The 55,182-nt window shown below is 61.8% G+C and carries 59 protein-coding genes (2 of these 59 cut by a window edge); 34 read left to right on the top strand and 25 right to left on the bottom strand.

Going from position 1 to position 55,182, the window contains the following annotated elements:
* A protein-coding gene (locus tag AC1D14_RS09775) for an IS1634 family transposase (RefSeq protein ID WP_476968383.1) crosses the window boundary here: on the top strand, window positions 1-1,582 show its 3' portion. 50 nt of this gene lie to the left of the window's left edge; 1,582 of the gene's 1,632 nt are visible here — the last part of the coding sequence; its start codon lies beyond the left edge, outside the window; its stop codon occupies window positions 1,580-1,582.
* A 97-nt stretch (window positions 1,583-1,679) separates the two neighbouring features.
* Here the strand turns inward: AC1D14_RS09775 and AC1D14_RS09770 are convergent, their stop codons facing one another.
* From AC1D14_RS09770 to AC1D14_RS09755, 4 genes are read right to left on the bottom strand one after another with little or no spacing between them, the layout of a single operon-like run.
* A complete protein-coding gene (locus AC1D14_RS09770) occupies window positions 1,680-3,152 on the bottom strand; it encodes an O-antigen ligase family protein (protein WP_476968382.1) in 1,473 nt (490 codons plus the stop codon).
* Entirely contained in the window at window positions 3,152-4,465 is a 1,314-nt protein-coding gene (locus AC1D14_RS09765; RefSeq protein ID WP_476968381.1) for a lipopolysaccharide biosynthesis protein, read from the bottom strand. Before AC1D14_RS09765 ends, AC1D14_RS09770 begins: the two co-directional genes overlap by 1 nt.
* The gene (locus AC1D14_RS09760; RefSeq protein WP_476968380.1) at window positions 4,462-5,229 is read right to left on the bottom strand and encodes a glycosyltransferase; all 768 of its coding nucleotides are present in this window, start codon (window positions 5,227-5,229) and stop codon (window positions 4,462-4,464) included. The genes AC1D14_RS09765 and AC1D14_RS09760 overlap by 4 nt, the downstream gene beginning before the upstream one ends.
* A gap of 25 nt (window positions 5,230-5,254) precedes the next feature.
* Window positions 5,255-6,133: a hypothetical protein gene (locus tag AC1D14_RS09755; RefSeq protein WP_476968379.1), complete on the bottom strand. Its 879-nt coding sequence runs from the start codon at window positions 6,131-6,133 to the stop codon at window positions 5,255-5,257.
* 254 nt (window positions 6,134-6,387) lie between these two features.
* Between AC1D14_RS09755 and AC1D14_RS09750 the strand changes: the two genes are divergently transcribed.
* Entirely contained in the window at window positions 6,388-6,720 is a 333-nt protein-coding gene (locus AC1D14_RS09750; RefSeq protein ID WP_476968378.1) for a hypothetical protein, read from the top strand.
* A gap of 279 nt (window positions 6,721-6,999) precedes the next feature.
* On the opposite strand, the gene AC1D14_RS09745 is transcribed toward AC1D14_RS09750, so the two are convergent.
* Both AC1D14_RS09745 and AC1D14_RS09740 read right to left on the bottom strand, forming a co-directional pair.
* Window positions 7,000-8,226: a glycosyltransferase family 4 protein gene (locus AC1D14_RS09745; protein WP_476968377.1), complete on the bottom strand. Its 1,227-nt coding sequence runs from the start codon at window positions 8,224-8,226 to the stop codon at window positions 7,000-7,002.
* Window positions 8,223-9,290: a glycosyltransferase family 4 protein gene (locus AC1D14_RS09740; RefSeq protein ID WP_476968376.1), complete on the bottom strand. Its 1,068-nt coding sequence runs from the start codon at window positions 9,288-9,290 to the stop codon at window positions 8,223-8,225. The genes AC1D14_RS09745 and AC1D14_RS09740 overlap by 4 nt, the downstream gene beginning before the upstream one ends.
* A gap of 667 nt (window positions 9,291-9,957) precedes the next feature.
* Here AC1D14_RS09740 and AC1D14_RS09735 point away from each other — a divergent pair.
* The 7 genes from AC1D14_RS09735 (at window position 9,958) to AC1D14_RS09705 (ending at window position 18,769) form a co-directional block, all read left to right on the top strand.
* Entirely contained in the window at window positions 9,958-11,202 is a 1,245-nt protein-coding gene (locus AC1D14_RS09735; protein WP_476968375.1) for a glycosyltransferase family 4 protein, read from the top strand.
* A 34-nt stretch (window positions 11,203-11,236) separates the two neighbouring features.
* Complete coding sequence (gene gmd / locus AC1D14_RS09730; protein ID WP_476968374.1) at window positions 11,237-12,265, top strand: GDP-mannose 4,6-dehydratase; 1,029 nt, start codon at window positions 11,237-11,239, stop codon at window positions 12,263-12,265.
* Window positions 12,265-13,239 (top strand): GDP-L-fucose synthase family protein, encoded by a 975-nt coding sequence (locus tag AC1D14_RS09725; RefSeq protein WP_476968373.1) that lies wholly within the window; start codon window positions 12,265-12,267, stop codon window positions 13,237-13,239. The genes gmd and AC1D14_RS09725 overlap by 1 nt, the downstream gene beginning before the upstream one ends.
* 58 nt (window positions 13,240-13,297) lie before the next feature.
* Window positions 13,298-14,734 carry a sugar transferase gene (locus tag AC1D14_RS09720; protein ID WP_476968372.1) on the top strand — a complete coding sequence of 479 codons (1,437 nt, stop codon included), beginning with the start codon at window positions 13,298-13,300 and terminating at the stop codon, window positions 14,732-14,734.
* Between the two features lie 46 nt (window positions 14,735-14,780).
* Window positions 14,781-16,094, top strand: a complete 1,314-nt coding sequence (locus AC1D14_RS09715; RefSeq protein WP_476968371.1) for a UDP-glucose dehydrogenase family protein — start codon at window positions 14,781-14,783, stop codon at window positions 16,092-16,094.
* A gap of 332 nt (window positions 16,095-16,426) precedes the next feature.
* A complete protein-coding gene (locus AC1D14_RS09710) occupies window positions 16,427-17,968 on the top strand; it encodes a DUF4012 domain-containing protein (RefSeq protein ID WP_476968370.1) in 1,542 nt (513 codons plus the stop codon).
* A 168-nt stretch (window positions 17,969-18,136) separates the two neighbouring features.
* The gene (locus tag AC1D14_RS09705) at window positions 18,137-18,769 is read left to right on the top strand and encodes an LPXTG cell wall anchor domain-containing protein (protein ID WP_476968369.1); all 633 of its coding nucleotides are present in this window, start codon (window positions 18,137-18,139) and stop codon (window positions 18,767-18,769) included.
* A gap of 101 nt (window positions 18,770-18,870) precedes the next feature.
* On the opposite strand, the gene galU is transcribed toward AC1D14_RS09705, so the two are convergent.
* Entirely contained in the window at window positions 18,871-19,764 is an 894-nt protein-coding gene (galU, locus tag AC1D14_RS09700; protein WP_476968368.1) for a UTP--glucose-1-phosphate uridylyltransferase GalU, read from the bottom strand.
* An 87-nt stretch (window positions 19,765-19,851) separates the two neighbouring features.
* On the opposite strand from galU, the gene AC1D14_RS09695 reads away from it, so the two are divergent.
* Entirely contained in the window at window positions 19,852-20,310 is a 459-nt protein-coding gene (locus tag AC1D14_RS09695) for a VanZ family protein (RefSeq protein ID WP_476968367.1), read from the top strand.
* A 12-nt stretch (window positions 20,311-20,322) separates the two neighbouring features.
* On the opposite strand, the gene AC1D14_RS09690 is transcribed toward AC1D14_RS09695, so the two are convergent.
* The 8 genes from AC1D14_RS09690 to rfbB form a co-directional block, all read right to left on the bottom strand.
* Window positions 20,323-21,102, bottom strand: a complete 780-nt coding sequence (locus AC1D14_RS09690; RefSeq protein ID WP_476968436.1) for an enoyl-CoA hydratase/isomerase family protein — start codon at window positions 21,100-21,102, stop codon at window positions 20,323-20,325.
* Between the two features lie 72 nt (window positions 21,103-21,174).
* A complete protein-coding gene (paaE, locus tag AC1D14_RS09685) occupies window positions 21,175-22,413 on the bottom strand; it encodes a 1,2-phenylacetyl-CoA epoxidase subunit PaaE (RefSeq protein WP_476968366.1) in 1,239 nt (412 codons plus the stop codon).
* 10 nt (window positions 22,414-22,423) lie between these two features.
* On the bottom strand, window positions 22,424-22,975 hold the full coding sequence (gene paaD, locus AC1D14_RS09680; protein WP_476968365.1) for a 1,2-phenylacetyl-CoA epoxidase subunit PaaD: 552 nt from the start codon (window positions 22,973-22,975) through the stop codon (window positions 22,424-22,426).
* Complete coding sequence (gene paaC / locus AC1D14_RS09675; protein WP_476968435.1) at window positions 22,972-23,892, bottom strand: 1,2-phenylacetyl-CoA epoxidase subunit PaaC; 921 nt, start codon at window positions 23,890-23,892, stop codon at window positions 22,972-22,974. The genes paaD and paaC overlap by 4 nt, the downstream gene beginning before the upstream one ends.
* Window positions 23,893-23,903: 11 nt before the next feature.
* Entirely contained in the window at window positions 23,904-24,302 is a 399-nt protein-coding gene (paaB, locus tag AC1D14_RS09670) for a 1,2-phenylacetyl-CoA epoxidase subunit PaaB (RefSeq protein ID WP_476968434.1), read from the bottom strand.
* Window positions 24,303-24,448: 146 nt separating this feature from the next.
* Window positions 24,449-25,468, bottom strand: a complete 1,020-nt coding sequence (paaA, locus tag AC1D14_RS09665; protein ID WP_476968364.1) for a 1,2-phenylacetyl-CoA epoxidase subunit PaaA — start codon at window positions 25,466-25,468, stop codon at window positions 24,449-24,451.
* A gap of 169 nt (window positions 25,469-25,637) precedes the next feature.
* Window positions 25,638-27,044 carry a sugar nucleotide-binding protein gene (locus AC1D14_RS09660; RefSeq protein WP_476968363.1) on the bottom strand — a complete coding sequence of 469 codons (1,407 nt, stop codon included), beginning with the start codon at window positions 27,042-27,044 and terminating at the stop codon, window positions 25,638-25,640.
* A 3-nt stretch (window positions 27,045-27,047) separates the two neighbouring features.
* Window positions 27,048-28,046 (bottom strand): dTDP-glucose 4,6-dehydratase, encoded by a 999-nt coding sequence (gene rfbB, locus AC1D14_RS09655; RefSeq protein WP_476968433.1) that lies wholly within the window; start codon window positions 28,044-28,046, stop codon window positions 27,048-27,050.
* Window positions 28,047-28,111: 65 nt separating this feature from the next.
* Here rfbB and rfbA point away from each other — a divergent pair, with 65 nt between their 5' ends.
* From rfbA to AC1D14_RS09635, 4 genes are all read left to right on the top strand, one after another.
* Window positions 28,112-29,017, top strand: coding sequence for a glucose-1-phosphate thymidylyltransferase RfbA (gene rfbA / locus AC1D14_RS09650; RefSeq protein ID WP_476968432.1), 906 nt, complete (start codon window positions 28,112-28,114; stop codon window positions 29,015-29,017).
* Window positions 29,018-29,876: 859 nt separating this feature from the next.
* Complete coding sequence (locus tag AC1D14_RS09645) at window positions 29,877-31,589, top strand: multicopper oxidase family protein (protein ID WP_476968362.1); 1,713 nt, start codon at window positions 29,877-29,879, stop codon at window positions 31,587-31,589.
* 58 nt (window positions 31,590-31,647) lie between these two features.
* A complete protein-coding gene (locus AC1D14_RS09640; RefSeq protein ID WP_476968361.1) occupies window positions 31,648-32,085 on the top strand; it encodes a YidH family protein in 438 nt (145 codons plus the stop codon).
* 4 nt (window positions 32,086-32,089) lie between these two features.
* Entirely contained in the window at window positions 32,090-32,440 is a 351-nt protein-coding gene (locus tag AC1D14_RS09635) for a DUF202 domain-containing protein (RefSeq protein ID WP_476968360.1), read from the top strand.
* A 17-nt stretch (window positions 32,441-32,457) separates the two neighbouring features.
* Here the strand turns inward: AC1D14_RS09635 and AC1D14_RS09630 are convergent, their stop codons facing one another.
* Complete coding sequence (locus AC1D14_RS09630; RefSeq protein ID WP_476968359.1) at window positions 32,458-33,342, bottom strand: helix-turn-helix transcriptional regulator; 885 nt, start codon at window positions 33,340-33,342, stop codon at window positions 32,458-32,460.
* 138 nt (window positions 33,343-33,480) lie between these two features.
* Between AC1D14_RS09630 and AC1D14_RS09625 the strand changes: the two genes are divergently transcribed.
* The 5 genes from AC1D14_RS09625 to AC1D14_RS09605 all read left to right on the top strand — a co-directional run bounded on the left by AC1D14_RS09625 (window position 33,481) and on the right by AC1D14_RS09605 (window position 37,530).
* Window positions 33,481-34,497 (top strand): zinc-dependent alcohol dehydrogenase family protein, encoded by a 1,017-nt coding sequence (locus AC1D14_RS09625; RefSeq protein WP_476968358.1) that lies wholly within the window; start codon window positions 33,481-33,483, stop codon window positions 34,495-34,497.
* Complete coding sequence (locus AC1D14_RS09620; protein ID WP_476968357.1) at window positions 34,494-35,765, top strand: multidrug effflux MFS transporter; 1,272 nt, start codon at window positions 34,494-34,496, stop codon at window positions 35,763-35,765. Before AC1D14_RS09625 ends, AC1D14_RS09620 begins: the two co-directional genes overlap by 4 nt.
* Complete coding sequence (locus AC1D14_RS09615) at window positions 35,762-36,424, top strand: SDR family NAD(P)-dependent oxidoreductase (RefSeq protein WP_230118831.1); 663 nt, start codon at window positions 35,762-35,764, stop codon at window positions 36,422-36,424. Before AC1D14_RS09620 ends, AC1D14_RS09615 begins: the two co-directional genes overlap by 4 nt.
* A 107-nt stretch (window positions 36,425-36,531) precedes the next feature.
* Window positions 36,532-36,999 (top strand): hypothetical protein, encoded by a 468-nt coding sequence (locus AC1D14_RS09610; RefSeq protein ID WP_354962144.1) that lies wholly within the window; start codon window positions 36,532-36,534, stop codon window positions 36,997-36,999.
* A 114-nt stretch (window positions 37,000-37,113) separates the two neighbouring features.
* A complete protein-coding gene (locus AC1D14_RS09605; protein WP_230118833.1) occupies window positions 37,114-37,530 on the top strand; it encodes a hypothetical protein in 417 nt (138 codons plus the stop codon).
* A 57-nt stretch (window positions 37,531-37,587) separates the two neighbouring features.
* Here the strand turns inward: AC1D14_RS09605 and AC1D14_RS09600 are convergent, their stop codons facing one another.
* Window positions 37,588-38,052, bottom strand: coding sequence for a hypothetical protein (locus tag AC1D14_RS09600; RefSeq protein ID WP_476968356.1), 465 nt, complete (start codon window positions 38,050-38,052; stop codon window positions 37,588-37,590).
* A 176-nt stretch (window positions 38,053-38,228) separates the two neighbouring features.
* Window positions 38,229-38,804: a hypothetical protein gene (locus AC1D14_RS09595; protein WP_476881244.1), complete on the bottom strand. Its 576-nt coding sequence runs from the start codon at window positions 38,802-38,804 to the stop codon at window positions 38,229-38,231.
* Window positions 38,805-39,013: 209 nt separating this feature from the next.
* Here AC1D14_RS09595 and AC1D14_RS09590 point away from each other — a divergent pair, with 209 nt between their 5' ends.
* The 3 genes from AC1D14_RS09590 to AC1D14_RS09580 all read left to right on the top strand — a co-directional run bounded on the left by AC1D14_RS09590 (window position 39,014) and on the right by AC1D14_RS09580 (window position 40,616).
* Window positions 39,014-39,310: a hypothetical protein gene (locus AC1D14_RS09590; protein ID WP_230118836.1), complete on the top strand. Its 297-nt coding sequence runs from the start codon at window positions 39,014-39,016 to the stop codon at window positions 39,308-39,310.
* Window positions 39,311-39,387: 77 nt separating this feature from the next.
* Entirely contained in the window at window positions 39,388-39,735 is a 348-nt protein-coding gene (locus tag AC1D14_RS09585) for a VOC family protein (protein ID WP_476968355.1), read from the top strand.
* Window positions 39,736-39,863: 128 nt separating this feature from the next.
* Window positions 39,864-40,616, top strand: coding sequence for a hypothetical protein (locus AC1D14_RS09580; RefSeq protein WP_230118838.1), 753 nt, complete (start codon window positions 39,864-39,866; stop codon window positions 40,614-40,616).
* 209 nt (window positions 40,617-40,825) lie between these two features.
* Here the strand turns inward: AC1D14_RS09580 and AC1D14_RS09575 are convergent, their stop codons facing one another.
* Window positions 40,826-41,110: a hypothetical protein gene (locus tag AC1D14_RS09575; RefSeq protein ID WP_476968354.1), complete on the bottom strand. Its 285-nt coding sequence runs from the start codon at window positions 41,108-41,110 to the stop codon at window positions 40,826-40,828.
* A 452-nt stretch (window positions 41,111-41,562) separates the two neighbouring features.
* Window positions 41,563-41,943 (bottom strand): hypothetical protein, encoded by a 381-nt coding sequence (locus AC1D14_RS09570; RefSeq protein WP_476968353.1) that lies wholly within the window; start codon window positions 41,941-41,943, stop codon window positions 41,563-41,565.
* Between the two features lie 243 nt (window positions 41,944-42,186).
* Here AC1D14_RS09570 and AC1D14_RS09565 point away from each other — a divergent pair, with 243 nt between their 5' ends.
* Window positions 42,187-42,819 (top strand): PadR family transcriptional regulator, encoded by a 633-nt coding sequence (locus tag AC1D14_RS09565; protein ID WP_230118841.1) that lies wholly within the window; start codon window positions 42,187-42,189, stop codon window positions 42,817-42,819.
* Window positions 42,820-42,910: 91 nt separating this feature from the next.
* Here the strand turns inward: AC1D14_RS09565 and AC1D14_RS09560 are convergent, their stop codons facing one another.
* The gene (locus tag AC1D14_RS09560) at window positions 42,911-43,615 is read right to left on the bottom strand and encodes a GntR family transcriptional regulator (protein ID WP_476968352.1); all 705 of its coding nucleotides are present in this window, start codon (window positions 43,613-43,615) and stop codon (window positions 42,911-42,913) included.
* Window positions 43,616-43,860: 245 nt separating this feature from the next.
* Here AC1D14_RS09560 and AC1D14_RS09555 point away from each other — a divergent pair, with 245 nt between their 5' ends.
* From AC1D14_RS09555 to AC1D14_RS09540, 4 genes are read left to right on the top strand one after another with little or no spacing between them, the layout of a single operon-like run.
* Window positions 43,861-44,775 (top strand): ABC transporter substrate-binding protein, encoded by a 915-nt coding sequence (locus AC1D14_RS09555; RefSeq protein WP_476968351.1) that lies wholly within the window; start codon window positions 43,861-43,863, stop codon window positions 44,773-44,775.
* 7 nt (window positions 44,776-44,782) lie between these two features.
* Complete coding sequence (locus AC1D14_RS09550; protein WP_230118844.1) at window positions 44,783-45,751, top strand: amino acid ABC transporter permease; 969 nt, start codon at window positions 44,783-44,785, stop codon at window positions 45,749-45,751.
* The gene (locus tag AC1D14_RS09545; RefSeq protein ID WP_476968350.1) at window positions 45,748-46,512 is read left to right on the top strand and encodes an amino acid ABC transporter ATP-binding protein; all 765 of its coding nucleotides are present in this window, start codon (window positions 45,748-45,750) and stop codon (window positions 46,510-46,512) included. Before AC1D14_RS09550 ends, AC1D14_RS09545 begins: the two co-directional genes overlap by 4 nt.
* A gap of 24 nt (window positions 46,513-46,536) precedes the next feature.
* Window positions 46,537-47,712, top strand: coding sequence for an alpha-hydroxy acid oxidase (locus AC1D14_RS09540; RefSeq protein WP_290369761.1), 1,176 nt, complete (start codon window positions 46,537-46,539; stop codon window positions 47,710-47,712).
* Between the two features lie 125 nt (window positions 47,713-47,837).
* On the opposite strand, the gene AC1D14_RS09535 is transcribed toward AC1D14_RS09540, so the two are convergent.
* Both AC1D14_RS09535 and AC1D14_RS09530 read right to left on the bottom strand, forming a co-directional pair.
* Entirely contained in the window at window positions 47,838-48,263 is a 426-nt protein-coding gene (locus tag AC1D14_RS09535) for a DUF302 domain-containing protein (protein ID WP_230118846.1), read from the bottom strand.
* 111 nt (window positions 48,264-48,374) lie between these two features.
* Window positions 48,375-48,632: a metal-sensitive transcriptional regulator gene (locus AC1D14_RS09530; protein ID WP_476968349.1), complete on the bottom strand. Its 258-nt coding sequence runs from the start codon at window positions 48,630-48,632 to the stop codon at window positions 48,375-48,377.
* A 125-nt stretch (window positions 48,633-48,757) separates the two neighbouring features.
* Here AC1D14_RS09530 and AC1D14_RS09525 point away from each other — a divergent pair, with 125 nt between their 5' ends.
* From AC1D14_RS09525 to AC1D14_RS09495, 7 genes are all read left to right on the top strand, one after another.
* The gene (locus AC1D14_RS09525) at window positions 48,758-49,375 is read left to right on the top strand and encodes a rhodanese-like domain-containing protein (RefSeq protein ID WP_230118848.1); all 618 of its coding nucleotides are present in this window, start codon (window positions 48,758-48,760) and stop codon (window positions 49,373-49,375) included.
* Window positions 49,372-50,130 carry a sulfite exporter TauE/SafE family protein gene (locus tag AC1D14_RS09520; protein WP_230118849.1) on the top strand — a complete coding sequence of 253 codons (759 nt, stop codon included), beginning with the start codon at window positions 49,372-49,374 and terminating at the stop codon, window positions 50,128-50,130. The genes AC1D14_RS09525 and AC1D14_RS09520 overlap by 4 nt, the downstream gene beginning before the upstream one ends.
* Before the next feature lie 33 nt (window positions 50,131-50,163).
* The gene (locus tag AC1D14_RS09515; protein WP_230118850.1) at window positions 50,164-50,478 is read left to right on the top strand and encodes a rhodanese-like domain-containing protein; all 315 of its coding nucleotides are present in this window, start codon (window positions 50,164-50,166) and stop codon (window positions 50,476-50,478) included.
* Window positions 50,479-50,539: 61 nt separating this feature from the next.
* The gene (locus AC1D14_RS09510) at window positions 50,540-50,836 is read left to right on the top strand and encodes a rhodanese-like domain-containing protein (RefSeq protein ID WP_230118851.1); all 297 of its coding nucleotides are present in this window, start codon (window positions 50,540-50,542) and stop codon (window positions 50,834-50,836) included.
* 64 nt (window positions 50,837-50,900) lie between these two features.
* Entirely contained in the window at window positions 50,901-51,263 is a 363-nt protein-coding gene (gene trxA / locus AC1D14_RS09505) for a thioredoxin (protein WP_230118852.1), read from the top strand.
* A 110-nt stretch (window positions 51,264-51,373) separates the two neighbouring features.
* Window positions 51,374-52,783 (top strand): MBL fold metallo-hydrolase, encoded by a 1,410-nt coding sequence (locus AC1D14_RS09500; protein ID WP_230118853.1) that lies wholly within the window; start codon window positions 51,374-51,376, stop codon window positions 52,781-52,783.
* Window positions 52,784-52,976: 193 nt separating this feature from the next.
* Entirely contained in the window at window positions 52,977-54,176 is a 1,200-nt protein-coding gene (locus AC1D14_RS09495) for an MFS transporter (protein ID WP_230118908.1), read from the top strand.
* Here the strand turns inward: AC1D14_RS09495 and AC1D14_RS09490 are convergent.
* Window positions 54,071-54,628: a hypothetical protein gene (locus AC1D14_RS09490; protein ID WP_476968348.1), complete on the bottom strand. Its 558-nt coding sequence runs from the start codon at window positions 54,626-54,628 to the stop codon at window positions 54,071-54,073. The two genes, AC1D14_RS09495 and AC1D14_RS09490, sit on opposite strands and share 106 nt — an antisense overlap.
* A gap of 253 nt (window positions 54,629-54,881) precedes the next feature.
* On the bottom strand, window positions 54,882-55,182 hold the 3' portion of the coding sequence (locus AC1D14_RS09485) for a hypothetical protein (protein ID WP_476968347.1). The gene runs 173 nt beyond the window's last position; 301 of the gene's 474 nt are visible here — the last part of the coding sequence; its start codon lies off the right edge, out of view; the stop codon is at window positions 54,882-54,884.

Genomic DNA, 55,182 nt, shown 5'->3' with positions numbered 1-55,182 from the left:
GATCGCCGAGTATTTGCGTGGTCGTCAGCGGATCGTGGAGCACGTCGGGTCGGCGCATACGGAGGCCGAGCTCGGCATGCTGCTGGAGCGCGCCCGCGAGTTGCTGGACAATCCTGCCCAGGGCGTCCTCGAGCTCGGTGTCGAGCCCACACCTGCGGTAAAAGGTCTGATTTTGCCTGCTGGACCGGGCTTGTTCGAGGCGGCCGGCGCGGCGATGCCAGCCGGTCGTGACGGTCCGGGACGCGTCATCGGGACGGACTCGCGGATCCTGTTCGATGCGTTGGCCGGCGTCTTCACGGCGCTGGGGTTCGATGGCCTCGGCGACGAGGTGTTCCGGGACCTGGTGATCGCCCGGGTGGTGGAGCCGACCTCGCTGCTGGATGCCGGCAGGGTCCTGCGGGATCTGGGCCAGTCCCCGGCCAGCTACGCGACGATGAAGCGCACCCTGGGCCGGGCGGCTTCGGGCAAGTACCGCGATCGGATCGCGACTTGGTGCTTCCAGCACGCCAGCACCGACGGGGACATCTCCCTGGTGCTCTACGACGTCACCACGCTCTACTTCGAGGCCGAGAAGGAAGACGAGCTGCGCAAGGTCGGCTACTCCAAGGAACGCCGCGTCGACCCGCAGATCGTTGTCGGTCTGCTGGTCGACCGGGGCGGGTTCCCGTTGGAGATCGGCTGCTTCGAAGGCAACAAGGCCGAGACCTCGACGATGATTCCGATCATCAAGCAGTTCCAGGCCCGCCACAGTCTGGCCGACATGGTCGTCGTGGCCGACGCCGGTATGCTCTCCGCGGGCAATCTGCGCGAGCTGGATGAGGCGAACCTGCGGTTCATCGTCGGCTCCCGGATGACGAAGGCCCCGACGGATCTGGCCTCGCACTTCCGCTGGCACGGGGACGCGTTCACCGACGGGCAGCTGATCGACACGATCACTCCCAGGACCGGCCACACCAATGAGAACAACCCCGACCTGCGCGCCGAACCGGTCTGGGACCCCGCCACTCACGCGGGTTCATGGCGGGCCGTGTGGGCCTACTCCCGCAAGAGAGCCGTCCGCGACGCCACCACCCTCACGGCCCAGGAGAACCGGGCGCGCGAGGTCATCGAGGGACAGAAAGCTGCCCGCACCCCACGCTTCGTCAAGACCGCCGGCGGGAAACGCAGCCTCGACGAGGCATCACTGACACGCGCCCGGCAACTAGCCGGCCTCAAGGGCTACGTCACGAACATCCCGGCAACGGCCATGGCCGCAACGGAAGTCATCGGCTCCTACCACGACCTGTGGCACGTCGAGCAATCCTTCCGGATGAGCAAGACAGACCTGCGGGCCAGGCCCATGTTCCACCGCACCCGCGACGCGATCGAGGCCCACCTCACGATCGTGTTCACCGCGCTTGCCATCTCCAGAACAGTCCAGAACAAGACAGGACTCGCGGTCGCCAACATCATCAAACAGCTCCGACCCCTCCGCTCGGCCACCATCGCCATCAACGGCACCACACAGAGATTCGACCCCGCCGTCTCCACCGAACAGCAAACAATCCTCGAGGCCATCCACAGCTCAAAACTCACGCACTAAGCAAATGAGCCAAGTCAGGCGAACTACACCGGAATCGAGCACATCAGACGCACTGGCCGCGGCTACGGGAGCGCCGGCAACATCAAGTCGAACATCATCACGACCGGCGCCGTCCAGAGGGCGGCATTCCTTTTGCTCGGGGATCGCTGTCCACGCGAACCGCGTTAGGCCAGGGTGCCGGCAACGCCCGTGCTCTCAACAACGTGCCACGGTTCCCGGCCGGGCGACGGGCAATGCGGCCATTGAGGTCTTCAACGCTTTCGACGGCTGGCTGCCGAACCTTATCCAGCCCAGACGACGACATCACTGCCGCCACCAACGCCCACGTAAGCCAGTCTGATTGCCCGAAGCTCCATGGCGTCTCCAACATCCCAATCGCCAGCATCGGAATCATTATCAGAATGCTACTCATGTCGCCGCGAACAGCCCTCCTTACTAGGATCCATATCAAGCTCAGAAATGCCACTACACCGGCAACGCCCCCGATGACAAAGACATCTAGTAATTGGTTGTGTAAGGAGTAGGAGCTAGCCCCGGCGATACCGCCCGTGCTTGCGAAATAGAGCTCCAGCGCGTTCCAGCCGACGCCAAAAAACCAGGATCGCCAAACCTCTTCGAGGCCCCACGACCATAATTCCGCCCGGTTGGTGTAGTCCCCACTACCTGCTGAGAAAGTGATCCATGCCTGCGCGAAAAGCAGAATAGGCACTAATAGAATTAAAACTATTTTCGAGAAGCGGGCAATAAATGAACGAGACCGACCAAAATGGAAGACATACCACAAAACACATCCAACCACGCCCGCGAGGAGACCAATCTGACTAGTACGAGATCCCGTCGCGTAAGTGGAAACAACCACGAGCCCGAGAGGTAACCAGCTCATCTTTCTGCCCACAAGAGCTACCACCAAGAAAGGCAATCCTATGGCCAGCGCTATACCCAGAGCATTCTCGTTCCCGAATATCCCCCGGTAGAGGTCGCCCATCGGACCGCATTTGTCGAATCTGCAGGGTCTAGTCGCCTGCGCTGGATTCACGAGCAATAAAAGGCCCGAGACGATGGCGAGAAGCCACACCGAAATCGCCGCACCGTAAAGTGCTCGTCCGCCCTTGACCGTCACCGTAGCCACAAGAAGTAGAACGAGGAGCAAAACTTGCCTAAAGGATGTCTGAGCAGCTGCCGAGGCGAGAGCGCCGACGGCCCCTCCCACGACAACAAGCATTGCAGTAATTCCTGGCACTCCGACGGTAAACCGTCCTTGTTCGCGCTGAACTGCAATCAATCGGATGAGGCCGAGTGCGATAGTCGCAGGAATTGACCATTTGTCAACTATATCGACCCATCCCTGTGCTACGGAGTAGGACTCACCGTATTGGCCGTACTCCACATATGCGCCACCTAAGAAACGGCCTGCCACCCAGGATAAGACGTTCAGGGCCCAAATATAGATGATGAAACGAGCATTCGCATCAAGTGACCCGTCTCTGCTCCACTTCCACATCCACCTTCCGAGCAGGGGCAAACTGCCGACTGACAACGTAATGATGAGGAACTTGAAGACTAATTCCATCAGGCCTGGCTCCCAGTTCTAGCAAGTATCCGGCAATAGAACATGGATGGCACAAACTGGCAAAGAAAAATCGCCAAAATTGAAGCCAAAACGGGGCCAATAGCACCGTAATGTGCGAGAAACGCAGACAAAGGAAGCTTGATAATGAGCATCGCGATGAGCGCCTTAGCCTGGAATCGGAGACCGTTCTCTGACGTGAGGAACATTGCAGGCGTCATTGTCGCCGCCTGCACAAGCAAGAGTAGGGCGAAGGCTCCTGCAATCGGGATGGAAATATCGACGGCTCCCCGCGAAACGAATGCCAGGATGAAGGGTCCGATCGACACCAGCGCAATGCCAAATACAAGTCCTATCACTGAGAACCGAAGTACCGATGACCTGAAGAGAGCCCAGTCCTGCCCGAGACCTGATCGTGCTGCGACAAACCTCGGCCACAACGACGCGGCGCCGGCACTCACGATTGATAAAAGCGGAACATATAGTTGGCTCTGCAAGGAGTACTCCGCGACGCTGGACGGCGAAGAAAACCACCCAATGAACAATCGGTCCGACTGCAACACTATCGGTTGGCTAACCATGATAATTAGCATCGCTGCACCCGACCGCCAGAGCGGCAACCCTTTGTAGACGCGACAGGACGGCCGTAGGCGCATCATCGACAGCACGGGGAAGCCCCTACGAATCTGAAGAACCATGACGCCGCCGACGATCACGACCAATCCAGCTACAGCCGGCGCACCGACGACCAGAAAAGAATTTCGGCCAATGGCAAGCCAGACCATCAATAGAACAATTGGCGTGGTCAGACTTGTAAGCACTATAATATAGCGATTCATGTGTAATCCGAGCGCGATCCTCTGCCAAAGTGATAGCGGCATCGAGACCGCCATAATCGCGAGAGTGACAAGTACGACACCGTCAACATTCATGGTTGACTTATCGACTGGGAGTATTCGCGACCAAACTTGAAAAAAACTCGTAAGGGCAGCAACCATCAAAATGATTGTCGCGGCAAAAACCAGAATTCGAAAACACCTTTCGACAGTGGCACGAATCTCAACGTCCCCCGTCTGCCCCTTGGCGCCGGCTACTGCATTCGTCACGACCGCCCCGAGCCCCAAGTCGGACAAGGGGAGAAGCTGAGCGACACTCCAGATGAGAGAGACTGACGCGTAGTACTGAGCGCCACCATCATGAATCAAAATTGCGGCAACGGCTAAGCTTGAAACCCCCGTAACGGGAATCGTGAGAAGCCTCACGGCCATATCGAATAATGATGAACTAAAAAAACGCTTGAACGGGGCTGACGTCATTTAGGTTCTGCTGGCGCTGGTAGATGCCGATTGGCAATGTCCCAAATCCGATCCACAACTCGGGTGACGGGGCGCCAAAGGGGATACAGAAGGATCATCCGCTTCGACAGGTACTGACGCCGTACGGACTCGCCCTCATCTTCACTGCCCTTAGTAAGAGTGATGCTCGAGTCATGAAGCCGGTAACAGGAAACCTCGCGAGGCAAGTAAACCGATCTCCCTACCTTCCTAAGGCGGATGAAAAGATCAAGATCCATTGCGTTCTTCAAGTGCAAGTTGATTCCACCAGCAATCTCGACCGCTTCTCGACGCAGGATACTGCCTGGTTGGGGTACAAAATCCTTCCCGAAGGTCAGGTATCGTGCTGCCAAGCGCCCCGGACGGGTCACGCCAATAGTTCGACCGTCGGCAGAAATGTACCGCGTCCTACCATACGCAAAGCTAGCGCCTGGGTTTGCCCTCATAACACCAATTACGTCCCGTAAGGAACCTGGCTGGAGCCGGTCATCATCCCCCAACCAGGTCACAAACTCGCCTGTGTAGCCCTCAAAACCGGCCGCGATCGCCGCCGAAAGCCCTCTCGAGTCTGACTCTATGATCTCGACGCCATCGATACACAAGTCATCGCTACGAACCGCGTTCGGAGGACATACGATACGGATGAGGGGCGAAGCGCCCTCCTGGCTAGAAATCGATCTAAGGGCTTCCTCTAACCAAGCGGGCCTAGTTCCTAGCGTTGGCACTACTACCAATACCTCATCCATGTCTATTGGATTCAAACTGCTCAAGCTAAGACCCGCTTTCATCAAGTTTTTCAAAAATTTGGAAGCGCTCAACAACCCGCATCAGAGCTTCGTCGTTCCTGCCTTCTAGGACGTTTTCGTGCCACAGCGCATTCTTCTCGAACAAAGTGTTCGGTAGGTACTCCGACCTTATTGGCACCGTCAAACACTTCGTGTCCGCCAGTACTGCCATTGCCTTGAACCAGATATCGTCTGCGGTCGGACATAAATCAGCGGCAGTGATCCAGTCCTCGACAAGCGGCGACAGTGAACCGGCCGGATATAGAATTCCCCCGCGACCAGTGAGAAAGACGTCATGCCTCGGAACATCTAGAGTCGCCCGCTTCCACGTGGAATATGGTCGGATCGACTGATTCTGAATGCCAATGATCGTACCGCGAGTTCCGATAATCGCATCCGGAAAACGTAGATGTCCATCGTACAGCTGACGAAGCCAATCGCTTGGGTAAAGCACGTCATCATCGGCAGTGACGATTGTGTCCTCGGGATAGGCACTGAGAACGGGAAGAAGTTTCTTATAGGAGCGTTTGTTATCTCCAGTAAACAAGACCTCAACACTTTCGCCGGAGAAGCGGAGCAGCTTCAATAGACGCTTTGGTAAAGACGACATTCCGTCGGGAAACTCCAAGCTTGACAAGACGAGTACAACTTTCTGCGGCACAACATCTTGACGAAGCAATGACCGGACGGTCAGATCAACACGACCGATGCGCCCAGGGTAACTCGTGAGGGCAACGATCAATCGGCTCTCTGTTGCCCCTAAGCTCTTTCGATTTAGACCCGAGGGCACCACAAGAGCAAAATAAGCAATCGCATATCTAATCGCTTTGGCACACCGTTTAAGCAGGCGTTCAACTGCGAACATGATGATCCAGGACCAAAGTCCTCGCCTGACAATTCAAGACCGCATTAAAAAATAAGCACATGATGCGCCTCCTAGACGTAGTGCCGCTTTAAGAGTCGTCCGGCACCCCAAGCGACGCCATCCAACAGGAGCTCCCGCTTTGCACCATAGCGATATCCCGTGGACCCACTATAGCCAGCGATTATGGGCTGGGGCCGGAGCTGGCTCCATTCAACGCCAGCGAATACTGCACGTGCCGAAGCGAGGGCTGCAACGTGTTCGAGAAAGACACCTTCTGGCTCATTAACAGACTTTTCCAGTCCAGTGAAATATTCGCACCAGGTCAAAGAATCTGTAACGAAGAATCTTGTATCCAGCTGAGTGCGGTCAAACCTAATTCGAGCGCCGATGTGCCGTTCGGGGCGCGGCGCCTCCAACAATCTGCGAACGTTCCTTACAGTAAGACGCCCGGTTACCTTCGCCACTCGGTCGAATCTCTCGTTGCCCCGCAGGAAGGCATCCGCCACGGCATCGAACATCTTTGCTTCAGCATTTCCCTTGCCTTGCCGTTGCACATCATCCGACTCGCGATACGAAAGCGTATGTAGGTCGTGTCCCAAGTCAGAAGCGATGTTCTTCAGGTCATCAATCTCCGCACCGGAGTTTTCAACAACGGCAAGACTGAACGACTTAGGGGATAACTCCGATGCATAGTGCCGTAAGGCAGATCGGTAATCCGCGCGTCGGAGTTCTGGGTCAGCCCGTACAAGGAACGGAACTTGTCGTGGTTCAATGGCCGCAGTTAGAACGACGAGACATTTAGTCACCGGATTCAGTTCTCCCTCTGGTTGTCATGTTCGTGGCCGCGAATCCCATCAAAATCTAGATCACGTATTATTACTGAGCTCGTCGCGATCACCCACCTTTTCATACAAGGTCAGCCACGCATCAACGACGGATGACTCCGAGAAATTTGCAACTGCGAACTGATGGCCGTTGGCACCAAGACGCCGGCGCAGACTGGCGTCTTCGAGAAGTCTGGAATATCGCTCCCGAAACTCCTCGACAGTCGATGCAACAGATGCATGGACCTCCGGGACTACGGGGATTCCTTCGAAAGCTACCGGGGAACCCAATACCGCCACACCTGCCCACAGCCCTTGAATTGCGCGATTCTTGAGTCCAGTACCCACGCTGTCCGGAAGCACGAGCAGATCACACTCGGTGAGTGTGACGCGGTAGTCCTCCACCCAGGGAACCAGTTCATATTCGAGCCCTTGGAACGCGGACTCGATCAAGGGATCCTTTGCGACACGACCCAGCACCCGGTAAGTCGGTTTTGGCTCAAAAGTGCTGACTTGAGCCACGGAGCCCAAGAATGAACTCAGGGCAAGGCGCATGTATTCTTGCCGAAGGTCACAGAAAAACAGCACCTGCAATCTTCTTGGAGCGTTTTGAGCAACATCCGTCATCACCGAGTTATTGATCGGCACCTCGTCAAAGTCCCGGGGCAACATTACCGGAATCGAGTAGACGTTCGAATGTCGATGAACCTGTCGAAGGTACCTACGGTCGCTCGCTGAGACAACGTGCCACATACGGCCATTAGCCCGCAGGGAGGACTCAATCGCGAAGTGCGCCGCCGCGGCTGCCCATAGCCTTAGTTTTGCCGCAATGCTTTGTGTGTTGTAGGCCAACCGAACGTTCCGTCGAGAGCCTGGATCGACGAAGCTGTGTACCGCTTTTGCTGAAAGCATCTTGTCGGCGGCCACACAAGCCGTGATTCCTTCGAGGTGGACAGCGTCGTAGTCTCCGTTGTGCAGTTGCTGTAGAAAATCCGCCGAAGGTGAGGAGAGGCGAAACATCTTGCGTTGAACTTCCGACAACGCCTGACGCAACATGGTCGAGCTGCTCGCCACCGGGCGGGCCCGAAAATAGATGTTCTTCTCGGATCGAAGAGCTACCTCATCGAGCTTCTCCAAGTCTTTGATGAACCCAAAAAGATGCACTTCATGGCCGCGGCGCTGTAAAGCATCTATTAGTAATATCGTTTGCTGGTGAAGCCCTTCACGCGGTGGATACGTAAGATCTGAGACTACGTATGCAATCTTCACTTTGCGGCTTCCATTGCCTGGATTAGTCCGTCCGCCATTACCTCGGCACTGTACCTATCTCGGCAATCTGCCGCGATCTTAGCGCCAAGTTCCATCCAAGTCGTCTTATTCGAAGCAAATTGAAGAACCTTGCGCGCCAGATCCTCTGCATCGTCGGTGTCAAAGAACTCAGCATTGCATCCCACTTCTACGGCCTCTATCTCGGGAGAATGAGGTTCGTCACGGGAAACGATCATGGGAACACCAAAGCTGAGGCTCTGCGTGACAGACAAACCAACGTAGCCCGGGGAAACACTTGCTATCGCACGCGAATAGATAGACCGGAGCGTCTGATAATCACCAATATGGCCAAGCAACTCAATTTGGGTCTGGTGCTTCGATTTTTGAACTAGTTCGATAAGTGAACCCATTTCGGGTCCATCGCCCACTATTACTAGCCTAAGATCGGGCCTGATGGAATGTACCCGCTCGAAAGCCTCTAATAGAATCCGTGGCTTCTTTGAGGCAATGAGACGACCTACGAAGACAAATGAATCACGTTGTGCACAATCATCAAAGACGAAATCTCTTGCTGGATACAGAGCATTTGGTGCAGCATTGATGGTCTTCTTCGGGTGAATTTGCGATAGCTCTACTGCCTGGCTTCGCGTGTAGGTTACTAGTCCGGACGCTATTGAACGAAGCGTGCGGCGAAGCACTTCTGTCCCCGCACGCTTCCCAGCACGCGGGAATGCATGACCCCACAGAACCGTCGGTCGCTTGAGGGTGCGCCGCAGAAACACCAGAATCCAAACGTGAGGCATGCGCGGATTGAGATCGAGAAGGAGTACACGGCAGGAAAGGAGCTTCTTTAATGGCAGCCGCTGAACAAGAATGCGGTTAAATAAGAGTCTTGTGCCTACGACTTCATATCTAAGATCATCAGGACTGATCACACGAATGGCGGGGTCTTGGGCTGCGCCCGCATAAATGTTGAGTGAAGATCCAAAATGATCCTGGACTATCTTCATCGCTTCAAGGCGATAGGCGCCAAGTGACGCGAAGCTCATAACGTATTCAGGCATAGCTCTCTCTGACGTCAACTTTCATCGGTTGGATCTCCGATTTTGAAGCGAACGCCAGTTTTGATTGCTGGATTTCCAGACAAGATGGCATTCGCTTCGTGCGAGCCTTTGACTAGGCTCATAGGAGTGACCAATGAGGACTTACCAATGGAGGTCCCGCCTAATATCATGCATCGTGTCGTCACCCAGGTTCCGTCAGCGACCGTTATGGGCGACGTAACAAGGGCCATATTTTTTCGATGAGAATGACTACCGGTTGTGATGAAAGTCTCTTGTGAAATAACAACGTCATTCCCGATGACAACAAAATCTTGGTTGTGAATCCAGACGCCTTCCCCGATCCAAGACCTGTCCCCTATTTGCAGTTTCCACGGGAACTTCACTCGTGTCCGGGGCCGGAAGATCACTTGACGGCCAATCTGCGCTCCGAATACTCGCAGAACAGCAACTCGTAAGCGGGAACTTATCTGCAGCGGGTTTGTGACTATGAGGACCTCGACCATTGCCCAGAGGTACACAAAGAACCGCGGGCGCCCCCAAGTCGCACCCTCACCTGGCGCATTTGAAAGGTCTACAACAGGAACGCTGGACAGGTTGCCGCTCTCCGGAATGTTCATTTATCCCCCTGCTTACTGCCCAACCAGTCGTTACCGCTATTGTTGCACCTGTGAAACGGCATAACCTTCGCGTTACGATACTAGCCCTTAACTTTGCCCCTGAGACCACGGGCAACGCGCCCTATACGACGAGCCTCGCCCAAGGCCTTGCTTCTGCCGGCCATCAGGTGCGCGTCATCACAGGCTACCCTCATTATCCGGCGTGGCGGATATCTGAGGGCTATACCGGCCTTTCTATGACTGAGGAGAAGGGAGGCGTGCAACTGGTTCGCCTTCGTCACTTCGTACCGTCCAAGCCAAACACTCTGAGCCGGATGTGTATGGAGCTCAGCTTCGGAGTCAGACTCTTGTTTGCCCGTTGGAACAGGCCAGACGTTGTACTGCTAGTCAGCCCGGCGCTCTTCTCAAGTGCCTTCGGCCTCGTTCGCGCTCGTCTTCAGCGGGATAAGCCCGCCACTTGCGTCTGGGTCCAGGATCTCTACGGCCGTGGAGTTGTCGAAACTGGCAGCGGTGGTGACACTCTGGGGCGGATAATGACGGCAATAGAGTCCGCAATTTTGGGCTCATCGGACGGCGTGGTTGCGATACACGACCGGTTCCAGCGCTACATGGTGGAAACTCTCGGTTTACTCCCGACGCAGGTGCGAGTCATTCGAAACTGGACTCATTTGCCCTCGTCTCCGTCAGTAGGATGTCGCGAGCTCCGTGCGAGGTTGGGCTGGACCGCCGAGGACGTGGTCGTTTTGCATGCCGGCAACATGGGAAAGAAGCAGGGGCTCGAAAACGTCATAGCCGCTGCTCGACTGGCTCAAGAGACAAACAGCTCGGTGCGGTTTGTTCTCTTGGGCGATGGAAATCAAAAAAAGAAATTGATGTCCATGTCGGAGGGCCTCGATCGCATCGATTTTATTGCACCCCTACCTGGACACGATTTCATGGTCGCCCTCGCGGCCGCCGATGCTTTGCTTGTGAACGAACTCCCCGGGGTGAAGGACATGGCAGTCCCCAGCAAACTAACCTCCTACTTTAACGCTGGCGTTCCGGTGATCGCCGCGACCGATCCGGACAGTGTTACTGCTAACGAAGTGGCCATATCAGGAGGCGGCGTCCGAGTCGACGCGGCGGACCCGGCAGCCCTACTGAAAATTGCGGAAGAACTTGGACGGGACAAGGTAAGGGCCAAAGCCCTTGGAGACAACGGTCTCCGTTTCAGGCATGAAACATTGTCAGAGGGAACTGCCATCGGCCACTATGATAATTTCATCACGAGTCTGGCATCGTCGCGCGGCCGCTAAGCTGCGCGACTCTTCTTTTGCTTCTGGGGGCACAATGACAAAGCGCGCACTAATAACGGGGATCACGGGCCAGGATGGTTCGTACCTCGCGGAACTCTTGCTCAGCAAGGGCTACGAAGTTCACGGTCTGATCCGCCGTGCTTCTACGTTCAACACAGCTCGCGTCGACCACCTCTATGTAGATCCTCACGACCCGAAGGCCAAGCTCTTCCTTCACTATGGCGACTTGAGCGACGGGGCACGACTCGTCACACTCCTAGCTGAAATAAAGCCAGATGAAGTGTACAACTTGGCCGCCCAGTCACATGTCCGGGTCTCCTTCGACGAACCTGAGCACACTGCCGATACCACGGGCGTCGGCACAATTCGTCTTCTTGAGGCCGTACGCATGTCGGGCATCGACACTAAGTTCTACCAAGCCTCTTCTTCGGAGATGTTCGGCGCCACGCCACCTCCCCAGAACGAAGACACCCCGTTCTATCCGCGGTCGCCCTACGGCGCTGCGAAGGTTTACAGCTACTGGATCACCAAGAATTACCGCGAGGCCTACGGGATGTTTGCAGTAAACGGGATCCTCTTCAACCACGAATCCCCCCGCCGGGGTGAAACCTTTGTGACTCGCAAGATCACACGCGCAGTTGCCGCCATAAAGGCTGGCAAGCAAGATCTGCTGTACATGGGCAACCTGGATGCGATACGCGACTGGGGCTACGCAGCGGAATACGTGGAAGGCATGTGGCGGATGCTCCAGGCAGACGAGCCCGACGACTTTGTCTTGGCGACCGGCGGAAATTACACGGTCCGCGATTTTCTCCAGATCTCCTTCGAACACGCTGGGTTGAACTGGGAAGACCATGTTCGCTTCGACGAGCGCTACCTCCGCCCCACTGAAGTTGATGCCCTAGTTGGAGATGCCTCGAAAGCGCAGGAAAAACTGGGCTGGAAAGCATCGGTTCACACTCCCGAACTCGCGCGCATCATGGTGGACGCTGACATTGAAGCTCTGAAGCACGCCGGCAACCACTGGATCGATACTGTTCATCTTGACAGCTGGAAGAACTGATGACGGTGGACGTCGACTTCGCGCCTGCAGCACTCGACCGCTCGGCGACTTTCTATGTCGCCGGACACCGAGGCTTGGTTGGCTCGGCGATTTGGCGAAACCTCCAGAGCGCGGGCTTTACAAACCTCGTCGGCCGTACCTCTTCGGAATTGGATCTGAAGAACCGGGAAGACGTTTTTACCTTCTTCGCGGAGAACAAGCCTCGCTACGTTGTCCTCGCTGCCGCGAAAGTGGGCGGCATCCTTGCCAACAACACGTACCCCGTAGATTTCCTTAGCGACAACCTTCGGATCCAGGTGAACGTACTTGACGCCGCCCGAAAATACGGCATCGAACGGCTGCTTTTCCTCGGCTCATCGTGCATTTATCCCAAATTTGCTGAGCAACCGATCCGGGAAGAATCTTTACTCACGGGGCATCTCGAACCCACTAATGACGCCTATGCGATAGCCAAAATAGCGGGAATCATGCAGATCCAGGCGATCCGCAGGCAATATGCACTTCCCTGGATTTCTGCAATGCCAACTAACCTTTATGGCCCGGGGGACAACTTCTCCGCCGATGGATCACACGTTCTTCCTGCCCTAATCCGGCGTTACGACGAAGCGGCCAAGTCGGAAGTCGCAACTGTAACAAACTGGGGAACAGGCTCACCGCGGCGAGAGTTCCTTCATGTTGATGACATGGCCGCCGCCTGCCTCCATCTTTTGGAGAACTATGATGGCCCCTCGCAGGTCAACGTGGGGACCGGGACCGACGTCACTATCAAGGAACTCGCATCCCTGGTCGCGGAAGCCGTCGGATATCAGGGCAACATCGAATGGGACACCTCCAAGCCTGACGGGACGCCGCGCAAGTTGCTCGACGTATCTAAACTCGCAGTGTCTGGCTGGTCAGCTTCAATCGGACTCCAAGAAGGAATTCGCACAACGGTCGATTGGTATCGGGAAAACCTCGCATCCCTGCGGGTTTAGTCGACGCTTGTCCATCACGCCGATGCCTCGGCGAATTGCTTTGAATGGGGGAAGTTTGATGTCTGCGGGCGCTGATTGGCGTAGACGGTCTTCCCGTCTCCTAGGTGTCGTCGATGCATTCGTAGTCATCTGGGCTGTGGTCGGAGCCTTCATTATCCGGTTCGGTATTGAACCGGATTTTGTGGTCGCCGGCCAAGAGTTCACCTACGCGTGGCTTTCCGTTGCCCTTGCCTTGGTCTGGTGGCTGATGCTCGGTGCTTGGAATAGCCGGCAAAGCCGCGTTCTCGGCGCTGGACCAGACGAGTATAAGCGCGTCGCGGCGGCTTCGCTCTGGTTATTTGGGCTGGTCGCCATTGTCTCCTACGTCCTCCGCGTCGACACCGCGCGGGGATACGTCGGCGTTGCTCTTCCGGCAGGACTGTTCGGCCTGCTTATGGGGCGCTGGCTGATCAGGCAGCACCTCAACATTAACCGGCAGCGTGGTGAAAGCATGTCTCGGCTGCTGCTACTCGGGGGACCGAGCGCTGTGGCGCATCTGGCGGCTTCCCTGGTCAGGGCCAAGCACGCCGGGTATCTCCCCATTGCTGCCTACATGCCCGGGACCAGCGAGGGACAGGCCTTCGAGCCAGAGTCTGGACTACCAGTATTGGGCCACAGGCCCGAAGCACGATCGATAATTGAGGCCATCGAGGCCTGTGGTGCGGACGCGGTTGCTGTCTCTGCAGGCGTTCAACTGCACCCGCAGACCCTGCGACATTTGGGATGGGAGTTGGCATCGCGCAACGTGGGACTAATCATGGCGCCGGCACTCACCGACATCGCAGGCCCACGGATCCATACTCAACAGGTCGCCGGCTTGCCTCTCATACATGTGACAACGCCAACGCTCGAAGGTGGGCAGCGCGTCGCTAAGCGCTTGTTCGACGTCGTAGTCTCGGGCGCTTTGATATTGTTGGCCGCGCCCATTATGGTAATCGTCGCCATTTTGGTCAAATCGGAGAGCCATGGGCCGGTGCTTTTCAAGCAAGTGCGCGTGGGAATTGAGGGAACGCATTTCAACATGCTCAAATTCCGCTCAATGGTGGCCAACGCAGAAGATCAGTTGGCCGCATTGTCAGATCGCAATGAGGGCAACGGCGTCCTATTCAAAATCAAGAACGACCCCAGAATTACCCGTGTGGGTCGCATCCTCCGCAAGTACAGCCTTGACGAACTCCCGCAGCTATTCAACATACTTGCTGGCTCAATGAGCCTTGTTGGACCGCGACCACCCTTGCCGATTGAAGTCGAAGCCTACGAGCAGGACGTACGCCGCAGACTGCTGGTGAAGCCTGGCCTGACCGGGCTTTGGCAGGTCAGCGGGCGGTCGAACCTTTCATGGCAGGACTCTGTGCGCCTTGATCTTTACTACGTGGAGAACTGGTCATTGGCCGGCGATCTGATCATCATCTTGCGGACCGTCCGCGCTGTATTTCACAGCACAGGCGCCTTTTAGCACGTCCCTCGCGGACGACCGCCCTCTTGGGGAAGGAAACATGAATATGCGCATTTCAGTAATTGGTTGCGGGTACCTGGGTGCCGTACATGCTGCCTGCATGGCGAAGCTCGGACACGAAGTTGTAGGCATCGACGTAGACGAGCGAAAGATCCTCGAGCTCTCGGCAGCCCGGGCGCCCTTTTATGAACCAGGGCTGGACGAGCTTCTTCGAGAAGTCCAGGAGACCGGCCGACTATCCTTTACAACCGATATGTCGGCCGCGGCTGGCAGTGAGGTTCACTTCATCTGCGTGGGCACCCCGCAGAAGAAGGGGGAAAACGGCGCCGACATGACTTACGTTGATGCCGCAACCTCTGCGCTATTGCCTCACTTGGCCCCCGGCAACGTGGTCGTCGGAAAATCAACGGTTCCTGTAGGCACAGCTGCTCGTCTGGCTGAGCTGGTGCAGGACCGGGAACCTACTTCACACCTCGTGTGGAATCCAGAATTTCTCCGTGAAGGCCATGCCGTCGCGGATACCCTTCATCCTGACCGATTCGTCTATGGCGTTCCAGGTGGTTCCGAGGATCATCCCGCGGTCGGCGTCCTTGATGACGTGTACGCGTCGCCTTTGGAAGCAGGTACCCCGCGACTCGTCACTGACCACCCCACCGCTGAACTCGTCAAGGCTGCCGCAAACTCCTTTCTGGCCACAAAGATCTCATTCATTAATGCCATGGCCGAAGTCTGCGAAGCTTCCGGAGCAGATGTCACGAGCCTCGCGGACGCTATCGGTATGGATGACCGAATCGGAAGAAAGTTCCTCAACGCAGGAATCGGATTTGGCGGCGGATGCCTTCCCAAGGACATCCGAGCGTTCATGGCCCGCGCCGGAGAACTCGGTGCAGATCAAGCATTGACCTTTCTGCGCGAAGTCGATGCCATCAACATGCGTCGTAGAACGCGAGTCGTAGAACTGACACGCGAGCTCTTTGACGGCACACTACTTGGCCAGCGGATCACGGTCCTTGGCGCTGCCTTCAAACCTGAAAGTGACGACGTCCGGGATTCACCGGCACTCAGCATCGCTGCCCAGCTCCAACTGCAGGGAGCCGTGGTGACGGTGACCGATCCGAAAGCACTTCACAATGCTGCAAAGCGATTCCCAGAGCTGCAATTCGAACCAGAGATGTCTGCCGCGATTTCAAAGGCTCACGCCTTGCTCCTTCTGACCGAATGGGAGCAATACCGAAACCTGGATCCGTATGCGCTACTGAACCAAGTGAGTTCGCCCCGTATTCTCGACGGTCGAAATGTCTTGGACCCCGGAAAATGGCGGGCGGCCGGCTGGACCTACCGTGGACTAGGGCGGGCGTAGAGGTGTCAGGTTCGCAGGTCGCAGGATCCGGTGCAAGCGACAGCGGCCTCAACGCCAAGCCGCCAAAGCCGCGCCGCCGTCGGCTTCTGCTAGCGGCCATGTGGCTGTCCCTGGCGGCGGTCTTGGCATTAGGGAGCGCTGCATGGCTTGGATTCAAGGCCACCACCATCAGTACTGAGCTGAGTGCGGCTAACCAACTTGTTCCGCAGCTCCGGGACGACGTATTTCGTGACGACTCAACCGCAGCAGTAACTACCGTTACAGATCTTAAGGAGCATACTTCAAGAGCACGCGAGGCGGCCGCCGACCCACTCTGGACTATGGCTGGGGCAATGCCTTGGTTCGGAGCCAACTTTCAAGCCACCAGCGAGGTCGCGACATCGGCTGACGACGTCGCCCAATTAGGTGCCGCACCGTTAGTGAGCATCTTCAAGTCGCTCGACTGGAAGTCGCTGTTGCCAAACGGGCAGGGACTGGATCTAAAGCCGCTAGCCGCTGCACAACCCAAGCTTGCTTCTGCGGCTCAAGCGGTGCGTCAATCCTCAGATCGGCTGAATGGTATCGACGCCGACGCATTGTTGCCACAGATTTCAGCCCCACTTATCCAGGCCCGCGAACAACTCAGTGGGTTACGCGACGGTCTCGACTCCGCCGCCGACGCGTCCAATGTGCTGCCGGCGATGATGGGCGAGCAGTCCTCGCGGCGCTACCTCTTGCTCATCCAGAACAACGCCGAGGCACGCGCTACGGGCGGCATTCCTGGTGCCCTGGCTGTTCTAAACGTTGCCAAAGGAAAGCTCTCACTGGATTCGCAAACCAGCGCAAGCGCCATGGGGGCCTTTGATCCAGTGGTGAGCGTGGATCCTGAGCAGAGTCATATCTATTCCGCGCGCCTCGGCAAATTCATGCAGGACGTCAATCTCACTCCTGACTTCCCGTCCGCGGCCGAGACCGCACAAGCTATGTGGAAAACAGAAAAAGGGGAGCAACTAGACGGTGTTCTTTCAATAGACCCCGTTGCCCTCGCATACGTACTTGACGCCACAGGCCCCGTCCACATCAGTGATCCGCTAACGCGGGAGGTCGCACGTGACGCTCTGCCCACGGAGCTCACGGCAAAGAATGTGGTTCCTACATTGCTTTCAGATGTCTACTCGAAAATCCCCGAGCCTAATATGCAGGATGTGTACTTCGCCGGTGTCGCCGAGGAAATCTTCACAAAGCTCTCAGCCGGAAGTGGCGATACCAAGAAGCTCATCGACGGACTAGCTCGTGGCGCGTCCGAACGCAGAATCCTCCTTTGGTCCTCCAAGGCCGATGAGGAATCTGTAATCTCTCAATACCCGTTGGGCGGCTCAATCACTGGCGCCAGCATTTCCCCGGCGCAGTTCGGGGTCTACTTCAACGACGGTACGGGAGCCAAAATGGATTATCACGTGAAGAGGACTGTGCAACTCATCAAGGAGTGCCCGGCTGACGGCTACTCCCAAGTGAAGGTGCGTGTTACCAGCACCAACACCGCCTCGAAGGACGCTGCCACCTCCCTGCCTAAATACGTGACTGGTGGAGGCGCGTTCGGCGTTCCAGCGGGAAGTGTCCAGACGAACGTCATCGCCTACGGGCCCATCCAGTCCAATGTGGAAAGCGCAGTTGTTGACGGCAGGAAGGCCGGTTTTTCGTCTCAGCAGCACAGCGGTCGCCCAGTTGGCTCAACGACAGTCGCCCTCGCACCCGGGCAAAGCAGCACAGTCGAGTTTACGTTCGGCAAAATTGTGCAGCATACTGAGCCTAAACTAGCCGTGACGCCCACGGTTCAGCCGCTGAAGGACGTCCTTTTGGACACGGTCTCAGAAAACTGCGTTCCGGCTGCGTAGCCATCCCATTAACAGTATGTAAAGTGTTTGGATTCACTTTGGAGGCACCCCCATCGGGATGGTAACCTCTCTTTGGGCAAGACAACGAGATTCACCCCACGGTCACATGGGGATGGGGAATCTCCACAATAATGTGACATCCGTGTTAAAAGGTCTCAGGGGGACAAATTGAAGAAGTCTATTGCTGCGCTCGCGCTCGCGGGCACTTTCGCACTCACCGCCGCCGTTCCGGCGGTCGCCGTGAACGCACCGTATCCCGCGCCGCGGGCCAACTCTGCCGTTTCTGACGGCGTGGTCGGCCCGGGCGAATCCTTCACTTTCTCCGGCCGGGGCTTCCTGGCTGGCGAACGACTCATCATCCGCGTAACGCCTGGCGCCCGCCCGGCATCTACCGGAGCAAGCATTGCCGGCGGGCCTAGCCGTTCAGTACCCAGCAAGATCAACGTTGTATTGGCCGCGCAGGAGTTCAGCGCTACTGCTGACGCAAACGGCGCATTCGCTTTTCCGCTGACTCTTAGCGAATCTGGCGTCTACACGCTGACTGCAACCGGCGTTACCTCCGGCAAGGTTGCAACCCAGACTGTCACCGTCGAAGGCGCTGCAGCCGACCTGTCCAACAGCGGTGCCAACGCGGGTGCTGGCTTGGCCAACACCGGTGCTGACTCCAGCCTCATCCTGTGGTCACTGGTCGGTGGCGGCGCACTGGTAGCTGGCGCTGCCTCGGTGGTTGTAGTTCGCCGCCGTGCCAACGCTGATACAATGTTCTCCTTTTGGCGGTTGGTCCTCCGCAACTCGGTATAACAAACCGCCTCTTTGTTTTTTGTCCCGACACCCCCGCCTAAGTGAAAAAATGCCCGATGCGAGATTCGCGTCGGGCATTTTCCGTTCGGATTTTGTGTGCTTTAGCTGTTGAATTCCTTCATCCAGGACTTCAGGTCCTCGCCGAACTCCGCTCGTTCAGAGGCCAGAGTAATAACGGCTTTCAGGTAGCTCAGCTTGTCGCCAGTGTCGTAGCGGCGGCCGCGGAAAACTACGCCGTAAACCCCGGAGCCTTCCCCCTCCCCCGCAGCAAGCGTCTGGAGGGCGTCAGTCAACTGGATCTCGCCGCCACGGCCAGGTGCGGTGTCCTCTAGAACATCGAACACCGCCGGATGCAGGACGTAGCGGCCGATGACGGCCAGGTTGGACGGCGCCTCCTCAACAGAAGGCTTTTCCACCAAGCTGTTGACGCGGACGTAGTCCTCGCCGTCAATCGCCGAAATGTCCGCGCAGCCGTAGGCGCTGATCTGGGAGGGCTCCACCTCGATCAGCGCGATCACCGAGCCGCCCGTCTTCGCCTGGACCTCCATCATCGTGGTCAGAAGCTCGTCCCGCTCGTCGATCAGGTCATCGCCCAGCAGGACTGCGAACGGCTCGTCGCCGACGTGCTGACGGCCGCACAGGACTGCGTGGCCCAAACCCTTCGGCTCACCCTGGCGCACATAGTGGATGGGTCCCAGACCGGAGGCGTGCTGAACGGCGTCCAGACGGGCCTGATCGCCCTTTACCTCGAGGGTGCGCTCCAAGTCGGGCGCGCTGTCGAAATGATCCTCCAGTGCGCGTTTGCTGCGTCCGGTGATCATGAGGACGTCGCTCAGACCAGACGCGACGGCTTCCTCGACCACATACTGAATCGCCGGCGCGTCGACCACCGGCAGCATCTCTTTCGGCATCGCCTTGGTGGCAGGCAGGAAGCGCGTGCCCAAACCTGCTGCCGGAATAACGGCTTTACGGACTGATTTCCCCAACGTTGTCATGACTGAACCCTACAAATTGACTTGCAAAATGCGAAATTTTGGGCCACAGATTTCGGCCCTATTCGAGGCTCGCGTAAGTTCGTATGTATGGGGAAATGGCGTCAGGCAGGAGCAGTGCTCCCGGCACGAGCGCTTCTGGCCCTGTACCTGGCTGGACTCGCTCTCGTGGCGTTCTGGCCCACCCCTGTTGACCGGCCGGTCGCGGGGCGCCTGCAGACGGTGCTGTTTGCCCTGCATGCAGCTGGGCTGCCAGAGTTGATCAACTACAACTTCGTGGAATTTTCGTCCAACATCCTCATGTTTGCGCCGATCGGAGTCCTCGCCGCATTGGCATTTCCGACTTTCCACCGCGGACGGATTGTCCTTGCCGGGTTCGCGGCGTCCTGCTGTATGGAGTTGGGGCAGCAACTTTTCCTGCACGACAGGTTCTCGAGTGCGATGGATATCGTTGCCAATACGGCGGGCGCGATGTTGGGGATTTGGGTTTTAGGTGTGCTTGAGGACTGGTTCCGACAGACTGGTTTCGACAAGCTCAACCGGCGGTAGGTTTCGACAAGCTCAACCAGCGAACTTGGGCTCGCGCTTCTCTTGGAACGCCCGGAAGCCCTCGGCATAGTCCTCGCTCTTGCACAGCCGCGCTTGCTCGGAATTCTCTTCCTGCATCGAAGTCCACAGTCCCAGGCGCTGGTCGCGGATGTGCGCCACCAGTTCCTTGCTCGCCTTGAACGCACCGGTCGCCCCCGTCGCTACCTTCGCCACGATGGCCCGTGTGGACTCGAGAAGCTCGTCCGCCGGCATCGCCCTGCTGAACATTCCCTTCGCCACCGCCTCGGCGCCCGTCATCAGCTCCGCCGTGTAGATCAGGTCCAGCGTCCGGTGCATTCCCAGCCGCTCGGTGAAGTACCAGTGCCCGCCCGAATCCAGCGTGGCGCCGAGCTTGGCGAACGGCGAGCCGAACTTCGCGTTCTCCGCCACGTAGACCACGTCCGTGGCCAGCAGCAGGCCCAGCCCCACGCCCAGGCATGCGCCCTGTGCAGCTGCGAACGTCGGAGCCGGGAACGAGCTCATCTGCTGCAGCAGCGGCTGCACCAGGCCGCCCAGGTACGCCTCGGCGTCGTCGTTCTCCGGCGTGACGCCGGCGATGTCCCGGCCCGCGCAGAAGGCGCGCCCCTCTCCCCTGAGCAGCAGGGCCCGCACCTCACCGCGCGAGGCGGCGGCAGCGGCGTCGTCGTACGCCTGTGCTAAATCCCGGAGCGCCTGCTCGTCGAGCGAGTTCAGCTTGTAAGGGGCGTCGAGGACGACTTCTGCGATGCCGTCGGCGAAGGAGAGGGAGATCATCATTTTCTCGATTCTGCTTTGGTTTCGACAAGCTCAATCAGCGGGTCTTGGTCTCGACAGGCTCAACCAGCGCTACACGTCGAAGTCGACTGTGACTTCTTTGCTCGTCGGGTGGGACTGGCAGGTCAGGACATAGCCCTTGTCCAGTTCATCCTGCTCCAGCGCATAGTTTTCGTCCATGGTCACGGTGCCGGTGACCACCTTGGCGCGGCACGTGCCGCACACTCCCCCGGCGCACGCGAACGGCACGTCCGGGCGGACCCGCAGCGCCGCGTTGAGGATGGACTCGCGGGCATGCGTGGGGCTGGCCACGTCGCCCTGCAGGCCGTCCAGCTTGAACGTAATCTTGTACGTCTCCTTGGACTCGTCCTCGATGACGGGACGGCCGGCGTTGCCCTCGGGGCGGTCAGGCTTGCCGGAGGTGAACAGCTCGAACCGGACATGCTCCGGCTTCACGCCGCGCTCGGCCAGGGTGTCCCGGCACAGCTGCACCAGCTCGAACGGCCCGCACAGGAACCACTCGTCCACGTCGTCCGCGTGGATGGCGGTGCCCAGCAGCGCCCGGAGCTTCTCGGCGTCGATCCTGCCGCTCAGCAGCGGCGCGATGCGCTGCTCGCGGGACAGCACGTGGTGCAGCGCCAGGCGCGACGGGTACCTGTCCTTCAGGTCCGCGAGCTCCTCCAGGAACATCACGTCCATGGCCGCCTTGTTGGCGTAGATCAGGTCGAAGCGGGTCTCCGGGTTCGCGGCCAGCAGCGTGCGGGCGATCGCGATCACCGGTGTGATGCCCGAGCCCGCGGCAATCGCCACGAAACTGCCCGGCTCCCCCGCCAGCTCGCTTGCCATCTGCTGGGGGCGGTTCATGGAGTTCATGACGTTCTGGTCCACGGCCTGGCCGTCCCGGCCGTGCTTGGAGACGAACGCGCCCATGGGGCTCATCACGTCCAGGGTGCCCCCGGCCTTCAGCTCGGCGTTAGCCCACGTGGAGAACAGCCCGCCCAGGTCCTTCTTGACGGCCACCCGGATCTCGCTGGTGCCGTCCGCGAAGCTCCGCGGCTCGGCGCAGATCGAGTAGCTGCGCCGGATCTCCTTCGGCTCGCCGTTCTCATCCGGCAGCGTGGTGCGCAGGGCCACGTACTGGCCCGGCAGGTAGTCGAACCGGCCGGCCAGTTCGGCCGGCACCGCGAAGGTCACCTCAATGGCGTCCTCGGTGAGCCGGCGCACCTCCGCGACGGTGAGGGTGTGGAAGGACGGACGACGGCGGCCGGTGGCCTGCGCCGATTCGGCGGCAGTCTGGCGGACAACGGGCATGGGAGATTCCTTACAGGACTTTGAAGTAGTCGAACGGTTCCCTGCAGTCCTGGCAGACGTACAGCGCCTTGCAGGAGGTGGAACCGAAGCGGGTGAGTTCCTTGGTGTTCAGCGACGAGCACTGCGGGCATTTCACGGCCAGGCTCAGCCGTACAGGGCCGGAGTGTCCCCCGGCGGCGGCGCGGCCACTGGGAGGCGCGATGCCGTACTCCTGCAGCTTGGCCTTGCCGGCGTCCGTCATCCAGTCCGTGGTCCACGCCGGGGCGAGCACCAGTTCCACGTGGACGCTGGGGTAGCCTTCCTTGCGGAAGGCGGCCTTGAGGTCGTCGCGGATGGCGTCCATCGCGGGGCAGCCCGAGTAGGTGGGCGTGATGGTGACCTGGACAGCGGGCACCAGCCCGCCGTCGTCGAACATCCGGACGCTGCGCAGGATGCCCAGGTCCTCGATGGTGAGCACGGGGATTTCCGGGTCGCACACCGTGGCGGCGACGGCCCACGCCTTCTCCTCGGCGCTGACCTCCGCGATCCGGGTGCCCGGTTCCTGAACGTACACGGCGGTCACCAGCTTGCTCCGGGGTGCTCCCGGGCCAGCACCTGCATCTCGGCGAGGATGTAGCCGAGGTGTTCGGAGTGCTTGCCGCGGCGGCCGCCGCCCGGTGCGAACGGCACCTGCGGAACCTCCAGCTCAGCCTCGGCGAGGATCTCGCCGGTGAGGCGGTCAAAGTCAGCCTTCAGGCTGGACGGCTCGACGGCGGTGCCGGCTTCAGCCAGGCGGTGGGTCAGCTCGTCATCCACGAAGAGCTCGCCCACGTAGGGCCAGATCAGCTTCAGGCCGTGGATGATCCTTGCCCGGGACTCCTCGGTGCCGAGGGCCAGGCGGAGGATCCACTGCGCGCTGTGGTCGCGGTGGTAGTCCACTTCCTTCACGGCCTTGGCGGAGATGGCGGCGAGGGTGGCGTCCGTGGACTGGGTCAGCCGGCTGTACAGCTCGAACTGGTAGTAGCTCACCACGAACTGGCGGGCGATGGTAACCGCGAAGTCACCGTTGGGCTGCTCGAACAGGTGGGCGGAGCGGAACTCGTGCTCTCGGCGGAAGTAGGCGAGATCGTCCTCGCTCTTTTCGCTGAGGCCGGCGGCGTAGCTGAGGAACGAGCGGGCGTGGCCCAGCTGGTCCAGGGCGATGTTACCCAGGGCCACGTCCTCCTCCAGCTCGGGGGCGCGGGAGATCCAGTGGCCCAGGCGCTGGGCGAGGATGAGGGCGTCGTCGCCGAGGCGAAGGGCGTATTCGGCCGCGTCCTCGGAGGGCTTCACCAGACCGGTGCGGACCTCGAGGGCGATGTCCTCCGGACGGAGGGCGTTGCCCGGCGTGATGCGGGTGGCGCTGGCGGACGAGTCCCCGCTGCCTGCGACGCCGACCGAGATGTCGCCGTGGCCGGTGGTTTCTGCGTGCGTTTCGGCGTGCGTTTCGGGAGTGGTCACGCTTTCAGAATTCACAGGTGCTTCACTCCTTCGCTCTTGGTGTAGTACGTGGCGTGCCGGTAATCCTTGCCCTGCGGGGACTCGAAGAACGACCCCTTCGCGTCCGGATCGCTGGCGGCGATGGCGTCGGCCGGGACCACCCAGATGGACACGCCCTCGTTGCGGCGGGTGTAGAGGTCACGGGCGTTGCGCAGGGCCATGGCGGCGTCCGGCGCGTGCAGGCTGCCAGCATGGACGTGGCTGAGCCCGCGGCTGGACCGGACAAAGACTTCCCAGAGCGGCCAGACGTTGCCGTGCTCGCTGGTTGAGCCTGTCGAAACCGAGCTTGTCGAAACCGAGCTTGTCGAAACCCCGCCGGTTGAGCTTGTCGAAACCGAGCCACCGCTGGTTGAGCTTGTCGAAACCGGGATTTCGACAGGCTCAATCACCGGGGAAGCTGAAGGCTCAATCACCGGGGCAGCTGAAGGCTCACTCACCGGACCTGCCGGGACCTTGGCGGCCGAGCTTTCTACTTCTCCGGCGGAACTTGCCGGTACTTCCGGGTTGCCGTGAGGGCTCATGCTGCAAATTCCTTTTCTGCGTGCTTGCGTGCCTGTTTTGCCGCATAAGCGGCGGCTGCTTCGCGGACCCAGGCGCCGTCGTCGTGCGCTTCGCGGCGGCGCTCAAGCCGCTGCGCGTTGCAGGGGCCGCGGCCGGCCAGAACTTCCTTGAACTCTTCCCAATCCAGCGGGCCGTGTTCCCACTTCCTGGTTTCGTCGTTGAAGCGGACTTCGCTGTCCGGGAGGGTGAGGCCCAGAACCCGGACCTGCTCCACCATCATTCCGACGAAGCGGCTGCGCAGTTCGTCGTTGCTGAAGCGCTTGATGTTCCAGGCCATGGACTGCTTGGAGTTGGGCGAATCGTCATCCGGCGGGCCGAACATCATCAGGGCCGGGGCGTACCAGCGGTTCACGGCATCCTGGGCCATCTGCTTCTGCGCGGGGGTGCCGTTGGAGAGTTCCAGCAGGATCTCGAAGCCCTGGCGTTGGTGGAAGGACTCTTCCTTGCAGATGCGGACCATGGCACGGCCGTACGGTCCGTAGGATGCGCGGCAGAGCGGGACCTGGTTGCAGATGGCGGCGCCGTCAACCAGCCAGCCGATCGCTCCCATGTCTGCCCACGTCAGGGCCGGATAGTTGAAGATCGAGGAGTAGCGGGCCTTGCCGGCGATGAGGTCGTCCATCATCTTGTCGCGCGGCTGGCCGAGGGTCTCGGCGGCGGAGTAGAGGTACAGCCCGTGGCCTGCCTCGTCCTGGACCTTGGCCATGAGGATCGCCTTGCGCTTCAGGCTCGGCGCGCGGGAGATCCAGTTGGCCTCCGGCTGCATGCCGATGATCTCCGAGTGCGCGTGCTGCGAGATCTGGCGCAGGAGGGTTTTGCGGTAGGCGGCAGGCATCCAGTCCTTCGGCTCGATCCGGGAGTCCTGGGCCATGACGTGGTCAAAGTACGCCTGCCCTTCCGCCTCGAGCTGTGCCGCCCGCTCCTGATCCTCTGGGGACAGTGCCTCAGGCACTGGCTGCAGATTCTGCGCTGCCATGGTTGCTCCTATGCATTCACGTGCGTCCTCGGAAATAATTACCGACCGTTCGTTCAGGATATGCGGAAGATTCAGAGGGCGTCAAGCACGGGGCGCACACAAAAGCGCCACTGGCTTCTCTTGAAGACAGCGGCGCTTGAGTGCAAACACAGGTTTTGCAGGAGTCGTACTACTTGAGGTAGACGGCCAGCGCTTCACCGGAATTACGGGGTTCAAAACCAGCTCCGCGAATTTTCTTTAAATCCAGTGCGCTGTTCAGGGGCCTGGGAGCAGCTGGTTTGTCCTTGAAGTACTCCGCTGTGCTGACTCCGGTTACGTCGTCCCTGGACGAGCCGGCGAGCTCGTAAACGTCTGCGGCAATATCCGCCCAAGACTGTGGCTCACCGTCATTGCTGAGGTTGTAGGTGCCATATGCCGACTGGGAGTCGAGCAGGTGCTTTATGCCGGCGGCAATATCTTCCGTGAACGTGAGCCGGCCGATCTGGTCGTTGACCACCGATGGCTTGATCCCCCGGTGTGCCAGCGACGCCATGGTGCGGACGAAGTTATTGCCTTCTCCGATGACCCAACTGGTCCGCACGATGTAGTGCTTCGGGACCACACTGACTACTGCGTCTGCAGCTGCCTTGGTCTGTCCGTAGACACCAAGAGGAGTGAACGGTTCGCTTTCATCGTGGGCCCCTCGGGCGCCGTCGAAAACGTAGTCGGAAGAGACATGCACCAGGGCCAGGTCATGCTCAACTGCAGTGCGAGCAAGACGCGCTACGGCTCCAACATTGACTTCCCATGCCGCTGCCCGGCCATCAGCGGTCTCGGCTGCATCTACAGCTGTATAGGCAGCTGCGTTGATGATGGTGCTGTAGTTTTTCCAGTTTCGGCTGCTGAACGCTGCCTCGCTGGACAAATCGAACTCCGCCCGACCTGCAAATTCGACCGACTCATCGCCGTCGTAGGCTGCACGCAGGGCCTTACCAAGCTGGCCGTTCGCACCAAGGACAAGGGTTTTCTCGGGCGCCATCGGGACGACTTCTGCCAGACGCGGGTGCGCCTTGTCCTTGTCCGAAAGCTCCGCCTGGTCCAAGGGAATCGGCCACCTGATTCCGGCGGTTTCATCGGCGAGATTAAGGAACCTGTATTGACCCTGCGCATCTGCTGACCAGTGATCGTTGACGAGGTAGGTGTATGCCGTGTCGTCCTCTAGGGTCTGGAAAGCGTTGCCCACTCCCCGCGGAATGAAGATTGCCTGGCTGGGGTCCAATTCGGCAGTAAACACAGCGCCAAAAGAGGGGCCCTCGCGCAGGTCCACCCACGCACCGAAAATCCTGCCGGTGGCGACGGAAATGAACTTGTCCCACGGCTCGGCGTGGATCCCGCGAGTGGTTCCGGCCTTTTCGTTGAAGGAAATATTGTTCTGGACCGGCCGGAAATCCGGCAGCCCGAGGGCGATCATTTTTTCGCGCTGCCAGTTCTCCTTGAACCAGCCGCGGTTGTCGCCGTGGACCGGAAGGTCGTAAAGGACGACGCCGGGAATTGGAGTTTCGTGTGCTGAAAGAGGCTTGGAGAACGCGATCGGCATCGTCTACTGGCCCTGTTCCTTGTACTTCGCTTCCGTGGCGGCCTTCTGAGGACGCCACCAGTCCTGGTTGTCCCGGTACCAGTCAATGGTGTTCTCGATGCCGGATTCGAAATCCCAGAACTCCGGCTGCCAGCCCAGCTCGTCGCGGAGCTTCGATGAATCGATGGCGTAGCGCAGATCATGGCCGGGGCGGTCCACAACGTGGTCGTAGGCGTCCGGCGCCTCCCCCATGTGCTTCAGAATCAGCTCTACGACGTCCTTGTTGTTTTTCTCACCATCTGCGCCGATCAGGTAGGTCTCGCCGATCCGGCCCTTGGCGATGATCGCCAAGACGGCGGAAGAATGGTCGTTGGCGTGGATCCAGTCGCGGACGTTCTCGCCCTTGCCGTAGAGCTTGGGCCGGATCCCGTCGATCACGTTGGTGATCTGCCGAGGTATGAACTTTTCGACATGCTGGTATGGACCGTAGTTGTTCGAGCAGTTGCTGATGGTCGCCTGCAGGCCGAAGGACCGCACCCAGGCGCGCACCAGCAGGTCCGAGCCCGCCTTGGTGGAGGAGTAGGGGCTGGACGGGTTGTACGGCGTCTCTTCCGTGAAGCGTTCCGGATCGTCCAGTTCGAGGTCGCCGTAAACCTCGTCGGTGGAGATGTGGTGGAACCGCTTGTTGTGCTTCCTGGCGGCCTCGATGAGCGTGTAGGTGCCGATGATGTTCGTGTCCAGGAACGGGCGCGGGTCATGCAGTGAGTTGTCATTGTGTGACTCGGCAGCGTAATGAACCACCACGTCGCAATCAGCAACCAGGCCGTCCACGAGAGCCGCGTCGGCGATGTCCCCCTCGATAAGCTGGAATCGCTCCGGCGGCAAACCTGCCAAGGAGGCCCTATTCCCCGCGTATGTCAGCTTGTCCAAGACCGTGACGGCGCCATCTGTGTGATTGAGAACATAGTGGACGAAGTTGGAACCAATGAAGCCTGCGCCACCGGTCACGAGGAGTTTCTGCATGATTTCCATAGTTCCATAACGCCATTGATTTGGTTGAACTTCGAATGACCCGGAAACTTGCATATATGCGCGGAATTATCCTCGCCGGGGGGACCGGTTCAAGACTTCATCCGATTACATTGGGGATCAGCAAACAGCTGGTTCCGGTTTATGACAAACCGATGATCTACTACCCCCTGTCCACACTGATGCTCGCCGGCATTCAGGACATCCTGATCATCACGACGCCTCACGACGCCGACCAGTTTCAGCGATTGCTCGGTGACGGCAGTCAATTCGGCGTCAACATCACGTACACCCAGCAGCCGTCCCCGGATGGGTTGGCCCAGGCCTTCGTCCTCGGTGCGGAGCACATTGGCGACGGACCGGTTGCACTGGTGCTCGGGGACAACATCTTTTACGGCCAGGGCATGGGCACCCAACTCCGCCGGTTTGCCAACATCGATGGCGGAGCGATTTTCGGTTACCGGGTAGCAGACCCTACTGCCTACGGAGTGGTGGAGTTCGACGCCACTGGCAGGGCCATCTCCCTCGAGGAAAAGCCGGAACACCCGAAGAGCCATTACGCGGTCCCGGGGCTCTATTTCTATGACAACGATGTTGTCGAAATCGCCCGGAACCTCAAGCCCTCGCCCCGCGGAGAGCTCGAAATTACGGATGTGAACCGCGAATACCTCGACCGCGGCAAACTGCAGGTGGAGATTCTCCCCCGCGGTACAGCATGGCTGGACACCGGAACATTCGACTCCCTCAACGAAGCGTCCGAATTCGTCCGGACCGTCCAGAAGCGGCAGGGCCTCTCAATCGGCTGCCCCGAGGAAATTGCCTGGCGACTCGGCTTCCTCAGCGACGATGAGCTCCAGGATCGGGCCGCGCCCTTGGCCAAGAGCGGCTACGGCCGCTACCTTCTGGACCTGCTCGCCGAGGATGCTGCCGAGAACCCGGAGCGCCTGGAACTGTCTCTCCGCTGATTGATGTTCGGTTGCGGCGTTCATTCGTCGTGGGCGCTAACAGACATGCCAGATGTCGATGCCGGGCATTCTCTTCAGATCTCAGTGCCCTTGAAGGGGGAGACGTCCCTTTGACGGATCATGGGAGCAGCACCGCGAAAGGGTCCGTCTCAACCTGGCATCTCCCCGCCAGTGCGGGGAACTAGCCAGCATCCTAGCGTTTTCCCAAGGTCCGAAACCCAGAGTTGTTGCCAGGGGCAACCGTTGCAGAAATTCTCACCCCACGAGGCGAAGGAGTTCCTCGTGGTCATGTTCGGTCTCGGAATCACACATAAAGGTGACGACCGGGCCGGCTGAGTTGGCTTGTGCCCCCAACGCCAAGGAGGCCAGAGCATGTCTGAGGAATCTGCAAACACGAGCGCGCTGCCACGCCGTACGCTGCTGCGCCTGGGGGCGGCCGGAGGAGCCGCCGCCGCGCTCGCGGCCGCACAGACCTGGGCTGCTCCGCTACTGGCTCAGAGAGGACTGCTCTCACCCGACGGCGCCTTCGCCGCCACATCCACGGCACTTAGTGACGGCTTGTTCTACATTGAACAGTTCCCCACGAGCCCGCTGATCATCTCACCGTTCAACGACCCGCTGCCCATCCTGAAGGCGCTGGCCCCGGTGCCGAAATCGGTGTACAGCGCCTGGCCGAATCCGCCTGGGCCGGGACCGGGCCAGCAGAACTCGCTGCGCAACCAGCAGCACCAGATCTGGCCGAACAAGGTCGGCTATCCGGACCCGATTGTCTACAAAATCGACCTGCTGCTCCGGACCCACGCGTTCACCACGTCCCAGGTGCTTCCGATCGATGTGCACGGCCGGCCGGCGGTCTCTTTTGACGCGAAGCGCAAGACGTACCCTGCCGGCACAAAACGGACGTTGCCCCCCCAGCACGATCTACGGCTTCAACGGCGGCTTTCCGGGGGCGAGGATCAACGCGGAGTACGGCAAGCCGGTCCTGGTCCGCTTCGAGAACCACCTGGCCGAGAACCCGCTGAACCTGGACCGCCAGGACTTCGGCGCCCCGGACCTGGCCTTCCTCACCCACCTGCACAACGGCCACACGGCACCCGAAAGCGACGGCAATCCGCACTACTCGATGATCGCCGGCCCCAAGCACCGGGGCTACCTGCCGGGAATGTTCGTGGACAACCTGTATCTGAACTACCCCTCCGGCGGGGACGACCGCGAGAAGCAAAGCTTCTACTGGTTCCACGACCACGCGATGGACCACACCGGTGCAAACGTGTACAAGGGCATGGTGGGCGTGTACCCGCTCTACGACCCAAAGAACGGCATCGACATCGGCGACGAGCGGCGGGGACTGCGGCTGCCCGGCGTCCGCACTAACAACCCGGACGGATCCTTCGACGTCAAATACGACATCCCGCTGGCCTTCTTTGACTGCCGGCTCGACGACGGCGTAACCACGCATCAGGACTTCCACGACGGGCTGGGCGAATACCCGGCCGCCAAGAACCCGGCAACCCACCCCGAATGGTGGGGCAAGACGTTCTACAAGCACTTCCCCAACCACGGGTTCGTCGGCGACATCTTCACCGTCAACGGGACGGCCTTCCCGGTACTGGAGGTGAAGCGGCGCAAATACCGCCTTCGGTTCCTGGACTGCTCCGTGGCCCGCATCTACGAATTCAAGCTGATGACCTCCACCAAGGGACCGAAGTCCTCGGCGTCGCTCGGGTACAACGGCGACGAACTTCAGGGCCAGTACCGGATCGAGGACGGCCAGCAGTGCATGCAGTTCACCCAGATCACTGCCGACGGCGGCCTCCTGCCCTTCCCGCTCACACGCAACTCGTGCGAGCTGTGGCCCGCGAAGCGCCGCGAGGTGATCGTTGATTTCACCAAGTACCAGGACGGCACACCCACCACCAAGGGCGACGTCATTTACCTCACCAACGTCATGAAGATGCCCGACGGGCGGATGTGGTCCAAGTCCTCCCGGTTCTCGCCCGACCCGAAGTACAAAGTGCCGGTCCTGAAGATCGTGATCGGCGATACCGCGCCGGACGACAGCCAGATCCCCAAAGCCACCTTCCCCCTCCGTCCACTTCCGCCGCTGCCCAGCAACTGGCAGAGCATGCTGGACAACCGGATGATCTTCGAGGTGCAGCGGGGCAGCGCCGGCGGGGAGATCGAGTGGCTGATCAACGGCAAACCCTTCGATCCGAACCACGCGTTGGCAAGCCTGAAAAACCCTGCCGGCCGGACGCCGCTGGCCCAGCAAAAGAAGGGCAGCTTTAATCTCTGGGAGCTCCGCAACGGTGGCGGCGGCTGGGTGCACCCGGTGCATCTACATCAGGAGGAGCACCGGACGGTCATGCGCAATGGCAAGGACGTGACCCGCACACCGGATCCCGGGCATCCCGATGACTCCTCGAAGGAAGACACGGCAGCGCTTGACCCCGGCGAGTCAGTCATCGTCTACCGGGGATTCCGGGACTTCACCGGACCCTACGTGGGCCACTGCCACAACCTGGCTCACGAGGACCACGCCATGATGTTCTCCTGGGAAATCACGCCCTGACCGGTGCCAGTGGTCCCCAATTCAGCGGCCGGCTCAAATGAGTGTCTAGACTGTGACCGTGCCCGCGAATCCGCCTGACCCAAGCCCCGGACCAGCCCCCGATCCGGGCCCGGCCCTCGATCCCGACCCGGTCCGCAGGAGCAGGATCGCCGAAAGGCTCCTCCCCGGCGGGGCCGAGCCTGACCCGCGCTTCACCCTGGCCAATGAACGGACGTTCCTGGCCTGGATCCGCACCTCGCTGGCACTCCTGGCCGGCGGCATCGCCGTGGAAGCCTTCACCTCGGACGTCTTCCTGGAACCGGTACGCCGGGGACTCTCGGTGCTGCTGCTCCTGCTCGGCATGATCCTCAGCGCCGGAGCCGCCGTGCGCTGGCTCCGCGTCGAAGGAAGCCTGCGCACCAACCGGCCGTTGCCTCTGCCGCTCATTGCCCCGCTGCTCGCCGCCGGCTGCGCCGTCGCAGCGGCGGTGGTGATCGCCGTCGTCGTCCTGGCCTGAAGACATGACCCGCAACCCGCCGGACGGTCCACTGCACGGTCAGCCTGGCCACGGCGATCCAGGGCTGCAGCCCGAGCGCACGGTGCTGGCCTGGGGCCGGACGATGCTGACGATGGTGACCGCCAGCGCCATCTTCCTGCGGTGGATTCCGGAACACGGACCGCTGGTCCTGCCGCTTTTTGTCGTTTCGGCAGCAGCCGCAGCTTCCATCTACTTCACCCAGCGGGTGCGCTACCGCCGCGGCGTCCACGGCATCACGGCGGGGCAGCTGGCACCGGACATCGCCGCCGTTCTGTGGACGGCAAGTTCATGCGTGGTGCTTGGCGCCCTGGGCCTCTGGGTAGTGCTGGCGTGACAGCACGCTGTACCTGTTTAGCCGACGGCGCTGGCACGGGCCGATTCGACGACGTTTTCGGTCGCGRCCCAGGATGCGAGGAGCCGGAGGGATTCGTCGGAGGGGCTGCCGGGGACGGCGGGATACACCGTAAGCGTGTGCCCGGGGTCGTCTTCGAGTTCCATGGCCTGGTAGTTCAGTTCGAGGAGCCCAACCACCGGGTGCTGGAAGGATTTCGTACCTGAGTAGTGGCGGCGGACGTTGTGCGCGGCCCACCGCGTGCGGAACTCATCGCTGCGCATCGAGAGTTCGCCGACGAGTGCGGCGATTCCCTTGTCGTGCGGGTTGCGGCCGGCGTCGCGGCGCAGGATCGCGACGTTGACGTTGGCTGCGCGGTCCCAGTCGGGGTAGAAGTCGTGGGCGCGCGGGTCGAGGAAGATGAACCTTGAGTGGTTTGCGGGGCGGGCGGTTCCGCGGTACATCTCGGAGTAGAGGGCGTAGCCGAGGAGGTTGGCCGCGACGATGTCCATGCGGTTGTTCCCGATGAAGGCGGGCGCTCCGGTGATCGCGTCGAGAAGGTTTTGCATCACGGGGCGCACGCTTGACGGCGCCGCGGTGGTGGGACGCTTCCGAATTGATGTGTTCGCTGCGCGTGCGAGGTCGTAGAGGTGGTCGTGTTCGGCGCGGTCGAGTTCCAGTGCCCGCGCGATGGAGTCGAGGACGCTGTCCGATACGCCGGTGAGGTTTCCGCGTTCGAGGCGAGTGTAGTAGTCGACGCTGACGCCGGCGAGGCGGGCGACTTCTTCCCGCCGGAGACCTGTCACGCGGCGCCGCCCTCCGATCGGTTCGATCCCTGCCTGCTCGGGGGTGATGCGTCCGCGCCGGGAGGCCAGGAACTCTCGTGTCTCGGCTCGGTTATCCATACCGCAACGTTACGACGTAACCGGGAACGGTTGGGAGGGTCTGCCATAACCCGTTTCAGCAGGGCCCTCGCTACACGCGCCCGTTGCGGGTTTGATGGAAATCAGCCCCCATGCATTCAACGAATTGGAGCACCAGCCATGCGCGCAACCATTCTGCACGCCCCCGGAGACGTCCGCGTCGAGGACCGGGAAAACCCCGCCATCCAAAAGCCGACCGACGCGATCATCAAGCTGGTCGCGGCATGCGTGTGCGGGTCGGACCTGTGGCCCTACCGCGGCGCCGACAGCATCAATGAACCTGCGGCCATGGGACACGAGTATGTAGGTATCGTCGAGGAGGTTGGCGCCGACGTGCGGAACGTCCGGGTGGGCCAGTTCGTCGTCGGGTCCTTCTTCGCCTCTGACAACACCTGCGTGATCTGCCGCTCCGGCTACCAGTCGGGATGTGTTCACCGCGAAGGTGTCGGCGGCGCCCAGGCCGAGTACATGCGGGTCCCCCTCGCCGACGGCACGCTTGTTGCCACCCCGGAGATGCCCGACGCCGACAAGGTCGCCTCGCTGCTGGCCGCCTCCGACGTCCTGGGGACCGGATGGTTCGGTGCCAAAGCTGCCGAGGCAGGACCGGGCAAGACGGTCGCCGTCGTCGGCGACGGCGCGGTGGGACTTCTCGCGATCCTCGCGGCGAAGCAGATGGGCGCCGAACAGATTATCGCCATGTCCCGCCACGCCGACCGGCAGGCTCTCGCCCGCGAGTTCGGCGCGACCGACATCGTCGAGGAACGCGGCGACGAGGGGGTGGCAAGAATCAAGGAGCTCACCGATGGCTTGGGCGCGCACTCGGTCATCGAGGCCGTCGGCACCCAGGAATCGATGATGCAGGCCATCCGCGCGACTCGCCGCGGCGGCCACGTTGGCTACGTCGGCGTCGCGCACGACGTCGAGCTGCCGGGCCTGGAGATGTTCTTCTCCCACGTCCACCTGCATGGCGGACCCGCCCCTGTCCGGGACTATCTGCCCGAATTGATCGACCTCATCCTCCGCGGGGAGATCAATCCGGGGAAGGTCTTTGACCTGGAACTGCCCCTCGACGAGGCAGCCGAAGGCTATAAGGCCATGGACGAACGCCGAGCCATCAAGGTACTCCTGCGGCCATGAGCACGTCGTCGACCACAACACGATCGCGGCCGTCGGGAGCCGTCCCGGCGGCACTCGTCGCCACGGTCATCTTCCTCACCGCCGTCGCGCCGCTCGCCACCGACATGTACGTCCCGGCGTTCCCGCGTGTGTCGCAGGAATTCGGCACGACGGCGTCCGCGGTGCAGTTGACCCTGACGACGTTCTTCGCCGGGATGGGACTCGGCCAGCTCGTCGGCGGCCCCTTCAGCGACCAGCGCGGCCGGCGCATGCCCCTGGTCGCGGGCACGATTCTGATGGCAGTCGCGTCCGTCGCCTGCGCCCTGGCCCCGAACGTCGGCATCCTGATGGTCGCCCGGTTGTTGCAGGGTTTCGGGGGTGGGTGGGCGATGGTTATCGGCCGTGCCGTCATCGTCGACCTCGCCCACGGTTCGCAGCTGGTCCGGGTACTCAACCTCGTCATGGGCATTGGCGGCGTGGCCCCGATCATCAGCCCCCTGCTCGGGGCGGTCATCCTGCAGCTGACCGGCTGGCGGATGACGTTCTGGGTACTCGCCGCTCTGGGCATCCTCATGATGCTGTGCGCCCTGTTCGTGGTTCCCGAGTCGCTGCCGCCCGCCAAACGGCACGCGGGCGGGCTGCGTGAATTCGGGCACGCCGCACGCACCGTGCTGTCAAACCGCCGGTTCGTTGGCTACGTCGTGGTGGCATCCTCTGCGTTCATCGCACTCTTCGCTTACGTCGCCACGTCCGCGTTCATCCTGCAAAACATGAACGGTCTGTCACCGGTGGCGTACTCAATCGTCTTCGCCGCCAACGCAGGCGGCATGACCATCGCCGCCCTCGTCTCGGCGCGAATGGCCGGCCGCGTGCCCACCCGCCGGGTCATCCTCACCGGACAGGTCATCGCCCTGGTCGCCGGTGTGGCCATGCTGGCCGGAGCCCTGTGGTGGGCCACTCCCCTCTTGGTGGCCATGGGCAGCTTCTTCGCCCTCATGGTCGCGCAGGGTCTCATCAACACCAACGGGGGCGCCCTCGCTTCCGCGGAAGTACCCGAGCACCCGGGTACCAGTTCAGCAGTTCTCGGCCTCGTGCAATGGACCACTGCCGGCATCGTCGCACCGATCGCCGGCCTCGGCGGTTCCAGCACCGCCGTCCCCATGGCGGTGCTCATGATCGCCGGTGCACTGCTCTCCCTGTTCGGACTCCTCATCCTGGCCCGTCCGAGCGCCTCACAACCGGGGACATCTCCCCGGCACCCACAATCTGAAGGAGCCACCCTCTCATGACGACCATCGCAATCATCGGCGCCGGCACTGGCCTGGGCCTCGCAGTCGCCCGTCGCTTCGGACGCGAAGGTCACGCGGTCGCCCTTATCGCCCGCAACCGCACCCGCCTGGACGAGCTCACCGCGGCGCTGAGCAACGAGGGAATCACTGCCCAGGGTTTCACCGCGGACGTCCGGGACACCGTTTCCCTGGAAACCGCCCTCGAACAGGCAGCCACGAGCCTCGGGCCGATTGAAGTGCTGCAGTACAGCCCCGTCCCCGCGAAGGACTTCATGCGCCCGGTCCTCGAAACCGCTGCAGCAGACCTCGTGGGCCCGGTGGAATTCTCCATTTACGGCCCCGTGACCGCCGCAAATCAGGTCATTCCCGGCATGCGGGCACTGGGCCGTGGCACGGTTCTTTTCGTTAACGGAGCCAGCGCGGTCAGGCCCAGTGGGACTGTTACGGGCACCTCCATCGCCTTCGCCGGCGAGAGCGCCTACGCCCAGCTGCTCCACGACGCCCTCGCCCCGGAGGGAATCCACGTCGGCCAGCTGATCATCCCGCTCGGCATCGGCGGCGGCGACCCAGCACACGAACCCGCGGCCCTCGCCGATACCCTCTGGCACATCCACACCGACCGCACGGACTTCCGCACCTTCGTAGCACCCCTCGACTGAGCACGCGTGGTTCTTGGCGTCCTTGGCCTGTGGGTAGTGCTAGCGTGACAGCACGCAGTACCCGTCCTGACATGCGGTAACCGTCCTGCAAGGAGCAACCTGTGTTCATGATTGCCGGCCTTCCGGCCCACATTCTTCTTGTCCACGCCGTGGTGGTCTTCGGGCCGCTCGCCGGGCTCGGCGCCGTGGTCTACGGCCTTGCCGCCCGGACCCGCAACTATCTGGCGTGGCCGCTCGGAGTCCTGACCCTCATGCTCGCTCCCCTGGCCCTGATCACCGCCCAGGCCGGGGAACAGCTGCAGGCGATCCGGGGCGCCACCGACGCGATCCAGGCGCACGCCCGGCAGGGTGACATCTTCAAATACACCTCGGTGGTTTTCCTGGTGGTGGTGGCGCTGATGCTCGCAGCCACGTACGCGCCGCTGGCCCGACGGGTTCCCGCGCTGGCAGGCCTTCAGGAATCCCGTCCCGTCAGGATTGCCCTCCTGGCCGTAGGCGTGCTGGCTGGGCTGTTCCTCATCTACCAGAGCATCATCACCGGGCACTCCGGCTCGTCCTCGGTCTGGGGCGGGTAAGGCTCTTCATTAGCGTGGCCGTCTGCCTCTTGCCAGCTGTGGGGCTGGCGGGGTGGGGGCAGTGAAACTAGGCTCGGTTGCAGGGGCCTTATGAAGGGACCGAACATGAGAACAATGAGTCATATCCCTCTGCGCGTGACCACCGGGGCGTTCATCCTGAATGCCGGCTACGGCAAGCGGAACCTGGATAAGGACAGCGCAGCCGGGCTTCAGGCTATGGCGGCGAGGGTCATTCCGCCTGTCAGCCGGATCAAGCCCGAAACGTTCGGCAAGCTGCTCAGCTATTCGGAAATGACACTGGGCGCGGCACTGCTAGCACCTTTCCTTCCCAGCCGCCTGGTCGGAGTGGGTCTCGGGATCTTCTCCGGGTCCATGCTGGCCATGTATCGGAAGACCCCCGGCATGACCGAGGCAGACGGCGTCCGCCCCACTCAGAAAGGGACACCGCTGGCAAAGGACGTCTGGATGTTCGGCATCGCCGTGGCCCTCGTGCTGGACCGTAAGCGCAGGCCCGGAGGCGCACCCAAGTGAGTGGATGCGGGGCTGTCTCGCGACAGTATCGCGTCGGCTGAGCGTTACGAGCCTGGTTTAGTCGTCGCTGCCGTGGCCGCCGCTGCCTCCGCCGCGGAGACCGCCCTTGTCGTCACCTGGCGGGATGACGATCTGGCCACCGCCCGACGGCGGTTGGGTGGCGATGGTTCCGCCACTGCCCGCACCCGGTTGCGCCGTGACGGGACCGCCCTGGTTGCTCCCCGGAGCAGGAGCGGGGGAAGGCTTCTTGGACGGCGCCGTTTTGCTGTCGTCCACCTTCTTGCCGCTGCCCGGTTTGCTCGTCGCCTGCGGTGTTGCCTTGGGGCCGGCCACCGTGCTGGTCGGCGCCCGGCCCGGAGCGGGGCTCGCCGTGACCGAAGTGTCCGGCAGCAGGACGTTGCCGGCGTTGCCGAGGGTCGACGTCTGCGAGCTGTTGAGCGTGTAGGTGTTCGCGGCCAGGGCGGCGGAGCCGGTGACGAGGATGCCGGTAATTGAAAGTGCGAGTGCTGCCCTGCTCTTCATGATCCAACTGTAGGACGGCTTTGGAAAAGATAGGTGCAGGGGAAATCCAAGACTTGTCCAAGACTGGTTCCGCTTCGATGCTGCGCAGGACTTTGGCGAACCAAAAGGCGGTCCTCCTTTATTGGGAGGGCCACCCTTTGCGTTCCAGGAAGTTGCTGGATGAGTCGGGTCAGGGTTCAGTCGTCGCTGCCGTGGCCGCCATGGCCGCCGCTGTCATCTCCGGGTTCTGTCGCCTTGCTGGCTCCGCCCTTGTCATCGCCAGCCTGGGCCGCCCGGGACGTCTGGGCTGACCGCAGTCCGCCGTTGTCATCACCCGGCTCCGGCGTTGTCCTCAGTCCGCCCTTGTCATCGCCCGGTTCTGCCGTGACGGCGGAGCCGCTGCCGGTGGATGTTTGAGCGGTGGCCAGCCCACCGTTATCGTCTCCGGGTTCAGGCGTGGTCCGGGTCCCGCCGTTGTCATCGCCTGCTTCAGCGGGACGGGCGGCTTTCTTGGCTGCTGATGCTTTCTTGTCGTCGGCTTTCTTGTCGTCGCTGGCCTTGGTTGCCGCCTTTGGCGCTGCCTTGGCCACGACTTTGGCGGTGGCAGGAGTGGCGGTTCTGGTGGCCGAATCGTCCGTGATGAGGACGTTCTTGGCGTCGTCGCTGGTACCCGTGTGGGAGCTGTTGAGCGTCTGGGCGTTGGCGGCGAGAGCGGCGGATCCGGAGAGGAGGATGCCGGTGAGGGTCAGTGCGAGGGCTGCTTTTGTTTTCATGTTTCAACAGTAGGAATCCGATGGAAAGGATAGGTGCAGGACAAATCCAAGAGTTAGCCAAGATTGATGCCGCACTCGTCCCGCCCGCCTGTTCGGTCGGTCCCCTGGCGGTGAATGGGCACCACCGGACCGGGCACCATTGACAACCCGCATGGCGGGGTCTATTGCTTGGCATGTCCAACACAAACCAGACTATTCAAGGAGCAGAAATGGACGCCGCGCCTTACGGAATCGTGCACTTCTTTGCAGGAGGCACCAAGGACCAGTACGAGGCCTCGATTGCCGCTGTCCACCCAGGCGAAGGGCGCCTGCCCGACGGTCAGATCTATCATGCTGCAGGCCGTTCTGCGGGTGGTTGGACGATCATGGCCGTCCATGAGTCGAAGGAGAGTTGGGAGAAATTCCGCGACGGCATCCTCCTTCCCCGGATGCAGCAGGGCATCGAGGGCGGATTCACGTCGCCGCCGGAAGAGACCGTCGTCGATCTCTACAAGATCCTGCCCTAGCGATTCGGGGGACGCTGCCGAGGGTGCCGGAGGGCGGCCACCCAAGCGCTTGTGTTGAGTACGGAAAGGAGAAGGCGATGTCCGCCGTAGTGAACTACTTCGAGATCGGCTCGGGCGACCCGGATGCCGCACGGAGCTTTTACGGCTCACTGTTCGACTGGACCTTCGGTGAGCTCTCGCCGGCCGGATACCGGACGGTCGACGGCGACAAGGGCGGTCTGTGGGACACCACCTCGCTGGGCGGAAACGCCTGGGCGATCTTCTACGTGCAGGTGGACGATGTGAAAGCCGCGATCGCCCAAGCCGAGTCGCTCGGTGCGAGCGTCGCCGTCCCGTTCGTTGACAACGGCGCCATCGAGTTCGCGCACCTCCTTGACCCGCAGGGCAACCGCTTTGGCGTGTGGCGGCCCAAACAGCCGGGCTAAGCCGACGGCGGCGCCGGCCCCGCGGTCAAGTCTCGGGACCGGCGTCCGCAACCCCTCGCCGTCGTCCTCTAGCAGAACCGGTGCGCAAAGCCCGCCCCCCACGGTTACCGGCGGGTAGAATTGATGTTATGCCGGTCACACTCAATGTTGCCTGGGATGGACGTTTGGAGCCCTATAAGGGCAGGGACACGACGCGCTACGTGGCTACCGCGGCCGCCGTCGCTACGAGGTGTGCCGAGTGCCGACGGCCGCTGCGGGCCGGTGAGCCTCTCTCGCTGATAGTGGATATCACCGAAAGCAAGGCCCCAGACGGGACCGAATACCGGACATTCAGCGACTGGGTCTGCCACCGTCACTGCGGAGAACCGGCAGTGACGGTCCATGAGTCCCCCTACAGGCCGGAAGGGCTGGCGCCTCTGGCAGCTCGGGTGATGCTCACGCACGGGACGGATTCGGGAGCTTCACGAATCGTTCCGGTGCTGGCATACACCGTGGTCCCCGTGGTGAGCTTCCGGGAAAACGGCGGCGAGCTGACCTCCGCGTTGGTCGCGATTCTGCTTTCCCACGGCTTCCAGCTGGCGATGAGCGGTGACTACTCAGACATTCTGGACCAGGCCCGCCAAACCGGGCAGGCCTGCAGCTTCAGTGTGTCGCGCGGGGGCCTGATCGCCCTGGATGTCGGCGGCGAAACAATGTACCGCGAGCAGCTTGACCCAGAGAGCCCGGATGATGCCGGGTGGCTTCAGGCGGCAGGGAACGGCAGCGTCCTGGTCATCGGCGGGGACAACCTTCTCATCAGCGATTCCTCTGTGGACATCGTCGCAGCAGCGCGGTTGGGCACGTTGGTGATTGGGAACGTAAGCGTCCGGTCTGCGAGCTGACACGGGGGCGCGCCGGTACCCGCGGTGCGGGGTCCCGGCGTGCCCGGCGCGGTTACGGCCGCCGGGCCGGTGGGTATTGGGACCGGCGACGGGCTGGGTGTCCATCCGGCATTGGGGGAATCCAGTGGACCGACCGCCGGCGGCCTGTGTCTCAGCGTACGCCCCTGCGAGGCGGCGGGTGCTGCCGCCCGGCGTCGTTCCTCCCGGCGTCACTCCAGTGACCGGCTCTCCCGCGCCTGCCAATCACGGAGGTGGGCCAGCAACGCCTGTTCGGGGCGTCCGGGGTTGTCGTCCAGATGCTGGTGCAGGCCTTGCCGCACCTGCGGCTCGGTGTCCGGTCCGTTGATGACGTCAATGATGATGCTCAGGACCTGGCGCCGCAGCACGGGGGGTGGCCAGGCGGGAGGACGAGGCCCGCCGGGTGCCGGCGGAGTGCGCGGCCCCGGTTCTTCCCTGAAATCCTCGGCCGCCGGATACGGCTCCACGACAGTCACCGGATACCTTGACCCGGTGCCGAGTGCCTTCCAGGGCCCGTGCAGATCCCCGGCGACGTTGCCGGCATTTCCCGCTTCACCATAGTGACCACGCTCCTTGTCTCATGCCAGCATCCTGTTCCGGCACCATGGTGAACACCCGGTGCCTGCAGGGGTTGTCAGGGGTGGTGAGGCCCCCGATGGGGGGCCTTGTTCCTGTAACCGACCGTGGAGGGGGTGGCATGTGGGGAGGGGGTCTGAGATTTCATAGGGTCCCGCAGGCTTTCCTGAAGGTCGGGCCGCCACGATCTGGGTATCTGGTCGTTAGGTGTCCTCCAACCGATCAGTCCGCCGGACCCGGCAATGCACTCCCCCCCTCGTCAATGCCGGGTCCGGCGACCCCCTGCACATTGCCGGAAGGTCCCTTTGCCACCGTCGTCCTGAACCTTGAGGTTTTCAGGTGTCATCGCTGGTCAGGGTGTGCCGTCGGGTTCCCGGCTTTGTTCGGCGTCTTGACCTTCGCTGAGTGCCTGGTTGGCGATCAGGTCCACGCGGTCGGCTGCGGTGAGACGGTCGTCGTTCTGGATGGCGGCTACGTCCCGGCTATCGACGGCCCCGGCGGCTTCCTGTCCGGCGTCGCCGTCGTGTCGGGCGTCGTCGTCGTGGTCGTGGTCGCCGTCGTCGTCGTGGTGCGGATCATCCTTGTGGCGGGCTTCCTGGAGATGGTGTTCCAGCTTCTCTTCTGCGTCGCGGCGGCGTTGGCCCACGGTACGCGTTTGCTGCGTTGTCGGTGCGGCGTGGGCGTGCTGGTGCGGGCCATGGTCCGCCGAAGTGCCGCTTGATTTCTCGCTCATAGTGGAATCGTCTCACTGGACCTGACCCTTCGGAAGGTCCGCCCACGGCCGCAGCCACGGGAGCAGCGGGGCCGCCTAACGCCACGGCCGGCCGGTCCGCGGCCGGCGGCCCGGAGCTGAAGCCGGAACCGGAACAGTGGTATCCAGGAGGCATTCTGATCATTGACGGCCGATACTTACCGATATATCGTTAAGTATCGCCGATTATCGGCATGTTGGTTCAGATTGAAAGGACGTGCTGCCATGAAAGGCATCCACGACGACAACAGATTCACAGAAAACAGTTTCACTCAGGACGGGCCAGGCAAGGGCCGCTTCGAACGCGGAAGGGGCCGCCGCGGACCCCACGGACACGGCGGCGGATTCGGTCCCGGTGGTTTCGGCCCCGGTGGTTTTGGTCCCGGCGGCTTCGGGCCGCGGGGTTTCGGACCGGGCGGTTCGCGCCGCGCCAACCGGGGCGATGTCCGCGCTGCGATTCTTTCGCTGCTGGCCGAAGCGCCCTCCAACGGATACGGGCTGATCAAGACCATCGCAGAAAAGACCTCCGGCACGTGGCGCCCCAGTCCGGGATCTGTTTACCCCACGCTCCAGCAGCTCGTTGACGAGGAGCTCATTGCCCCCGTGGGCGAGGGCCGCCGCACGGAATTCACCCTCACGGAGGACGGCCGCGCCTACGTTGCCGAACACGCCGAAGAGCTCGCCAACGCCTGGAACACCGACCCGCACGGCTCCGGGACTGCGTTTCACCACAGCGTGGGAAAGCTCATGGGAGTCATCCAGCAGTTCCGCGTGGCGGCAACCGAAGAGCAGCGCCAGGCAGCCATAGAAAAAATGGATGAAACCCGCCGCGCTCTCTACCTCATCCTCGCCGACTGACCCGGACGACCGGCACGGACCCGCGCGCCCGGGAGTGCGGGCCAGGCCTTCGAGTGTGATCAGCAACGTCAGAGTCGGTGAAGCTGGCCGCCTAGCTTTGCTGGGCGAATTTGGTGAGGCTTGACGAGCGCGATCTGATGCCTTCGATGTGATCATTCATCGCAGCCAAAGCCGCGCCAGCGTCGCGTGCCTGAAAGGCGTCGATGACGGCTTGGTGTTCCCGCACCGTGTGTTCGCCGCTCATGTCGTTGTGCACCATGAGCCTGAACCGCTGAATGTGGCCTTCGATTGAACCGTAGGCCCTCAACAGGAACTCATTGTCGGTAGCTTCCGCGATGCGACGGTGGAAGCTCTCATCCGCCTTCCAGTACGCGCGGTAGCCGGGGAAGGTGACTCCGCCAAGACGAGAAGCGTCGAGGTCCCGATTGAACTCTTCGAGTTCGGCTACCAAAGCATCTGTCACGTTGGTACAGGCGATCCGGGTGATTTCCGGCTCAAGTATGCCCCGGGCGGTCAGGAGCGCGGCCACATCGGCTGCCGTCGGTTCCGGCGCAACCTTGTAACCCCGGAGCGCCTCGCGCCTGACCATTCCCGTTGCCTCGAGCCGTGCCAGGGCTTCCCGTACGGGGGTGGAGGACACCTTGAAGCGCTTGGCCAAGCCGTCGATGCTCAGCGGCGAACCGGTGGGGATCTTGTCGTCTAGCAGCAAGGACAAGACGGCCTCGAATACCTGATCCACCAACATCGGCCGTGCGGCAATTAGCCCCTCTTCTTCCTCGTACGACATGGCGTTCATGTGGACATCCTCTACGAATCGTTCTGGTTTCAATTGAAGGGCGCTAACGGAGCCCGTCTTTGCCTGAAGGCTACGCGACTGCGACCCGTTGCCTCACGATCATGCATGATGTACGGTACAGGATATCAAGCGCCAAGGTGATCTGGAACACAGACGGCGTTGTTGCTGCGGCAAGATCGGCCGCTTGGCCTCGTGGTTTAGTCCTTCCCGACTCGGCATGAACTCGACTCTAAAAAGGTGTGCAGATGAATCAGCTCCGAACTACGTTTTTGTCCCTCGCTGCAGTCTCCCTGGCAGGCGCACTACTCACGGGGTGCTCCAACCCTTCAACGGTCAGCGAAACTGCTCCAGAAGCGGCAAAAACTTCGGGCTCCACCGCGGCGGTTGAAACCGACGCCGCCGCTGCAGCAGCACTTCCTCAGGCCGCCCGCGACAAGGGAACGCTCACGGTGACCATGAGTCAGAGTTCGCCGCCGCTTCACTTCATGGCCGGAGACGGGACCACCACCGTCGGTGTGGACCCCGAAGTCGCGGCCGCTTTGGGGCAGACACTTGGGCTCAAGACCACGGTCGTCAGTGGACCGTTCGACGGAATCATTCCCGGCATCGCCGCCGGTAAGTTCGACATGGCCATTTCGCAGATGTCGCCCTCTGCCGAACGGATGAAGGTGCTCGATTTCGTCGATTACTATCAGTCCGGAAGCGGGATCGGTGTCGCCCCGGGAAATCCCCAGCACCTCACCGTGGACACTTTGTGCGGCAAGCGCGTGGGCGTGCTGAAGGGATCATTCCAGGACCTCAAGAGGCTTCCGGCGCTCTCCGAAGCATGCACAGCCGCGGGCAAGGAAGCCATCCAAGCCATGACCTACCCCGATATGCAGGCACCCAACCTTGCGCTCACTGCCGGCCGCATCGATGCCGTGTACGTTGACGGCCCTACTCTCGGATACGCCATCAAGCAGGGCGGCCAGATTGAGTTGCTTGGTGAGAGGGACGTGTCGCCCGTCAGCATCGGGTTCAAGAAGGGAGCCGGCCTGGAGAAGGCGGTGCAACTCGGTATGAAGTCCCTTGCCAAGAGCGGCAAGTACAAGGAGATTCTCGACAAGTGGGGTGTAGGCACCGGTGCCATTTCGGACTTCGCGTTCAACAAGGCTCAGTAGGACGGTCATGAGCGACACAGCCACGGCGTCAGGCGCAAGCGCCCTTGACAGTGACGACGGCATAGACCGTCAACTTCTTCTGGGACGTCCACATCAGCACCACGGGCTGCTGTGGTTGACTGCTGCAATTGTCCTGTTTGTGATTTTTTTGGTGGGCTACTCGCTGGTTACCAATCCCCGCTTTGAATGGGGAGTCGTCTTCGGCTGGTTCACCTCCGAGCGACTGTTTACCGGCCTGCTGCGCACTCTTCAGTTGACAGTCATCTCAATGGCTGTCGGTATTATTGTCGGGGTCTTGCTGGCACTTGCCAGGCTCGCCCCGAACTTCATCATTGCCGGGGTCGCAGCTTTCCTGGTCTGGATCTTCCGTGGTGTGCCGGTGTTCGTCCAACTCCTTTTCTGGGGTTTCATCGCCGCCATCTATCCGCGGCTCGCTGTCGGGGTTCCGTTTGGACCCGAGTTCTTCTCAGTTGACGCCAACGTGATAATCACCCCGTTCCTCGCCGCGATCCTGGGTCTCGGCCTCAATGAGGGGGCCTACATGTCCGAGATCGTTCGGGCAGGCCTCTTGAGCGTCCACCGCGGCCAAACGGAGGCCGCCAAGGCGCTCGGGATGAGGCGGGTCACCATACTCTGGCGGATCGTCCTGCCCCAGGCAATGAAGATCATCATTCCGCCCACAGGCAACCAGACTATTTCGATGCTCAAGACGACGTCCCTGGTCAGCGTGCTGGCCTTTCCGGAACTGCTGTACTCCGCACAGCTCGTCTACAGCGCGAATTTCAAAACCATCCCGCTCCTCATTGCTGCAAGCCTTTGGTACCTGCTGGTCACCAGCATTCTGAGCCTGGGCCAGTTCTACATCGAACGGCATTTCAACAGAGGAACGGCAACACCGGGACGCATGTCCCGCCGTCGCCGCAAAGCCAGAGCATTGTGGTCCCGCACCACCGCCGCGCAGGAGGTCCAATCGTGAACGACACAGTGGTCGAGGCCAGAGGCGTTGCCAAGCAGTTCGGCGACCTCAACGTCCTTAAAGGGATCGACCTGACGATCAATAGAGGCGATGTCACCTGCATCATCGGACCGTCCGGCTCCGGCAAGTCCACGTTCCTGCGCTGTATCAACCAGTTAGAGACGCTCGACGGCGGCTACATCCTCTTTGAAGGACAGCCGGTTGGGGTGAAGATCAAGAAGGGTCGGGTGCACGCGCAGAGCAACGCCGAGGCCGCGAGGTCCCGCGAGAACATCGGCATGGTTTTCCAAGGGTTCAACCTCTTTCCCCACATGACTGTGCTCGAAAACGTCTGTGAGGCACCCATCAGGGTGAAAAAGGAAAAGCGCAAGGTCGTCCAGGAGCGGGCCCGGGCCCTCCTGGAGCGGGTTGGACTGGCAGCCAAGGCGAACGCATATCCGGGTTCCCTGTCCGGCGGGCAGCAGCAACGCGTAGCGATCGCTCGGGCTCTGGCAATGGAGCCGCGGTTGATGCTCTTTGACGAGCCGACGTCCGCCCTGGATCCGGAACTGGTGGGCGAGGTGCTCGACGTCATGCGGGGCCTGGCCGATGCCGGGATGACGATGATCGTGGTAACCCACGAAATCGGGTTTGCCCGAGAAGTCAGCGACCACCTGATTTTCATGGACGACGGCCGCATCGTCGAGCAGGGCGATCCGCGCATCGTCCTGCGAGACCCCCGGCACGAGCGGACCCAGCAGTTTCTGGCGAAAGTACTTTAGACCTTCACATTGGGAGCAGGAATCTTGAGAAAAAAATGGATTGTCAGCATCGACGACTACCGCAGGGCGTCCCGGAAGCACCTTCCGAGGATGATTTCTGACTACCTGGAGGGTGGCGCGCTGGACGAAACCACCATGCGGGCCAACGAGGAGCGGTTTGACGCCCTGATGCTTCGCCAGCGTTCCATGGTGGACGTCACGGGGATGAACACATCCACCACAGTGCTTGGACACTCCCTGGCGATGCCGCTCATGGTGGCGCCGATGGGAATGCTGACAATATTCCACCCGGGTTCTGATCCTGCCGTTGCCCGGGCGGCGGTCAGGGCGGGATCGATTTTCATTCACAGCGCCTGGGCAGGATGCTCGCTTGAAGAAGTTGCCAAGGTGGCTCCAAACAACCTGTGGGCCCAGGTTGCTTTCTGGAAAGATCCCGCAGAAACCGCCAGTTACATCAAGCGGGCACGGGCAGTTGGCGTGGATACGCTGGTGGTCGCCGGCGACGTCGGGTCTTCAAGCAAACGCGAACGCGATCTCCATCACGGGTTGTCCATGCCGCCACGCCCTCCGGTTGCAGACTACTTCAACGCGGCAACCCGCCCGGGGTGGCTGTACCGCTGGCTCACTGGCCGGCAGATGACTTACGGAAACTACCAGGTAAACGGCCGTCCGCTCCGGATGGATGAAATGAACAGCTGGATGGCGTCCCACAAGAATCCCGCAGCCACCTGGGACGACTTCGCTAAGCTCCGCTCGGAATGGTCGGGAAACCTCGTAATCAAGGGAATCATGGATCCCGAGGATGCTGCGCGGGCTGCGGACGAAGGGGCGGACGGAATCTTTATCTCCAACCACGGCGGCCGGCAGTTCGATTCCCAGCCTGCCACCATCGCCGTCCTGCCTTCAATCGTGGAGGCCGTCGGCGGCCGGGCGGAAATCTATCTTGACGGCGGAGTGCGGCGCGGCCACGACATCGTGAAGGCAGTGGCACTGGGAGCTCGGGCAGTGCTTGCCGGCCGCCCGTTCGCCTACGCCCTTGCCACCGGCGGAGAACCCGCAGTTGACCACGCATTCGGCATTCTCCATGAGGAACTGAAGGGGGCCATGGGCTTCGTCGGCAAGGCCTCCGTTGCGGAGCTGGACAAGACCGTCTTCGTGGGCCCGAGCCACTCCCAGATATCTGAAAGCATGCTCGTGTAATCCCGGTGCATGGGGCATGCATATTGCAGCACAGGTCGACGAGCAACGCGCACGTGGCAGCAGCGTCGAACCGATCTTTCCGGACAGCAACTCTTCTCTGCACTTTGCAAGTGCCCACACTTTGGTCAGTTGGAGATGTCTTTTGAATTGCCGAGCCCGGCGAGAGCTTTGCGGAGTCGGGCATCAGCATCGTCGGCGACCTCCCGGACGACTGGACTGTCACTGAGCTGGACCATGGTTTGTGGGTCTATGGCTTCGACGGTGGTTTCGCGCGCGTCCTTGCCTCGTCGGATAACGACATTGCATGGAAGCAGTGCGCCGAGTTCCGGTTCGGCTGCGAGGGCGCGGCTCGCCAGGGTGGGGTTGCAGGCGCCAAGGATTACATAGTCGCCGACGGCGTCGGCGGCCTCGGTGCCGAGTTTCGACTCAAAAGTGGCGCGGACATCGATTTCCGTGAGTATGCCAAAGCCTTGTTCACCAAGCGCCTCGCGGGTGCGCTGGACAGCGTCTTCCCAGGACAGCGGGACGGTAACGGTGTGGGTATAGCTCATGAGCCTGCTCCTCATACGTCGTGCCAGATATGTCCGGGTTCAGGTCGGGGCCGTGCCGGGGGAGCTTGGGGGGAAATCGCCCCGGCACGGGGGTTCTGGGGTCCCTGCTTTTTAGGCGAGGGAGAGGAAGAGCTTTTCCAGTTCTTTTTTGTCCATCGTGGTGTCTTCGCGGACGATGCACTGCTCCAGGCCGCTGGCGATGATCGCGAAGCCGGCCCTGTCCAGGGCCTTTGAGACGGCAGCCAGCTGCATGACGATGTCCTTACAGTCCTTCCCCTCCTCCAGCATGCGGGTGACAGCAGCGAGCTGTCCCTGGGCGCGCTTGAGGCGGTTGACCACAGGGGTCAGTTCGGTCGGATCGAGTTGCATGAAGTCTCCAAAGGCGTGGTCGTCTTGCCATCCACTATATACCCCCTAGGGTGTTTTGCATACCCCCTTGGGTATCTGCAATACTCGGTGGGGTATCCACCAACGACTCCTCTTGAGAGGCCCCCATGACTTCCCCTTCCCCCTCCACCGCCATTACCGCCCTGGCGCCGGAGACCTTGCGCAGCTGGATCGCCGAGCATCAGGACCTTGCGGTCATCGACGTGCGCTCCGCCGCTGAGTTCGAGTCCATGCACATCCGCGGCTCCTACAACGTTCCGCTGCCGCTGTTGTCCGAACACACCGACGAACTGGCCGCCCGCCTGGGCAGCCGCGTCGTCCTCGTCTGCCAGTCCGGAGCCCGCGCCGAGCAGGCACGTCAGCGCCTCGCCGGTTCCGGCATCGATACGGCCTACGTTCTGACCGGCGGCGTCCCCGGATTCGCTACCGCCGGCGGCGACGTCGTCAAGGGCAAAGACCGTTGGGACCTGGAGCGCCAGGTCCGCCTCGCCGCAGGGTCCCTGGTCGTTCTTGGCCTGGCCGGCGGGAAGTTCGTCTCCCCTAAGATCCGGACGCTTGCCGGCGTCATCGGGGCAGGTCTGACCTTCTCCGCGGCCACCAACACCTGCGCCATGGGCCAGGCCATCTCGGCGATGCCATGGAACAGGGCCGCCAAGGAACCCACTCGCGAAAGCGCCATCCTGCAGCTGCCGGTGGCCGACGCCAGGCAGACACCGGCAGCATGATTGCGGCCCTGTCACTGGGGCTCTTCGTCGGGATCGTTCTCGGTGTAGTCGGCGGCGGGGGGTCGATCATCGCCGTCCCTGCCCTGGTCTACGGCGTGGGCATGACCCCTGCTGAGGCCATCCCAACCTCCCTGCTGGTGGTGGGCATCTCCTCCCTGGCGGCGCTGATCCCTCGGCTGCGCGAAGGCATCAACTGGCCCGTGGTCCTGATTATCGGTACCGCGGGAATCCCCGCCGCGTGGGGCGGGACTGCAGTAGGCCGGCTGCTGGATCCAAACATCCTGATGCTCGCCTTCGCCGTGATCATGGTGATTGCGGGGATCCGGATGCTCATGCGGACCACGGAAACGGAGGGTTCGTGCAGCACCGGGCCCAACCGCTCCTTCCGCTCCTGTGCCCCCAAGGCCGTGGGGGTAGGTGTCCTCGTCGGGTTCCTCACGGGACTGCTGGGTGTAGGCGGGGGTTTCCTGATCACCCCGGCCCTCACACTGTTTCTGGGATTGCGGATGAAACAAGCCGTCGGGTCATCCCTGGCCATCATCGTGATCAATTCGGCCGCAGGCTTCGGTGCCCACGCCACTGGATTTACCATCGAGTGGCCCAGCGTCCTGTCCTTCGCGGTCCCGGCGATCCTCGGATCCCTCTTCGCTGCCCGGCTCGCCCGCCACCTCAACGACAAGCACATCCGCATCTCATTCGCGGTGCTCATCTTTGCCGTCGCAGCCTGGGTCACTGCGGGCACCGTTACCGCCTGAAGAACCCACCCTGCCGAAACAAAGGAGAACGTCATGGGACTCATCAGCTCCCTAAAGAAGGCCTTCAGCAAGCCCTACAAGAAGGTATCCGTCGCTGAGGCGAAGGAACTCTTGGCCTCCGGTGCCGCCCTGATCGACGTTCGCACCGTCCAGGAATGGCGCTCCGGACGGGCCCCGCAGGCCAAGCATGTCCCCATGGACAGGCTCCACAGCAGCACGACCGGCATCCAGAAGACCGGACCCGTGATAGCCATGTGCCAGTCGGGGGTCCGATCCGCTTCCGCCGCCCGGATGCTCGCTGAAAAGGGCTATGAGGCGTATTCCCTGCGCGGCGGCATGGGCGCCTAGCGCCAGGCCGGCCAACCCGTCCGCTAAGAACAACAGCCGAACCCGTTCGAAGGAGAAGCCCATGGCTGAAATCACTGTCAACGAAGCCGACCAGCGCCGTTCCACGGCCCGGATCCTGGATGTCCGCGAGGACTTTGAAGTTGCCGAAGGCATGATCCCGGGAGCGTTGCATATCCCCATGGGGCAGCTGCAGGCACGACTGTCCGAGCTGGACCCCACAGTGCCCGTGATCGCGGTCTGCCGCAGCGGCAATCGCTCCGCCCGCGTCGCCGAGGCACTGAACGGGGCCGGCTTTGCCGCGGACACCATGGCCGGCGGCATGATCGCCTGGACCCGCGCAGGGCTCCCCACCACCTGACCACGCGACAAAGGGCAGGACCACATATTGGCTTTACCCAGCACCGGAAGGACATGAAGGATTCATGGCAACCATCGACATCACGGAACAGAACTTCGCTGAAACCCTGGAGGACAACGACATCGTCTTCGTTGATTTCTGGGCAGCCTGGTGTGGCCCTTGCCGCATGTTCGCCCCCACCTACGGCGCCGCCGCCGAACGGCACCCGGACATCACGTTCACCAAGGTCGACACTGAAGCCGAACAGGCCCTCGCCGCGGCGGCCAGCATCACCTCCATTCCCACCCTCATGGCGTTCAAGGACAAAACGCTGGTCTTCTCACAGCCCGGAGCACTCAACGCCACAGGACTCGAAGAAGTCATCCAGGCCGTGAAGAACCTGGACATGAACGAACTCCGGGCCCACGCCGCACCGCAACACCCATAACACCCGCAGCCCCAACAGAATGGCACATCCCTCATTGCCGCATACCCCCCGGGGTATTAGAATGAGTAAAGAACAAACACCTAACTTCCCCTCACGAAGGAGAACACCAGATGCTTATCGAGCGTATTTACGACGAGGACCTTGCCCAGGCCAGCTACCTGATCGGCTGCCAGGCCAATGGCACGGCCGTCGTTGTCGACGGCCGCCGCGACATCGCCGTTTACCAGGACTTGGCCGAGAAGAACGGCATGAAGATCGTGGCCGTCACCGAAACCCACATCCACGCCGACTACCTCTCCGGCACCCGCGAACTCGCTGCCGCCACCGGCGCGAAAATCTTCGTCTCCGGTGAAGGCGGGCCGGACTGGCAGTACGAATTCGACGGCGAACGCCTTTACGACGGTGACAAGATCACCGTCGGCAACATCAGCATCCAGGCCGTCCACACCCCGGGACACACCCCGGAGCACCTGTCCTTCCTGGTCACCGACGGCGCATTCAGCGACCAGCCCGGCTACCTGCTCTCCGGCGACTTCGTCTTCTCCGGGGACCTGGGACGCCCCGACCTGCTCGACGAAGCCGCCGGCGGCTTCGACACCCGCTTCGTCGGAGCGAAGCAGTTGTTCGCCAGCCTGCGGGATAAGTTCCTGACCCTGCCGGACTACGTCCAGGTCCACCCGGCCCACGGGGCCGGCAGCGCCTGCGGCAAGGCCCTTGGTGCCATCCCGTCATCGACGGTTGGTTATGAGCGCCTCTACGCCTGGTGGGGTCCCTACCTCGCCGCGAACGATGAGCAGGGCTTCATCGACGAACTCCTCGACGGCCAGCCCGACGCGCATGCGTACTTTGGGCGGATGAAGCGCGAAAACCGTGAAGGCCCGGCCGTCATGGGCGAACGCACCTCGCTGGCCGAGCTGGATCCCGCCGGCGTCGCCAAGAACCTCGCCGAGGACAACGTCACCTTCATCGACACCCGCCCCAATGCGGAAGTTCACGAAGGCACCGTCGCCGGTTCCCTGAACGTTCCGGCCGGCAAGTCGGTGGCCAGCTACGGCGCCTGGATCGTGAACCCCGAAACCGACAAGAACCCGCTGGTGCTCCTGGCCGCTGACCAAGAACAGGCGCAGGAGATGTGGGACCATTTGGTCCGCGTCGGAATCGACAACGTCGCCGGCTACGTCACCAGCATCGAGGGACTCCCCCCGTTCACGCCCAAGCTGATCCAGCCAGCGGACCTGGCCTGCTTCGATGCGGCCATGGTGCTGGACGTCCGCAACCGCACCGAGCACACCGCCGGGCACATCCCCGGATCCCACCAGCTCAGCGGAGGCCGCGTCATATGGCACCTGGACGAACTGCCCACAGAAGGCACCATCGTGACCTACTGCCAGTCCGGGGTCCGGAACTCCGTAGCCGCCAGCGCGCTGCGCCGCGCCGGATACGACGTCGTCGAACTCGACGGCAGCTACGCCGCCTGGACGGCCTGGCAGCAGGCACGCGAAGCCGTGTCCAGCAACTAAACACAAGCAGCATCAGCCCTGGATGAAAGCCTTGGCGGCGGCCCGAAACCCGGCCGCCGCCAAGCTGTGCCCTCCGCCGCCTCGTACTGACACCTGGAGCGTATCCGTGAGATCCGGCAGCACGTCTTCCCCACCGCGTCCCGGACAAAGGGATGCCATCACACTGGGCCTGCGGCAGAACCTGGCCCAGTTCATGCTCCTCGTTGCCGTCAACGCCCTCGTCGGCGGGACCCTCGGCCAGGAGCGCACCGTGCTGCCGCTGCTCGCCGAAAAAGTCTTCCACCTCGACCAGTACACCTCATCCCTGACCTACATTCTGGCGTTCGGGGTGGCGAAAGCCGCCACCAACTACTTCGCCGGAACCCTCTCGGACCGGCACGGCCGCAAACCGGTCCTCGTGGCCGGTTGGCTCATCGCCCTCCCGGTCCCGCTGCTGCTGATCTTCGCGGATTCCTGGGGGTGGATCGTCGCGGCCAACGTGGTGCTGGGCATCAGCCAGGGCCTGACCTGGTCCACCACCGTGATGATGAAAATGGACCTCGTCGGCCCCGGACGCCGCGGCCTGGCAATGGGCCTGAACGAAGCAGCCGGTTACCTCGGCGTCGCAGGCACCGCCCTGGCCACCGGCTACATCGCCTCCACCTACGGACTGCGTCCCGGGCCTTTCCTGCTCGGCGCGGCCTTCATCGCCGTCGGCCTCGGACTCTCGGTCCTGACCGTCCGCGAGACACACCACCACGCCAAAGCCGAAGCCGCCCGGCATGTCCCGGCCCACGCAGGAACCCAGGCCGGGCTGAGCAACCGTGAGGTGTTTACCCTGACGAGCTTCCGGGACAAGTCCCTGTCCTCCGTCAGCCAGGCCGGGATGGTGAACAACCTCAACGACGGCCTGGCGTGGGGACTGTTTCCTGTCCTGTTCGCCGCCGCAGGGCTCGGCATCGAACGCATCGGTGTCCTCGCCGCCGTGTACCCGGCCGTGTGGGGCGCCGGGCAACTGATCACCGGTCCCCTCTCGGACCGGATCGGCCGCAAACCGCTGATCATCGGAGGCATGCTCGTCCAGGCCTTGGCGCTGGGCATGGTCGCCCTCGGGAATGACTTCGGAACCTGGCTGGCAGCCGTCGTCCTGCTCGGTACCGGCACCGCCATGGTCTACCCCACACTGCTAGCAGCGATCGGCGACGTCGCCCACCCCGAATGGCGGGCCCGATCCGTTGGTATCTACCGGCTGTGGCGAGACGGCGGGTTCGCCGTCGGCGCCCTGCTCTCCGGCCTCATCGCCGACGCCTACGGCATCGCGGCAGCCGTCGCCGTCGTCGCCGGCCTGACTGCCCTCTCCGGGCTCATCGTGGCTGCACGGATGCGAAACAGCGACCACCGCGCCCAGGGATGAACGAGTGGAACCCCTTCAAGGACGGATGACCGGGATGCCCAAATCAGTCGGGCCAGCCGTTGTGCATCTGCGCGCTTGTCGTGGAGGAATCGGAGGGTCAGGTCGATGCCCTTGAGCTCATCGAGCCAGCCTTTTGTGTGGGCGAGCTCGCGTTGGGCGATGAGGTTGGTGTTGATCTCGTCGAGGCGGCCGATCATACCAGGGTCCACCTGGAGCAGGGGGCATCGGATGCAGGAGTGTTCGTGTTCACAGGGGGTGGCGTAGGGTCGCCCACAGTTGCCGAGCTCGACTTTGCGCTTATCGAAGTGCTCTTCGAATTCGGCCCATTCAGTTTTGGTCGGGGTCCGGTATTCCCGTGCGGCCCTGGCCGCCCGGGGGCCGGCGAGGTGGGTCTGGTAGTGGCGGATGACGTGTTCCTGGAAGACGGTAACGTAGCCGTGGGTGGTCTGCACGTCCACGTGTCCAGGGAGGGCGGCTGCCGATGTGGATCTGCAGGCCGTGGTTGACGAGGTCGGTGGCGAACAGGCGGCGGAAGTCGTGTGGGGTAGCCGGCATCCGGCCAGCGCCGGGTGCTCTACGGCCGGGACATCGCTGAGTTTGCCGAGTTCTGCGCGCAGCGTCCCGGGATTGATGACCTCGGTGCGTTGCCGGATTGTGCGCTGGAACAGAAACGGCTGCGGCTCACTCGTGATCCGTTCGTACGGGTCACAGCGGGTCGCCAGAGGCGCCCCGCCGGTTCCGGGTGAGGCGGCGGATAATGGTCGCGACCACATGGAACAGCTCGGCGGTCATCGGGATTACGCGTTCACGGTCGGTCTTGGACGGGGCGACCACCAACAGGGCCACAACTTCCCCGTTGGGCCGGGCATGCTGGCGGATGCTCAATTGGGGTAGCTCCAGAAGTTCCTCACAACGCAGCCCGGTGTGCCGCAAGGCCTCAACGGTTGCCCACTGCCAGAACGCGCCGTCCTCGGTGAACGTGACGTTAAGTTTCTGTCCGGTCGAC

Source organism: Arthrobacter sp. P1_B11 (assembly GCF_056406715.1).
This window is presented reverse-complemented; position numbering and strand designations above follow the sequence as displayed.

Bases quoted from the DNA above. Each gene is read 5' to 3' on its own strand.
- AC1D14_RS09520 (WP_230118849.1), top strand. From the start codon at position 49,372: ATGATTGCGGCCCTGTCACTGGGGCTCTTCGTCGGGATCGTTCTCGGT.
- AC1D14_RS09690 (WP_476968436.1), bottom strand. From the start codon at position 21,102: ATGATCTCCCTCTCCTTCGCCGACGGCATCGCAGAAGTCGTCCTCGAC.
- AC1D14_RS09755 (WP_476968379.1), bottom strand. From the start codon at position 6,133: ATGTTCGCAGTTGAACGCCTGCTTAAACGGTGTGCCAAAGCGATTAGA.
- AC1D14_RS09565 (WP_230118841.1), top strand. From the start codon at position 42,187: ATGAAAGGCATCCACGACGACAACAGATTCACAGAAAACAGTTTCACT.
- galU (WP_476968368.1), bottom strand. From the start codon at position 19,764: ATGACAACGTTGGGGAAATCAGTCCGTAAAGCCGTTATTCCGGCAGCA.
- AC1D14_RS09765 (WP_476968381.1), bottom strand. From the start codon at position 4,465: ATGACGTCAGCCCCGTTCAAGCGTTTTTTTAGTTCATCATTATTCGAT.
- AC1D14_RS09720 (WP_476968372.1), top strand. From the start codon at position 13,298: ATGTCTGCGGGCGCTGATTGGCGTAGACGGTCTTCCCGTCTCCTAGGT.
- rfbA (WP_476968432.1), top strand. From the start codon at position 28,112: ATGCGCGGAATTATCCTCGCCGGGGGGACCGGTTCAAGACTTCATCCG.
- AC1D14_RS09625 (WP_476968358.1), top strand. From the start codon at position 33,481: ATGCGCGCAACCATTCTGCACGCCCCCGGAGACGTCCGCGTCGAGGAC.
- AC1D14_RS09595 (WP_476881244.1), bottom strand. From the start codon at position 38,804: ATGAAAACAAAAGCAGCCCTCGCACTGACCCTCACCGGCATCCTCCTC.
- AC1D14_RS09660 (WP_476968363.1), bottom strand. From the start codon at position 27,044: ATGCCGATCGCGTTCTCCAAGCCTCTTTCAGCACACGAAACTCCAATT.
- AC1D14_RS09525 (WP_230118848.1), top strand. From the start codon at position 48,758: ATGACTTCCCCTTCCCCCTCCACCGCCATTACCGCCCTGGCGCCGGAG.
- AC1D14_RS09605 (WP_230118833.1), top strand. From the start codon at position 37,114: ATGAGTCATATCCCTCTGCGCGTGACCACCGGGGCGTTCATCCTGAAT.
- AC1D14_RS09610 (WP_354962144.1), top strand. From the start codon at position 36,532: ATGATTGCCGGCCTTCCGGCCCACATTCTTCTTGTCCACGCCGTGGTG.
- AC1D14_RS09715 (WP_476968371.1), top strand. From the start codon at position 14,781: ATGCGCATTTCAGTAATTGGTTGCGGGTACCTGGGTGCCGTACATGCT.
- AC1D14_RS09495 (WP_230118908.1), top strand. From the start codon at position 52,977: ATGCTCCTCGTTGCCGTCAACGCCCTCGTCGGCGGGACCCTCGGCCAG.
- AC1D14_RS09530 (WP_476968349.1), bottom strand. From the start codon at position 48,632: ATGCAACTCGATCCGACCGAACTGACCCCTGTGGTCAACCGCCTCAAG.
- paaE (WP_476968366.1), bottom strand. From the start codon at position 22,413: ATGCCCGTTGTCCGCCAGACTGCCGCCGAATCGGCGCAGGCCACCGGC.
- AC1D14_RS09580 (WP_230118838.1), top strand. From the start codon at position 39,864: ATGCCGGTCACACTCAATGTTGCCTGGGATGGACGTTTGGAGCCCTAT.
- AC1D14_RS09585 (WP_476968355.1), top strand. From the start codon at position 39,388: ATGTCCGCCGTAGTGAACTACTTCGAGATCGGCTCGGGCGACCCGGAT.
- AC1D14_RS09555 (WP_476968351.1), top strand. From the start codon at position 43,861: ATGAATCAGCTCCGAACTACGTTTTTGTCCCTCGCTGCAGTCTCCCTG.
- AC1D14_RS09500 (WP_230118853.1), top strand. From the start codon at position 51,374: ATGCTTATCGAGCGTATTTACGACGAGGACCTTGCCCAGGCCAGCTAC.
- AC1D14_RS09635 (WP_476968360.1), top strand. From the start codon at position 32,090: ATGACCCGCAACCCGCCGGACGGTCCACTGCACGGTCAGCCTGGCCAC.
- paaA (WP_476968364.1), bottom strand. From the start codon at position 25,468: ATGGCAGCGCAGAATCTGCAGCCAGTGCCTGAGGCACTGTCCCCAGAG.
- gmd (WP_476968374.1), top strand. From the start codon at position 11,237: ATGACAAAGCGCGCACTAATAACGGGGATCACGGGCCAGGATGGTTCG.
- AC1D14_RS09535 (WP_230118846.1), bottom strand. From the start codon at position 48,263: ATGAGCTATACCCACACCGTTACCGTCCCGCTGTCCTGGGAAGACGCT.
- AC1D14_RS09550 (WP_230118844.1), top strand. From the start codon at position 44,783: ATGAGCGACACAGCCACGGCGTCAGGCGCAAGCGCCCTTGACAGTGAC.
- rfbB (WP_476968433.1), bottom strand. From the start codon at position 28,046: ATGCAGAAACTCCTCGTGACCGGTGGCGCAGGCTTCATTGGTTCCAAC.
- AC1D14_RS09510 (WP_230118851.1), top strand. From the start codon at position 50,540: ATGGCTGAAATCACTGTCAACGAAGCCGACCAGCGCCGTTCCACGGCC.
- trxA (WP_230118852.1), top strand. From the start codon at position 50,901: ATGGCAACCATCGACATCACGGAACAGAACTTCGCTGAAACCCTGGAG.
- AC1D14_RS09590 (WP_230118836.1), top strand. From the start codon at position 39,014: ATGGACGCCGCGCCTTACGGAATCGTGCACTTCTTTGCAGGAGGCACC.
- AC1D14_RS09560 (WP_476968352.1), bottom strand. From the start codon at position 43,615: ATGAACGCCATGTCGTACGAGGAAGAAGAGGGGCTAATTGCCGCACGG.
- AC1D14_RS09710 (WP_476968370.1), top strand. From the start codon at position 16,427: ATGCCTTGGTTCGGAGCCAACTTTCAAGCCACCAGCGAGGTCGCGACA.
- AC1D14_RS09725 (WP_476968373.1), top strand. From the start codon at position 12,265: ATGACGGTGGACGTCGACTTCGCGCCTGCAGCACTCGACCGCTCGGCG.
- AC1D14_RS09620 (WP_476968357.1), top strand. From the start codon at position 34,494: ATGAGCACGTCGTCGACCACAACACGATCGCGGCCGTCGGGAGCCGTC.
- AC1D14_RS09760 (WP_476968380.1), bottom strand. From the start codon at position 5,229: ATGGATGAGGTATTGGTAGTAGTGCCAACGCTAGGAACTAGGCCCGCT.
- AC1D14_RS09615 (WP_230118831.1), top strand. From the start codon at position 35,762: ATGACGACCATCGCAATCATCGGCGCCGGCACTGGCCTGGGCCTCGCA.
- AC1D14_RS09695 (WP_476968367.1), top strand. From the start codon at position 19,852: ATGGGGAAATGGCGTCAGGCAGGAGCAGTGCTCCCGGCACGAGCGCTT.
- AC1D14_RS09600 (WP_476968356.1), bottom strand. From the start codon at position 38,052: ATGAAGAGCAGGGCAGCACTCGCACTTTCAATTACCGGCATCCTCGTC.
- AC1D14_RS09515 (WP_230118850.1), top strand. From the start codon at position 50,164: ATGGGACTCATCAGCTCCCTAAAGAAGGCCTTCAGCAAGCCCTACAAG.
- AC1D14_RS09570 (WP_476968353.1), bottom strand. From the start codon at position 41,943: ATGAGCGAGAAATCAAGCGGCACTTCGGCGGACCATGGCCCGCACCAG.
- AC1D14_RS09770 (WP_476968382.1), bottom strand. From the start codon at position 3,152: ATGGAATTAGTCTTCAAGTTCCTCATCATTACGTTGTCAGTCGGCAGT.
- AC1D14_RS09740 (WP_476968376.1), bottom strand. From the start codon at position 9,290: ATGCCTGAATACGTTATGAGCTTCGCGTCACTTGGCGCCTATCGCCTT.